The organism is Duganella violaceipulchra (assembly GCF_019166075.1).
In the GTDB taxonomy this organism is placed as follows: domain Bacteria; phylum Pseudomonadota; class Gammaproteobacteria; order Burkholderiales; family Burkholderiaceae_D; genus Rugamonas; species Rugamonas violaceipulchra.
Genome location: NZ_JAHTGR010000007.1, coordinates 1 through 55,657 on the forward strand (window position 1 = coordinate 1; position 55,657 = coordinate 55,657).

Annotated in this window: 51 protein-coding genes, 2 tRNA genes and 2 pseudogenes; 23 read left to right on the forward strand and 32 right to left on the reverse strand. The window is 60.7% G+C overall.

The window, feature by feature from the left end; translation table 11 throughout:
* Nucleotides 1-188: 188 nt before the first annotated feature.
* The 4 genes from ntrC to glnA all read right to left on the reverse strand — a co-directional run bounded on the left by ntrC (nucleotide 189) and on the right by glnA (nucleotide 4,900).
* Nucleotides 189-1,688 carry a nitrogen regulation protein NR(I) gene (gene ntrC / locus KVP70_RS14260; protein ID WP_217942903.1) on the reverse strand — a complete coding sequence of 500 codons (1,500 nt, stop codon included), beginning with the start codon at nucleotides 1,686-1,688 and terminating at the stop codon, nucleotides 189-191.
* Nucleotides 1,689-1,758: 70 nt separating this feature from the next.
* On the reverse strand, nucleotides 1,759-2,856 hold the full coding sequence (glnL, locus tag KVP70_RS14265) for a nitrogen regulation protein NR(II) (RefSeq protein ID WP_217942904.1): 1,098 nt from the start codon (nucleotides 2,854-2,856) through the stop codon (nucleotides 1,759-1,761).
* A 10-nt stretch (nucleotides 2,857-2,866) separates the two neighbouring features.
* A complete protein-coding gene (locus tag KVP70_RS14270; RefSeq protein WP_217942905.1) occupies nucleotides 2,867-3,358 on the reverse strand; it encodes a DUF4124 domain-containing protein in 492 nt (163 codons plus the stop codon).
* Between the two features lie 126 nt (nucleotides 3,359-3,484).
* Entirely contained in the window at nucleotides 3,485-4,900 is a 1,416-nt protein-coding gene (gene glnA, locus KVP70_RS14275; protein WP_026335076.1) for a type I glutamate--ammonia ligase, read from the reverse strand.
* A 312-nt stretch (nucleotides 4,901-5,212) separates the two neighbouring features.
* Between glnA and KVP70_RS14280 the strand changes: the two genes are divergently transcribed.
* Nucleotides 5,213-5,671, forward strand: a complete 459-nt coding sequence (locus tag KVP70_RS14280; protein WP_217942906.1) for a rhodanese-like domain-containing protein — start codon at nucleotides 5,213-5,215, stop codon at nucleotides 5,669-5,671.
* Here the strand turns inward: KVP70_RS14280 and KVP70_RS14285 are convergent.
* The 7 genes from KVP70_RS14285 to KVP70_RS14315 form a co-directional block, all read right to left on the reverse strand.
* Nucleotides 5,668-7,035 (reverse strand): TAXI family TRAP transporter solute-binding subunit, encoded by a 1,368-nt coding sequence (locus KVP70_RS14285; RefSeq protein WP_217943176.1) that lies wholly within the window; start codon nucleotides 7,033-7,035, stop codon nucleotides 5,668-5,670. The two genes, KVP70_RS14280 and KVP70_RS14285, sit on opposite strands and share 4 nt — an antisense overlap.
* A 152-nt stretch (nucleotides 7,036-7,187) precedes the next feature.
* On the reverse strand, nucleotides 7,188-10,307 hold the full coding sequence (locus KVP70_RS14290) for a transglycosylase domain-containing protein (RefSeq protein ID WP_217943177.1): 3,120 nt from the start codon (nucleotides 10,305-10,307) through the stop codon (nucleotides 7,188-7,190).
* 354 nt (nucleotides 10,308-10,661) lie between these two features.
* Nucleotides 10,662-11,447 carry a competence/damage-inducible protein A gene (locus KVP70_RS14295; protein WP_217942907.1) on the reverse strand — a complete coding sequence of 262 codons (786 nt, stop codon included), beginning with the start codon at nucleotides 11,445-11,447 and terminating at the stop codon, nucleotides 10,662-10,664.
* A gap of 15 nt (nucleotides 11,448-11,462) precedes the next feature.
* Entirely contained in the window at nucleotides 11,463-12,293 is an 831-nt protein-coding gene (locus tag KVP70_RS14300) for an EI24 domain-containing protein (protein ID WP_217942908.1), read from the reverse strand.
* Entirely contained in the window at nucleotides 12,293-13,282 is a 990-nt protein-coding gene (locus tag KVP70_RS14305) for a sterol desaturase family protein (RefSeq protein ID WP_217942909.1), read from the reverse strand. The genes KVP70_RS14300 and KVP70_RS14305 overlap by 1 nt, the downstream gene beginning before the upstream one ends.
* Complete coding sequence (locus KVP70_RS14310; protein WP_217942910.1) at nucleotides 13,279-14,331, reverse strand: polysaccharide deacetylase family protein; 1,053 nt, start codon at nucleotides 14,329-14,331, stop codon at nucleotides 13,279-13,281. Before KVP70_RS14310 ends, KVP70_RS14305 begins: the two co-directional genes overlap by 4 nt.
* Nucleotides 14,331-15,302, reverse strand: a complete 972-nt coding sequence (locus KVP70_RS14315) for a YVTN family beta-propeller repeat protein (protein WP_217942911.1) — start codon at nucleotides 15,300-15,302, stop codon at nucleotides 14,331-14,333. The genes KVP70_RS14310 and KVP70_RS14315 overlap by 1 nt, the downstream gene beginning before the upstream one ends.
* Nucleotides 15,303-15,442: 140 nt before the next feature.
* On the opposite strand from KVP70_RS14315, the gene KVP70_RS14320 reads away from it, so the two are divergent.
* Complete coding sequence (locus KVP70_RS14320; RefSeq protein ID WP_217942912.1) at nucleotides 15,443-15,799, forward strand: FKBP-type peptidyl-prolyl cis-trans isomerase; 357 nt, start codon at nucleotides 15,443-15,445, stop codon at nucleotides 15,797-15,799.
* 9 nt (nucleotides 15,800-15,808) lie between these two features.
* Here KVP70_RS14320 and KVP70_RS14325 read toward each other — a convergent pair whose 3' ends face one another.
* Entirely contained in the window at nucleotides 15,809-16,588 is a 780-nt protein-coding gene (locus KVP70_RS14325) for a hypothetical protein (protein WP_217942913.1), read from the reverse strand.
* Nucleotides 16,589-16,774: 186 nt separating this feature from the next.
* Here KVP70_RS14325 and KVP70_RS14330 point away from each other — a divergent pair, with 186 nt between their 5' ends.
* Both KVP70_RS14330 and KVP70_RS14335 read left to right on the forward strand, forming a co-directional pair.
* Nucleotides 16,775-17,080, forward strand: coding sequence for an HU family DNA-binding protein (locus tag KVP70_RS14330; protein WP_328595527.1), 306 nt, complete (start codon nucleotides 16,775-16,777; stop codon nucleotides 17,078-17,080).
* Between the two features lie 185 nt (nucleotides 17,081-17,265).
* Nucleotides 17,266-17,517, forward strand: a complete 252-nt coding sequence (locus KVP70_RS14335; protein ID WP_217942914.1) for an acyl-CoA-binding protein — start codon at nucleotides 17,266-17,268, stop codon at nucleotides 17,515-17,517.
* A 103-nt stretch (nucleotides 17,518-17,620) separates the two neighbouring features.
* Here the strand turns inward: KVP70_RS14335 and KVP70_RS14340 are convergent, their stop codons facing one another.
* Nucleotides 17,621-17,902 (reverse strand): polyhydroxyalkanoic acid system family protein, encoded by a 282-nt coding sequence (locus KVP70_RS14340; protein ID WP_217942915.1) that lies wholly within the window; start codon nucleotides 17,900-17,902, stop codon nucleotides 17,621-17,623.
* A gap of 242 nt (nucleotides 17,903-18,144) precedes the next feature.
* Here KVP70_RS14340 and fdxA point away from each other — a divergent pair, with 242 nt between their 5' ends.
* The 7 genes from fdxA (at nucleotide 18,145) to nth (ending at nucleotide 24,774) form a co-directional block, all read left to right on the forward strand.
* Nucleotides 18,145-18,468, forward strand: a complete 324-nt coding sequence (fdxA, locus tag KVP70_RS14345) for a ferredoxin FdxA (RefSeq protein ID WP_008445669.1) — start codon at nucleotides 18,145-18,147, stop codon at nucleotides 18,466-18,468.
* 104 nt (nucleotides 18,469-18,572) lie between these two features.
* On the forward strand, nucleotides 18,573-19,640 hold the full coding sequence (locus KVP70_RS14350; protein ID WP_217942916.1) for an NAD(P)/FAD-dependent oxidoreductase: 1,068 nt from the start codon (nucleotides 18,573-18,575) through the stop codon (nucleotides 19,638-19,640).
* A 215-nt stretch (nucleotides 19,641-19,855) separates the two neighbouring features.
* On the forward strand, nucleotides 19,856-21,091 hold the full coding sequence (locus KVP70_RS14355) for a polyhydroxyalkanoate depolymerase (RefSeq protein WP_217942917.1): 1,236 nt from the start codon (nucleotides 19,856-19,858) through the stop codon (nucleotides 21,089-21,091).
* A gap of 106 nt (nucleotides 21,092-21,197) precedes the next feature.
* On the forward strand, nucleotides 21,198-21,629 hold the full coding sequence (locus tag KVP70_RS14360; protein WP_217942918.1) for a MarR family winged helix-turn-helix transcriptional regulator: 432 nt from the start codon (nucleotides 21,198-21,200) through the stop codon (nucleotides 21,627-21,629).
* Entirely contained in the window at nucleotides 21,622-23,382 is a 1,761-nt protein-coding gene (locus KVP70_RS14365; RefSeq protein ID WP_217942919.1) for a chloride channel protein, read from the forward strand. The genes KVP70_RS14360 and KVP70_RS14365 overlap by 8 nt, the downstream gene beginning before the upstream one ends.
* A gap of 34 nt (nucleotides 23,383-23,416) precedes the next feature.
* Complete coding sequence (gene rsxB, locus KVP70_RS14370; protein WP_217942920.1) at nucleotides 23,417-24,130, forward strand: electron transport complex subunit RsxB; 714 nt, start codon at nucleotides 23,417-23,419, stop codon at nucleotides 24,128-24,130.
* Nucleotides 24,127-24,774 (forward strand): endonuclease III, encoded by a 648-nt coding sequence (gene nth / locus KVP70_RS14375; protein WP_217942921.1) that lies wholly within the window; start codon nucleotides 24,127-24,129, stop codon nucleotides 24,772-24,774. Before rsxB ends, nth begins: the two co-directional genes overlap by 4 nt.
* 104 nt (nucleotides 24,775-24,878) lie before the next feature.
* Here the strand turns inward: nth and proB are convergent, their stop codons facing one another.
* The 4 genes from proB to rplU all read right to left on the reverse strand — a co-directional run bounded on the left by proB (nucleotide 24,879) and on the right by rplU (nucleotide 28,019).
* Nucleotides 24,879-25,997 carry a glutamate 5-kinase gene (gene proB / locus KVP70_RS14380; protein ID WP_217942922.1) on the reverse strand — a complete coding sequence of 373 codons (1,119 nt, stop codon included), beginning with the start codon at nucleotides 25,995-25,997 and terminating at the stop codon, nucleotides 24,879-24,881.
* Nucleotides 25,998-26,188: 191 nt separating this feature from the next.
* Nucleotides 26,189-27,298 carry a GTPase ObgE gene (gene obgE, locus KVP70_RS14385; RefSeq protein ID WP_217942923.1) on the reverse strand — a complete coding sequence of 370 codons (1,110 nt, stop codon included), beginning with the start codon at nucleotides 27,296-27,298 and terminating at the stop codon, nucleotides 26,189-26,191.
* Between the two features lie 112 nt (nucleotides 27,299-27,410).
* On the reverse strand, nucleotides 27,411-27,668 hold the full coding sequence (rpmA, locus tag KVP70_RS14390; protein WP_008445659.1) for a 50S ribosomal protein L27: 258 nt from the start codon (nucleotides 27,666-27,668) through the stop codon (nucleotides 27,411-27,413).
* Between the two features lie 39 nt (nucleotides 27,669-27,707).
* Nucleotides 27,708-28,019 carry a 50S ribosomal protein L21 gene (rplU, locus tag KVP70_RS14395; protein ID WP_008445658.1) on the reverse strand — a complete coding sequence of 104 codons (312 nt, stop codon included), beginning with the start codon at nucleotides 28,017-28,019 and terminating at the stop codon, nucleotides 27,708-27,710.
* Between the two features lie 294 nt (nucleotides 28,020-28,313).
* Between rplU and ispB the strand changes: the two genes are divergently transcribed.
* Complete coding sequence (gene ispB, locus KVP70_RS14400) at nucleotides 28,314-29,303, forward strand: octaprenyl diphosphate synthase (RefSeq protein WP_229224828.1); 990 nt, start codon at nucleotides 28,314-28,316, stop codon at nucleotides 29,301-29,303.
* A 43-nt stretch (nucleotides 29,304-29,346) separates the two neighbouring features.
* On the opposite strand, the gene KVP70_RS14405 is transcribed toward ispB, so the two are convergent.
* Genes KVP70_RS14405 through KVP70_RS14415 form a run of 3 tightly spaced genes read right to left on the reverse strand, consistent with a single transcriptional unit; the run spans nucleotide 29,347 to nucleotide 33,183 of the window.
* Nucleotides 29,347-30,495, reverse strand: a complete 1,149-nt coding sequence (locus KVP70_RS14405; protein ID WP_217942925.1) for a hypothetical protein — start codon at nucleotides 30,493-30,495, stop codon at nucleotides 29,347-29,349.
* Nucleotides 30,459-30,806, reverse strand: coding sequence for an arsenate reductase (glutaredoxin) (gene arsC / locus KVP70_RS14410; RefSeq protein ID WP_217942926.1), 348 nt, complete (start codon nucleotides 30,804-30,806; stop codon nucleotides 30,459-30,461). Before arsC ends, KVP70_RS14405 begins: the two co-directional genes overlap by 37 nt.
* A 40-nt stretch (nucleotides 30,807-30,846) precedes the next feature.
* Nucleotides 30,847-33,183 (reverse strand): TonB-dependent receptor, encoded by a 2,337-nt coding sequence (locus KVP70_RS14415; protein ID WP_217942927.1) that lies wholly within the window; start codon nucleotides 33,181-33,183, stop codon nucleotides 30,847-30,849.
* 229 nt (nucleotides 33,184-33,412) lie between these two features.
* On the opposite strand from KVP70_RS14415, the gene KVP70_RS14420 reads away from it, so the two are divergent.
* From KVP70_RS14420 to KVP70_RS14430, 3 genes are all read left to right on the forward strand, one after another.
* Nucleotides 33,413-33,489, forward strand: a tRNA-Pro gene (locus KVP70_RS14420).
* A 214-nt stretch (nucleotides 33,490-33,703) separates the two neighbouring features.
* The gene (locus tag KVP70_RS14425) at nucleotides 33,704-35,383 is read left to right on the forward strand and encodes a site-specific integrase (protein ID WP_217942928.1); all 1,680 of its coding nucleotides are present in this window, start codon (nucleotides 33,704-33,706) and stop codon (nucleotides 35,381-35,383) included.
* Between the two features lie 174 nt (nucleotides 35,384-35,557).
* The gene (locus KVP70_RS14430; protein WP_217942929.1) at nucleotides 35,558-35,749 is read left to right on the forward strand and encodes a DUF7706 family protein; all 192 of its coding nucleotides are present in this window, start codon (nucleotides 35,558-35,560) and stop codon (nucleotides 35,747-35,749) included.
* Nucleotides 35,750-35,882: 133 nt separating this feature from the next.
* On the opposite strand, the gene KVP70_RS14435 is transcribed toward KVP70_RS14430, so the two are convergent.
* The 4 genes and pseudogenes from KVP70_RS14435 to KVP70_RS14450 all read right to left on the reverse strand — a co-directional run.
* A complete protein-coding gene (locus KVP70_RS14435) occupies nucleotides 35,883-39,002 on the reverse strand; it encodes a type I restriction endonuclease subunit R (RefSeq protein ID WP_217942930.1) in 3,120 nt (1,039 codons plus the stop codon).
* A gap of 46 nt (nucleotides 39,003-39,048) precedes the next feature.
* Entirely contained in the window at nucleotides 39,049-39,990 is a 942-nt protein-coding gene (locus tag KVP70_RS14440; protein ID WP_217942931.1) for a DUF5655 domain-containing protein, read from the reverse strand.
* Nucleotides 39,987-40,766, reverse strand: a complete 780-nt coding sequence (locus KVP70_RS14445; RefSeq protein WP_217943178.1) for a restriction endonuclease subunit S — start codon at nucleotides 40,764-40,766, stop codon at nucleotides 39,987-39,989. Before KVP70_RS14445 ends, KVP70_RS14440 begins: the two co-directional genes overlap by 4 nt.
* Nucleotides 40,746-42,593, reverse strand: a pseudogene (locus KVP70_RS14450) (type I restriction-modification system subunit M); the annotation flags it as partial. The pseudogene KVP70_RS14450 and the gene KVP70_RS14445, both read right to left, overlap by 21 nt.
* Nucleotides 42,594-43,293: 700 nt before the next feature.
* On the opposite strand from KVP70_RS14450, the gene KVP70_RS14455 reads away from it, so the two are divergent.
* A complete protein-coding gene (locus KVP70_RS14455) occupies nucleotides 43,294-44,325 on the forward strand; it encodes a hypothetical protein (RefSeq protein ID WP_217942932.1) in 1,032 nt (343 codons plus the stop codon).
* A 10-nt stretch (nucleotides 44,326-44,335) separates the two neighbouring features.
* On the opposite strand, the gene KVP70_RS14460 is transcribed toward KVP70_RS14455, so the two are convergent.
* From KVP70_RS14460 to KVP70_RS35390, 6 genes are all read right to left on the reverse strand, one after another.
* Nucleotides 44,336-46,543, reverse strand: coding sequence for an AAA family ATPase (locus KVP70_RS14460; RefSeq protein WP_217942933.1), 2,208 nt, complete (start codon nucleotides 46,541-46,543; stop codon nucleotides 44,336-44,338).
* A 920-nt stretch (nucleotides 46,544-47,463) separates the two neighbouring features.
* On the reverse strand, nucleotides 47,464-47,913 hold the full coding sequence (locus tag KVP70_RS35385) for an HAD domain-containing protein (protein ID WP_217942934.1): 450 nt from the start codon (nucleotides 47,911-47,913) through the stop codon (nucleotides 47,464-47,466).
* Between the two features lie 329 nt (nucleotides 47,914-48,242).
* The gene (locus KVP70_RS14470) at nucleotides 48,243-48,770 is read right to left on the reverse strand and encodes an HAD domain-containing protein (protein WP_217942935.1); all 528 of its coding nucleotides are present in this window, start codon (nucleotides 48,768-48,770) and stop codon (nucleotides 48,243-48,245) included.
* Nucleotides 48,771-48,801: 31 nt separating this feature from the next.
* Nucleotides 48,802-49,167 (reverse strand): hypothetical protein, encoded by a 366-nt coding sequence (locus KVP70_RS14475; RefSeq protein WP_217942936.1) that lies wholly within the window; start codon nucleotides 49,165-49,167, stop codon nucleotides 48,802-48,804.
* Between the two features lie 59 nt (nucleotides 49,168-49,226).
* Nucleotides 49,227-49,601: a hypothetical protein gene (locus KVP70_RS14480; RefSeq protein WP_217942937.1), complete on the reverse strand. Its 375-nt coding sequence runs from the start codon at nucleotides 49,599-49,601 to the stop codon at nucleotides 49,227-49,229.
* Between the two features lie 148 nt (nucleotides 49,602-49,749).
* Nucleotides 49,750-50,430, reverse strand: a complete 681-nt coding sequence (locus KVP70_RS35390) for a DUF4189 domain-containing protein (protein ID WP_369698887.1) — start codon at nucleotides 50,428-50,430, stop codon at nucleotides 49,750-49,752.
* A gap of 78 nt (nucleotides 50,431-50,508) precedes the next feature.
* Here KVP70_RS35390 and KVP70_RS14490 point away from each other — a divergent pair, with 78 nt between their 5' ends.
* The 4 genes from KVP70_RS14490 (at nucleotide 50,509) to KVP70_RS14505 (ending at nucleotide 53,239) form a co-directional block, all read left to right on the forward strand.
* Nucleotides 50,509-50,772, forward strand: coding sequence for a helix-turn-helix domain-containing protein (locus KVP70_RS14490; RefSeq protein ID WP_217942939.1), 264 nt, complete (start codon nucleotides 50,509-50,511; stop codon nucleotides 50,770-50,772).
* A gap of 234 nt (nucleotides 50,773-51,006) precedes the next feature.
* Entirely contained in the window at nucleotides 51,007-51,177 is a 171-nt protein-coding gene (locus KVP70_RS35395; protein ID WP_369698889.1) for an AbrB/MazE/SpoVT family DNA-binding domain-containing protein, read from the forward strand.
* A gap of 2 nt (nucleotides 51,178-51,179) precedes the next feature.
* Nucleotides 51,180-52,466 carry a hypothetical protein gene (locus KVP70_RS14500; RefSeq protein WP_217942941.1) on the forward strand — a complete coding sequence of 429 codons (1,287 nt, stop codon included), beginning with the start codon at nucleotides 51,180-51,182 and terminating at the stop codon, nucleotides 52,464-52,466.
* A gap of 86 nt (nucleotides 52,467-52,552) precedes the next feature.
* Nucleotides 52,553-53,239, forward strand: coding sequence for a hypothetical protein (locus tag KVP70_RS14505; RefSeq protein ID WP_217942942.1), 687 nt, complete (start codon nucleotides 52,553-52,555; stop codon nucleotides 53,237-53,239).
* A gap of 21 nt (nucleotides 53,240-53,260) precedes the next feature.
* Here KVP70_RS14505 and KVP70_RS35035 read toward each other — a convergent pair.
* Nucleotides 53,261-53,359 (reverse strand): annotated as a pseudogene (locus KVP70_RS35035) (SAM-dependent methyltransferase); the annotation flags it as partial.
* A gap of 456 nt (nucleotides 53,360-53,815) precedes the next feature.
* Between KVP70_RS35035 and KVP70_RS14515 the strand changes: the two are divergent.
* The 3 genes from KVP70_RS14515 to KVP70_RS14525 all read left to right on the forward strand — a co-directional run bounded on the left by KVP70_RS14515 (nucleotide 53,816) and on the right by KVP70_RS14525 (nucleotide 55,293).
* Nucleotides 53,816-53,890, forward strand: a tRNA-Ser gene (locus KVP70_RS14515).
* A 169-nt stretch (nucleotides 53,891-54,059) separates the two neighbouring features.
* Complete coding sequence (gene rpsK, locus KVP70_RS14520; protein ID WP_217942943.1) at nucleotides 54,060-54,464, forward strand: 30S ribosomal protein S11; 405 nt, start codon at nucleotides 54,060-54,062, stop codon at nucleotides 54,462-54,464.
* A 43-nt stretch (nucleotides 54,465-54,507) separates the two neighbouring features.
* Nucleotides 54,508-55,293, forward strand: coding sequence for a fused MFS/spermidine synthase (locus KVP70_RS14525; RefSeq protein ID WP_229224830.1), 786 nt, complete (start codon nucleotides 54,508-54,510; stop codon nucleotides 55,291-55,293).
* Nucleotides 55,294-55,302: 9 nt separating this feature from the next.
* Here KVP70_RS14525 and KVP70_RS14530 read toward each other — a convergent pair whose 3' ends face one another.
* The gene (locus KVP70_RS14530; protein WP_217942944.1) at nucleotides 55,303-55,656 is read right to left on the reverse strand and encodes a YkgJ family cysteine cluster protein; all 354 of its coding nucleotides are present in this window, start codon (nucleotides 55,654-55,656) and stop codon (nucleotides 55,303-55,305) included.
* Nucleotide 55,657: the final 1 nt, after the last annotated feature.

A 55,657-nucleotide genomic window follows, 5' to 3' on the forward strand; every position in this document is an offset into this window, starting at 1 on the left:
GCTTTGCCTTCGGCTTCCTCCAGATTCGCGGTCGCCCGCGACACCCTTGCCGTTCAGCTAACTCTTCCCCTCGCCGGGCGAGTAGAGGACTTTCACCTCCAAGTGAGTGCGCCCTGCCGGGCGCACAAAAAAAAAGCCCCTGGCTTCATCAGCCAAGAGCTTACCTCAAACCGGCGCGGCAGCCGGGATCAATCGTCCTTGGCGCCGTCGATGCCAAGTTCGGCGATCTTGCGGGTGATAGTGTTGCGGCCTATGCCCAGGCGCACCGCCGCGTCGTTCTTGCGGCCGTGCGTGTGCTTGAGCGCGGTGCGTATCAGCGCCGACTCGAACTGCCGGCCCAGCACCGCCATCACTTCCTGCTGTCCGCCGCTGAGCATGCTGGCGGCCTGCGCTTCCAGCAAGCCCAGCCATGCGTCCGGCGCGCCGGACGATGCCGATCCATGCGCGCCGCCGCTGTCGGCCACCGGCACCGCCATCACCGTGCCGTGGTGCTGGATCGGCGCGTAGCTCTCGGCCGGCGCCGGCGCGTGGCCCTGCTCCTGCGTCAGCTCCAGCGGCAGATCCTTCACTTCCACGGTCTGGCCGGGCGCCATCACCGTGATCCAGTTGCACAGGTTTTCCAGCTGGCGCACATTGCCCGGCAAATCCAGGCCGCTGAGAAATTGCAGCGTGGAGTCGCTCATGCGCTTCGCTTCCACGCCCAGCTGCTTGGCGCTCTGCACCAGGAAGTGGCGCACCAAAATAGGGATGTCCTCGCGCCGCTCCCTCAAACTGGGCAGGCGCAGGCGGATCACGTTGAGGCGGTGATACAAGTCTTCGCGGAACAAGCCTTCGCGCACACGCTGCTCCAGGTTCTGGTGGGTCGCGGTGATCACGCGCACATTGGCCTTGAGCGGCTGGTGGCCGCCGACGCGGTAGAAGTGGCCGTCCGACAGCACGCGCAGCAAACGGGTCTGCAGATCGAAGGGCATGTCGCCGATCTCGTCGAGGAACAGTGTGCCGTTCTCGGCCTGCTCGAAGCGGCCGCGGCGCGTGGTCTGCGCGCCGGTGAAGGCGCCGCGCTCGTGGCCGAACAGTTCGGACTCCAGCAAGTCCTTCGGGATCGCCGCCGTGTTGAGCGCGATGAAGGGCTGCGCCGCGCGCGGGCTGTGCTTGTGCAGCGCGCGCGCCACCAGCTCCTTGCCCGAGCCCGATTCGCCGGTGATCAGCACCGTCACGTTCGATTGCGACAGGCGGCCGATGGCGCGGAACACTTCCTGCATCGCCGGCGCCTGGCCGAGGATTTCCGGCGTCTCCGACGGCCCCGATTCAACGCTGGTCTCGCGCAGGCTCTCGTCGAGCGCGCGGCGGATCAGCTCGACGGCCTTGTCGATGTCGAAGGGCTTGGCCAGGTATTCAAAGGCGCCGCCCTGGAAGGCCGCGACGGCCGAATCGAGGTCGGAGAAGGCGGTGATGATGATGACCGGCAGGCCGGGGAAGCGCGACTTCACCAGCTGCAGCAAGTCGAGGCCGGAGTCGCCCGGCATGCGGATGTCGGACACCAGCACCTGCGGCGTCTCGAACTCCAGCGCGGCGATGGCGTCGCGCGCGTTGGCAAAACTCTTGGTGGCCAGGTTTTCCCGTGCCAGTGCTTTTTCCAGTACCCAGCGGATCGATTCGTCGTCGTCTACTATCCAGATTGGCTTCATGTGTTGTGTGTATCCCGCAATATGGATCGTCAATCAAGGGACCCGGCATCCGCCCCCTGCCCGCCTGGGCTTATGGCAGTGGCAGCAGGATGCGGAAGTCCGTATATCCAGGCCGGCTCTCGCACTCGATCACACCCATGTGCTGCTGCACAAAGGTCTGCGCTAGGGTCAACCCCAAGCCGCTGCCGCCTTCCCTGCCCGATACCAGGGGATAGAAAATCCGGTCGCGGATCTGGGGTGCGATGCCCGGTCCATTGTCAATGATATGCAAGTCTAATGCCAGCCCGTAGCGGACCTTGGCCAGGGTGACTTGGCGCGCCACGCGCGTCTTGAAAACGATCTCCGCATCGCCGGCGTCGATGCGGCTGGCCAGCGCCTGGGCGGCGTTGTGCGCGATGTTGAGCACGGTCTGGATCAGCTGCTCCTTGTCGCCGCGGAACTCGGGGATCGAGGCGTCGTAGTCGCGCAGGATCGTCAGGCCGGACGGGAACTCGGCCAGCATCAGGCTGCGCACGCGCTCCAGCACTTCGTGGATGTTGACGTCGCCGACGATGTGCGGCCGGCGGTGCGGCGCCAGCAGGCGGTCGACCAGCGTTTGCAGCCGGTCCGCTTCCTTGATGATGACCTGGGTGTACTCGCGCAGCTGGCCTGCGTGCAGCGCCGGCAGCTCCATCTCCAGCAGCTGCGCGGCGCCGCGGATGCCGCCCAGCGGGTTCTTGATCTCGTGCGCCAGGTTGCGGATCAGCTCCTTGTTGACCTGGCTCTGGTCGAGGATGCGCTCCTCGCGGTCCAGCTTGAGGTGTTGCAGGTGCTCGCGCAGCTCGATCAGGATGTGGCCGGGCGGCTCGTCCAGCGCCGAGACGATGCTGTGCACATGCAGCGCGTCGCGCCCGGCCCGTTCCAGCATCAGGTCCTGGCGCAGGTCGGAGAACTTGTGCTCGCGCGCCTGGTTGCAGATGTTGTCGAGCTCGCCGGGGTTGAGGAACTGCGCGCTCAGCGTCTGGCGCGACAGCGCCTTGAGCGAGCTCTCCAGTAGATTCTCGGCGGCCGCGTTGGCGTAGACGAACTGGCCGTCGGCGTCCAGCAGCACCACGGCCGAAGCCAGCAGCTCCAGGCCCGCCAGTGCCGGCGGGCGGTGCTTGCCGTCGTGATTACTCATAAGGCTCATAGTAAACTCGTCATCGGATATTCGCGATCTCACGTTTCAGTGCTTCGATATTCTTTTCCGAGCGGCCGATGTTGTCGCGCATGCCGGCCACCCGCTCCTGGTACTTGGCGTAGTTGCGCTCGTCGCCGCGCCGTTCCGGCTCGCCGTTGTTGAACGCCTTGCGCAGCTCCGCCAGCCTTTGCGCCTCGTTCTTCAGCTCTTCTTCCAGGATGCCGCGGCGGTCGGCGTCGCGGGCGCGCTGTTCGGCGCTGTCGACGCGCGGAAAGTCGCCCGGCGTGCTGGCCGGCGCCGGCACGCTGCCGCTGCGCGCGGGCGTGCCCTGGCGGCGCGGCGGCGCCGGGATCACGGTGCCCGGCAAGTCCATCGACTTGCAGTAGCTGCCGCGGTTGATGTCGGTGTACTCGATGCTGCCGTTGGGCGTGACGCACTTGTAGATCTGCGCCTGGGCAGTAGCGCAGCCCAGCAGCGCCAGCAACATACATCGTTTGATACTAGTTGTCATTCGTAATCCGTGGGTGGAACTATCCATCCCGAATATACAACATCCAAAGAAAAACGCGGGGAAAGCTCTGCTCGCCCCGCGTTTTTTTGCTGCATTACAAGCACCGGCGCCGCCGGTGCGTTGCCATTACAGCGAGTAGTACATGTCGAACTCGGCAGGGTGAGTCGTCATGCGCATGCGCTGGACGTCCTGCATTTTCAGTTCGATGTAAGCGTCGATCATGGAATCGCTGAACACGCCGCCACGGGTCAGGAACTCGCGGTCTTTGTTCAGGTTGTCCAGCGCTTCTTCCAGCGAAGCGCACACGGTTGGGATCAGTGCGTCTTCTTCCGGCGGCAGGTGGTACAGATCTTTCGATGCTGCCTCGCCCGGGTGGATCTTGTTGGCGATACCGTCCAGGCCGGCCATCAGCAGCGCCGCGAAGCACAGGTAGACGTTGGCCAGTGGGTCCGGGAAGCGGGTTTCGATACGGCGGCCCTTAGGATTGGCCACGTGTGGAATACGGATCGAAGCCGAACGGTTCTTGGCCGAGTACGCCAGTTTCACTGGAGCTTCGTAGCCTGGAACCAGGCGCTTGTACGAGTTGGTGCCTGGGTTGGTGATCGCGTTCAGCGCCTTGGCGTGCTTGATGATACCGCCGATGTAGTACAGCGCGGTGTCGGACAGGCCGGCATAGCCGTCGCCGGCGAACAGGTTGACGCCGTCTTTCCAGATCGACTGGTGCACGTGCATGCCGGAACCGTTGTCGCCAACGATAGGCTTAGGCATGAAGGTGGCGGTCTTGCCGTAGCTGTGGGCCACGTTCCAGACCACGTACTTCAGGTTCTGGGTCCAGTCGGCGCGCTCGACCAGGGTCGAGAACTTGGTGCCGATTTCGTTCTGGCCAGCGCCAGCCACTTCGTGGTGGTGCACTTCGACCGGGATGCCCAGCGATTCCAGGATCAGGCACATTTCCGAACGCATGTCCTGGAAGCTGTCCACTGGTGGCACTGGGAAGTAGCCGCCCTTGACGGTCGGACGGTGGCCGGTGTTGCCGCCTTCGAGCTTCTCGCCGGTGGTCCACGAGGCTTCTTCCGAATCGATCTTGACGAAGCAGCCGGACATGTCGATCTTCCAGCGCACGCTGTCGAAGATGAAGAACTCTGGCTCAGGGCCGAAGTAGGCGGTGTCGCCCATGCCGGACGATTTCAGGTAGGCTTCAGCGCGCTTGGCGATGGAGCGCGGATCGCGGTCGTAGCCCTTGCCGTCGGCCGGTTCGATGACGTCGCACTGCATGAACAGCGTGGTCTCTTCCATGAACGGGTCGATGTTCGCGGTGTTTGGATCTGGCAGCAGTATCATGTCCGAAGCTTCGATGCCTTTCCAGCCGGCGATCGAGGAACCGTCGAAGGCGTGACCCGATTCGAACTTGTCGATGTCGAAGTGCGACACAGGCACGGTGACGTGCTGTTCTTTACCACGGGTGTCGGCGAAACGGAAATCAACGAATTTGACTTCGTTTTCCTGGACCATTTTCAGAACTTCTGCGGCTGTCATTGCCATGCGTATCTCCTAAAGGAATGTGGGACTCGTGCGCTCTTGGTAAGCAGTATCCGTGCCAGCTTAAAACTCATCAGCTTATGTCGATAGCGTCTTTGAACTTGCCGGCAAAATGAATCTAAAATCCGCCGGCAAGACAAAGTGCCACTATTTGAGGCATCGCAACACCGCACCAACTGGGTGCGCATTCGAGATATTGCACCTGTTTTGTGCATTTTTGGAAGATTCCTGAAAAATGCACTGGATTGGTGCGCCCGCGTGTGGTGCGGGCGCAGGAAGCCTATAATAAACTCAAACTTATTTCTGGAACATGACATGAGCAAAATAGACGATATTCTTGCGCTGGCCCGCAGCCGCAGCAAAGACTGGCCCTATGCCGGCGCCGTGACGCCGCAGGAAGCCTATGAACTGATCAGCGCCGACAACGCGGTCAAGCTGGTCGATGTGCGCACCCATGCCGAGCGCGACTGGGTGGGACGGGTGGCGATACCGGAAGCCCAACATGGTGCGGTCCAGTGGAGTCTGTATCCGGGCGGGATCGCCAACCATGAGTTCATTGAGCAGCTGAACTCGGTGGCGCGCAAGGACCAGGTGATTTTGTTCCTGTGCCGTTCCGGTGTACGTTCGCGCAACGCCGCCAAACTGGCGACCGAACACGGCTACCAGCACTGCTACGACATCCTGGAAGGCTTCGAGGGCGACAAGGACGAGCACGGCCACCGCAAGCACGTCAGCGGCTGGTGCAAGGCCGAGCTGCCCTGGACCGGCGCCTAGACTGCCACCGCCTCATCGTCCGGGGCGGGCGCCGACTCGCCCATCAGGAACTGGATACGCTTGCGCACGAACTGGATGTGGCTGCGCAGGCCGTACAAGCCGTCCGCGAACGATAGCGGGATCGACACCTGGTTGACCAGGTCCTCGATCTCGTTCAGGCGCACCAGCTGGGCCTCGTAGACCTGCATGCGGGTGTCATCCGACGCCTCCTCCACCGCCTGCTCCACCGCGCGCAGCTGGCCGTACCAGCGGTAGACGCGCGAACGGATGCGCCACACATACAGCGGCGGCACCACCTTGGACAGCGGCAGTATCAACGCGCCCAGCGCCACCACCACCACCCACATGCGGTCGAAGAAATTGGCCAGCCAGAACGTCATATAGCGTTGCAGCAGCGGCGGGCCGCTCTTGTAGTACTTGGCCGCCTCGGCGTCGACCGGGATCTCGGTGTACTTGGCCGACGGGAACTGGCCCTGCTGCGAGAACCAGCCGGCGCCGCTGTGGATGTTGGCGGCCGCCTGCACGAACAAATCCACCAACGCCGGATGCAGGTCGTCGCGCGCCACCAGCGTGGCGGTCGGGGCGATCAGCTTGTAGTCCTCGGCCGGGATGTCGCGGCCCAGGTCGACGATGCCCTGCGGCAGCACCACGTGGGTCAGGAAGGGCAGCTTGCGGGCGTAGGCTTCCGCCTGGTTGAAGTTGAACAGCTTGATGCCCGGCGTTTGCAGCAGCATCTGGATCAGCGGCGCTTCCGGGGCCGAGGTGAACACCAGGCCGTCGATGCGGCCTTCCAGCAATTCGACCGTGGCCGGCGTGTTGGCCAGCGAGAAGTGCTCGACCTCACCCTTCTCGACGCCGTTCAGCTCCAGCACCTGGCGGAACAGGCGCGAGGAGCCCGCGCCCTTGGCGCCGAAGTTGATCTTCAGGCCCCTCAGTTGGGTCAGCTGGGTGATGGGCGGCTTGCCCTTGGTCTCACGCAGGAACAGCCACAGCGGCTCGACAAACAGGCTGCCCAGCGAGGTCAGGCCTTCGCGCTCGGCCGCTTCCTCGTTGGTGGAGCCGCTCTGCACGAAGGCGATATCGACTTCGCCGGCCTTGAGGCGCTTGAGGTTTTCGCCGGAGCCGGCGGACGGCACCAGCGTCACCTTGACGCCGTGCTTGGCCAGCGCGGCCGCGTATTTCTTGCCGAACTCAGCGTAGGCGCTGTTTTCCTGGCCGGTGGCCAGGCGCACCGTGCGCGGCGGCGCCGGGTCCACCAGCCAGTAGGCCAGCAGGCAGACGCCGGCGATCAGGGCGATGGTGGGCGCGGCGGCGACAAACAAGTCCCGCACGGAGAACTGCGTGAACTTGAGGATTTTGGACATATGGTGGCGTATCGGCTTCATGGGCTGATACATTGCCTACAAATCAACCCGGGGTCAAGTCTGACATTCGGACACGGGCTCTGCCGTAACGGCTATTACGGCACAGCCCGTGTCCGAATGTCAGACTTGACCCCCGTGTTTGCCCCCCCTGTTTAGCCGCCGCAGGCCTGCAGCGGCGGCGTCACGGACGCGGTGGCGTTGCCGCCGGTCTTGACGATCACCGGCGGCGTCGGCCCCGGCTTGGCGATCGGATGCGGCTCGATCAGCGGCATCAGGTTGGGCGCCAGCACCACCAGCAGCTGCACCGGCAGCGCGCTGGTGAAGTCGTAGTTCTTCGATTCCGGCCCGTGCACGTAGGCCGTCATCGAACCGAAGAAGCGCTCGCCGATGTTGAACACGAACGTCGCCGAACGGTTCACATAGCGCGACTCGATCAGGCGCCCGCCGCCGCCATACACATCGAAGCGCTGGTCGCCGGTGCCGGTCTTGCCGCCGACCGGGATCACCTTGCCGTCCGATCCGACGAAGGCCATGCGCGCCCGCTTGGCGGTGCCGTCCGACACTACGCCGCGGATCGCGTCGGCCACCACGCGCGCCACCTCCGGCGACAGCACCTGCTCGTTGGCGGTCGGTTTGCCCTTGGTGACCACGGTCTCGTAAGGCGTACCCTCGGCGAAGTGCAGCGAGCTGATACGCTGGCTGCTCTTGCGCACGCCGCCGTTGACGATAATCCCCATCATCTCCGCCAACGCCGCCGGACGGTCGGCCGAAGCGCCCAGCGTGGTCGCATACGACGGCACCAGCGATTCGAACGGATAGCCCATCTTCTTCCATTGCTTGTGGATTTCCATGAAGCCTTCCACCTCGATCAGGCCGGCGATGCGCTTGTCCTGCGCGTGCTTGTGGTGGGTCTTGAACAACCATTGATAGACCTCCTGCCGCTCCTTCTCGCTGGCCGCCGTCATCTGCGACAAGGTGGCGCCGTTGTGCAGGCGCATGTAGGCCGCCATCCACAGCTCCAGCGGGTGCACGCTGGCCAGGTAGCCGCGGTCGGCCAGCGACCACTTGTCGATCGCATACTGGTCGTACAGCTTGGCCACGCGCTCTTCCGGCACCTCGTTCTGCGACGGCAGGTTGTCCTTCAGGAAGGCGGCGAACTGCGGCAGGCTGGCGGTCGGATAGACGGTGCGATGGATCACCGCCAGCCGCACCGGCGTGCTGCGGATATTGGCCAGCAGGATCTTGTCCAGCTCGGACTCCGGCTTGCCCTTGTACTTGGCGTAGAAACGCCCCAGGAACTCCTTGCCTTCCTTGTCCGCGAAGCGCGCCAGGTATTGCGCGCGGCGCGGATCGTCGGCGTCGGCCAGCAGCGACGCCGACGAACCCGGCGTCTGGAACATGTAGTACTTGGCGACGTCGCGCATCAGGCGCACGAACACCAGGTTGGTCGAGTGGCGCAGCGCCTCGGTCACGGTCAGGATCTTGCCGTTGTCTTCCTTCGAGAAGTTGCCGAAGTGGTGCAGGCCGCCGCCGGTGAAGAAGCCCTCGCCCGGATTGCCCGAATACTTGCGCTCCATGGCCGCGTTCAGCATCGGCGTCAGCTCGCGCCCGCCCTTGTCCAGAGGCAGCGCCTTGAAGTAGTCCAGCGCCCATTGCGACAGCTTGTCCTGCGGATCGACCGTCACCTTGCCCAGCGCGGCCGCATCCATGCCGCCGTACTTCTTGTGCAGCATGTCGACGATGTCGAGGTAGGTGACCAGGGTGCGCAGCTTGGCGGTCGAGCCCAGGTCCAGCTTGGCGCCTTCATTGATGTCCAGCGGCTGGTCGAAGTTATCCGTCTGCAGGCGCAGCAGATTGTTCTGCTCGCCCTTCTCCAGCAAGGTGAAGCTGTACACCACGTTGGCCGGATCGCCGTTGCCCAGCATGCCCTTGCCGGTCAGGCCGGCGGCCTTGGCCTTCTCCGGATCGCGCAGGTCGCGCAGCACTTGCGTGACGGCGGTCTGGGCCTGCGCGTCCAGCGTGCTGACCACGCTCAGGTCCAGGCGGTCCAGGTTGTACATGCGGTTGTCGCCCAGCAGGTTGGCCAGGTGGTTGCGGATCGCGTTCGACGCCTTGCGCGACACGAAGGTCATCGCCGGCGCCGACTCGACGCCGCTACCGGTGGCCGGATGCAGCTTCTGCTGCAAGGCCATGTCGCGCATGGCCGGCGTGATCACGCCGTCCTGCGCCAGGATGCGCAGGTGGCTGTTGGCCAGCACTTCCAGGTCGGCCGCGCCGCTGCCCAGGTAGTAGCTCGGGCGGCGTTGCGCGATCATCAGGCTCAGCGCTTCCTTGTAGGTCAGCGCGGTTTCCGCATCCGGATTGGCGAGATTGCCGGCCATCAGGCGGTTGAAGTCCGGGAAGCTGCGGCCGTACCAGACCCACATGCCGTCGCCCATGCCGTTCACTTCGCCATAGCCGGGCTTGGCCGACAGCGGCACCGTGTTCAGGTAGTCGATGACGATGCGGCGGCGCGCCTTGGTGGTGTCCGGGCCGTCCTGGTAGGAGCGCAGGCTGGCCGAGACCATCTGTTGCAGCTTGTCCTTCATGGAACCGGTGCGGCCCTCCGGCGAGTGGCGGTATTTTTCGATCTGCGTGGCCAGCGTGCTGCCGCCCGCCGCGCGATGGCCGCCGGCCACCGAGGTCACGCTTTTTTCAATCACGGCCTTGCCCAGCCGGTCCCACTCGACGGCGGGATTGCGGGTCGGGTACTTGGTGTCGAGCAGTTCGCGGTTTTCGATGAACAGCAGGCTGTTGATCAGCGCCATCGGCGCCTGCTCGAACTTGTTGTAGACGCGCTCCGGATAGCTGGCGGCAAACAGCTGCTGCGCGCGGCAATCGTAGATCGTCAGGCCGGTCTTGGTCTTTTCGCGGTAGGTGGCGAACACGCCCATGTCGGCCAGCTCGGCCATCTTGGGCGAGATGCGCACCTGCGCGCTGACCTGGTAGTCGCGCGCGCTCAGCTTGCCCAGGTAGTCCGGCAGGCCGGCGTAGCCGAGCCGCTCGTCATACGGGCTGTCTTTCGGGAAGCGGATCGCCTTGCTGGCGCCCGGCTCCATCTTATAGGTCATCTTGCCGACCAGGTCGGTGAAGATGCGCGCCTGCATGCTGGAGGTGCGGGTTTCCTGGATGCCCCAGTAGACCGCGAACGACAGGCCGACCAGCAGCACCAGCAGGAAGGCGTTACGCGAGCGCTTGCTTTTCGGCGGTGTGGTGGGCGGCGGCGCGTCCATCTGGGCCTGGGCCAGGTGCGCTTCGGTTTGCTCGGGAGTGGGCGGCGGCACCACACGCAGGTGCCGGCTACGGCGATAGCCTAATGCTGCTGCGCCTGCGCGCAATTTGCGCACTGCGCGCACAACAAGACGGGGCCGGCGGAAACGACGATTGCTTAACATATGATTCAAACCGGTCAGCTGTTTCAGTAAAACTTACTAGGACTTGCGAGCTTCCATTGCACCACATCGGAGGGGTGCCAACCGGCGCGGACGCAGAATAATTTTACTGCGCCGTTTGTTTTTCGCAAAAAAACAACGGCGCACTTTCCGAGGAAAGAACGCCGTTCCGGCCCTTCTGATAACAGTGTGACACTAAGTGTTGCTGAACTCTACATTGAGCTTCTTGAGTTCCGAGCACAATTGAATAAACGCTGTGGCTGTCTGGACCGCTTCGCCTTTGACACCCAGTTCGATATGGCGGCGGGTGTGCGCATCGCCCACGCTCGGCAGGCTGAATACCTTCACCCTCGGGAACTGCGCTTCGATCGCCACCATCAGCGGCGTCAGCGCCGATTCGGCCGCCTCGTACACCAGCACGGATTGTTCCAGGCGCGGCTCGCGGTTGAACAGGTCGGCGTAGTGGTGGTCCAGCACCCACTCGATCATCGGCCACGCCATCACCGGGAAGCCCGGCACGAAGTAGTGCTTGTGCAAAGCGAAACCGGCAATGTTGTTGTACGGGTTAGGAATCAGCGCCGCGCCTTGCGCGAACTCGGCCATCTTCAGGCGGTGCAGGTTTTCGTCGGAGTTCAGGTCCACGTCCTGGCCGGCCTCCTGGCCCATTTGCAGGATGCGCTGCTGGATGTTGATCTTGCCCTGCTCGTGCATGACCAGCGGCAGGCCCAGCGCGTTGGCGGCGGCCAGCCGGGTGTGGTCGTCCGGCGTGGCGCCGATGCCGCCGCAGCAGAACACGATGTCGTCGCCGGCGAAGGTGCGCTTGAGCGTGGCGGTGATGCGCTCCGGGTCGTCGGCCAGGATTTCGGCCCAGTTCAGTTGCAGGCCGCGCGCCGCCAGCATCTGCACGACCTTGGGGAAATGCTGGTCGACGCGCCTGCCGGACAGGATTTCGTCGCCGATGATGATGAGACCGATGGCCATGGTTATCTGCTTTCTTTAAAGGGTGATGTCCGCCGGAGCGGCGGCCTGGGCGCGCAGGCGCGCCAGCGCATCGAGACAATAATACGCAAACCACAAGCCGGTGAAGATAAAAATCAGCACGTACAGCCAGATCGACGCCGCCGCCAGGACAGGAAACAGCACCACCGTCATGATGGCGCCGGCGCCGCCCAGCCAGATCGCGCCCGGCAAGGCGCCGGCCGCGCCGGAGATCACGCCGATCGCCATCAAGCGCCAGCGGTGTTCGGCCAGGATCTGGCGCCGTTCCTCGGGCGTGGCGTAGTCGGCCAGGGCGTCGTACACCATCACGCGGCAGGTCAGCCAGCCCCACAGCAGCGCCTGCACGAGGATGGCCAGCGGCGGGAAGAAGTACAGCGGCAGGGTCAGTATCCACAGGCCGATGAAGATCGCCATGCCGCCCAGCGCGGTGACGGCGCTGCCGACCAGGCTGCCGCCCTTGCGCTGCTCCAGCTGCGGATAGTGGCGCAGGCCGACGTGGCGGCCGATCAGCGGCATCGCGATCACGCCGATGAAGATCAGCGCGGTCAAGATCATCAGCGGCAGGAACAGCAGCATGGCGATCAGCGGCGGCATCACGGTCGTCAGGAAGGCCAGACCCAGCGAGGCGAGCAGGTTGCCGGCCGGCGCGAACAGATTGTGTTCGGCGAATTGCGCATGCACGTAATCGATCAGCGGTTGCAGGCAGAAATACAGCGCCACGGCCCACACGCCGACCGCCAGCAGGAACGGCGCCAGGCTCATCGCCAGCATCCTGCCATGCCATTGCGACAGGAAGGCGCGGCCCCAGGAACGGATTACATAGCTCATCAGACTGCATCCTTGCGTGCGTATTCAACCATGCGTTTGAGGCCCAGCCATTGCTGCGCCCAGAAGCCCTTGCCGTATTCGCGGCCCGGCGTGACGACGCCATGTGGATCGGTGCGCGGCAGCTGGTCGCGGATGCCGGTGGCGACGAACTGCGGCGTGAAATTGGCGGTGCGGAAAATGATATCCCAGACCGGCAGCAGCACGGCGAAATTGCAGCCGCCCAGCGTGTGGCCGACGCCGATCGCGTGGTGCATGCGGTGGTAGCGCGGCGACACCAGCAGCCATTCGCCGACGCGGCCGAAGTGGATGCGCACGTTGGCGTGCTGCAGGCTTTGCAGGATGCGCGACACCGACACCAGCATCACATACTGCGCCGGCTCGACGCCGATGCACAGCGCGATCACGCCCATGTAGACGTCGCGCAGCAGGTCGTCGAGCAGGTGGTTGCGGTTGTCGCTCCACAGGTTCATGTTCTGCTGGCTGTGGTGCAGGCCGTGCAGGCCCCACCACCAGTTGAACTGGTGCGAGGCGCGGTGGTACCAGTAATCGAAGAAGTCCAGCACCACGAAGTAGACCAGGAAGCCGCCCAGCGGCCCAAGGGGGGGCAACTGAGCCGGCCACAGCGATTCGAGGTTGAGCGGCTGGAAGCTCTCGAAGCGCAGCATCGCCGCCACGCTGTCCATCAGCGGATCGAGCGTGAAGAAAATCAGCACCGGGAACAGGCCGATGCGGTGCAGCACGGTGTACAGGAAGTCGGTGCGGCGGGCGCGCGGATCGGTGAACTTGTGCACCGGGATCAGCGCCTCCAGCGGACGCAGCACTAGGAACAGCAGCAACAGCTCCAGCACGCCGATCAGCAGCCACTCGGTGCCCTCGAAGGCTTCCTCGATGAATTCGCCGAAGCCGAGCTGGAACACCAGCGGCTGTATCACCGTCTCGAACAACCAGCCTTGGGCCACGCCCAGCCAGTCGGAAAATAATTGCATCATGGGTGTTTCACATTCGGCTTGAACTGTGAAAGATAGTCGGGGTGCTCGCGCAGCGTGGCGAAGCAATAGCCCTTCTGCTCCAGGCCGCTGATCAGCGGCTCCAGGTTGGCCGGCGCCCACGCATCCTTGCGCGACCAGATGCCCATGTGGGCGATGAAGATGTCGCCGTCGCGCAGCTCGCGCAGGGACTTCTGCAACAGTACCGCGTTCGGGTGGGCCGTGCTGGAGAGCTCGTCGCCGGCGAAACCGGCCGGCGCCCAGCCCACGTGCGCGTAGCCGCAGGCCTGCGCCGCCGCCAGGGTGCGCGGCGAGGTGCGGCCGGCCGGCGCGCGCCAGATCGGATCGAGGTGCTTGCCGGTCAGTTCGACGAAGCGCTGGTCGACGCGTTTGATTTCCTCGCAATACTGCGCCGGCGTCAAGGACTGCAGCTTGCCGGCATGCGCGCCGAAACCGGGCTTGACCTGGATGGCGCCGTCGGCGCCGTCCTTGACCAGCACGTCGTGGTCGAAGGTGTGCGAACCGATCACATGTCCTTCGGCCACGCGCGCCTTCCAGTAGGCCGACCACGACGGGTCCAGCGAGTAATCGCCGTTGACGGTTTTCTCGTTGGCCAGGAAGAAGGTGGCCTTGATCTGGTGGCGGTTCAGCGTGTCGGCGATCAGCGCGGCCTGGGACTGGCTGCCGGTGTCGAAAGTCAGGTAGATGGTGCCCTTGCAGGCGCTGTGGCGCAGCAGGGCCGCCTGCGGCTTGGCGCCGGCGCCGGCCGCGACGGACGCCATGGCCATCGCCGACGCCGCCGAAGCTACCGTGGCCGCTGGCGCCGCCGTGCCTGCAGCGGCGGCCGCGGCGGCGATGCCGGCCGCCTTGGCTTCGGCCGCGCGCCGCGCCGGTCCGTTGAGGCCGCGGGCATGGGCGTTGGCGGCGCGGGCGGCGTCGTTGAGCTCGCGCGCGTCGCTATTGCTCGCGTTGGCAGCCTTGGCGCTGTCGGCGGCCTGCGCCGCCGGCGTAGCCGCCAGCGCCAGCAAAGTCAGGGCGGTGGCGGCTCTCATTACATGCGCTGGGCCGAGTTGAAGAAGAACACGCCGTGCGGCGAGCGTCCCACCGGGATCAGCTTGGTCACCTTGCGGCTGGCGACGTCGATCACGGCCACTTTCTTGATCCAGCGTAGCGTGACCCACATGGTCTTGCCGTCGGCGGTGATCTCCATGCAGTCCGGGCCGCCGGGAACATTGATCTGGCCGACGTTTTCCAGCGTCTTCTGGTCGATGATGTTAATCGAGTTCGACACCCGGTTCGACACATAGGTGTAGCGGCCGTCGCCGGCCGAGCGGAAGTTGTGCGCGCCCTGGCCGGTCTTGATGCGTTTGACCGTCTTCTGGGTTTTCCAGTCGATCACTTCGACGTAGTCGCCGCCCATGATGCCGACCAGCAGGTACTTGTCGTCCGGCGTCATGGCGATACCGGCCGGCAGCTTGCCGACCGACATGGTCCACTTCAGCGTCTGCGTGGAGAGGTCGATGGCGCTGATCTGGTCGCTGCCCTGCTGGGTGATGAACACCATATTGCTGGCGGCGTTGAAGGCCATGTGGCTGGGCAGCTTGGCCAGCGGGATGCGCTTGGCCAGGGTCAGGCTGGCGCCGTCGTATTTGTAGAGGTCGACGCGGTCCAGGCGCAGCGAGTTCGACACGAACCACTTCTGGTCCGGCGAGAAGCCGATCTGGTAGGGGTCGAGGATGTCCTTGATGGTGCGCTGGACCTGGCCGCTTTTCGGATCGAGGAAGATCAGTTCGTTGCCTACCGAGCTGGCCACGATCAGGGATTTGTTATCCGGGGTCGACATCAGGTGGTGCGGCTCTTTGCCGACCGGGAAGGTGGACAGGTCTTTGTACGTGTTCTGGTCCAGCAGCTGCACAGTGGCGTCGCGCGAGTTCAGTACAACCACTACGTTGGCCTGCGCGCTGCCGAGGGCAGTGACGGCGCAGACACAGGAAAGCACGATACGACGGAAACTACGGAGCATGTAAAAATCGCTTGAAAGAGCAAAACGTTTATTTTACGTGCAAACCGCGCCGGGACGAGGCAAAAGCCGCAATTATTCCTTGCCGCGGGCGCCCTGCTACAATTCGGGGCTATCTTTAACGACTCCACAGAAGGAAAATCATGACCACGATCACCACCGACTCCGGCCTGCAATACATCGAACTGACCGAAGGCGAAGGCGACGTCGCCAAAGCCGGCCAGAACGTCACCGTGCACTACACCGGCTGGCTGCGCAACGACGACGGCACCAAGGGCGCCAAATTCGACTCCAGCAAAGACCGCAACGATCCATTCGAGTTCGCCCTGGGCGCCGGCATGGTCATCCGCGGTTGGGATGAAGGCGTGCAAGGCATGAAGATCGGCGGCCTGCGCCAGCTGATCATCCCTGCCGAACTGGGCTACGGCTCGCGCGGCGCCGGCGGCGTGATCCCGCCCAACGCCACGCTGATTTTTGATGTGGAACTGCTGGGCGTTTAATTGCGTTCGCTAGCGCTGCCAGTTGCGGCGTAAGGCTTCCAGCTCCGCTCGCGTGTCGAGCATGCCGCCGACGATGCGCTGGTCGATCGCTTCCAGCAGCGCCGTCGGCATGTCGGTGCCGCCCAGGCCGTAAGCGCCTGGCGCCGGCAGCGGCCGCGCATTCTGCACCAGCACCGGGATGCGCCACTCGTCGCCGACCCGGCAGGCGATCCCCACCAGATCCTGGCTCAGGCCCACCAGCGTGAAGCTGCGGCAGTACCCGCCCTCGTTCGACAGAAAACTCAGGCCCACCCGCACCTCGCCTTCCGACGGCGCGGCGCCGCCCATCTGCTGGCTCAGCGCGTTGGCCAGGCGGCCCTGCGCGACCAGCATGCCGTTGCGGCTGGCGACGGTGGTCGGCGCCACGGCCGGTTCGCTGAACCAGCCCGGCTGCCAGCGCGCCAGGCCGAATTTGCCGGCCGCCAGGCCCAGCACCATGACCAGCGCCAGCGCGCTCCATTCCAGCCAGCCCCATTGATGCCTGGCCGCCTTGCGCGCGGCCTGCTGCTGCGCGGCGCGCTGCGCGCGCACCGCCGCCAGCTGCACCACCTTGGCGTGGCGCGGATGGGAACCGAGCTCGACGCCGGACGGCGCCTGCTCGGCATACACCTCGTCGCGCGCGGCGCGCAGGCGGGCCACGCGGCGGGCGATGCTGCTGTCGCGGCGCATGGCAGACTCGATGGCCAGACGCAGGGCGTCGTCCAGTTCGCCGTCGGCATATGCGATCAAAGTCTCGTCTGAAAAGGTCATGATTCCTGTCCCGGATCGTCCCATCATAAACCTTTTTGCAGCGCGATGCGGGTCCGCGCGCACCGCGTAGCGCCTGTAAACACGGGGGTTTTATTGCAGTGCAGCGTGGCGCGGCAGCTACTGTAAGGGCTACTTCGTACAGAAACCATTACATTTGACAATATTTATGCTAATCTGCGCGCTCTAATAACCAAGGAGGTAGTAATGAAAAAAGGCGAATTGATTGCAGAATTTGCGAAACGCACTGAAGTGTCCGCTGCTGCCGCCAACGGTGCAGTGAATACTCTGATCGCCATCATCACCGAGCGTCTGAAAAAAGGCGACACGGTAGGCATCACCGGCTTCGGCACCTTCTCCGTAGCGAAACGCGCTGCTCGTAAAGGCCGCAATCCTGCAACCGGCGAAGCGATCAAGATCGCTGCGTCGAAAACTCCAAAATTCTCGGCTGGCGCGACCCTGAAGTCGGCAGTCAACCCGACGAAGAAGAAGTAAGCAGGCGCTCCGGCACGCGGCGTTCGCGGCGCGGTGCCAGTGCCCGCCAGGGCACCGGAAACGGCGGTACATGCCAGGTCTACGGACCGGCCTGTCCGCCGTTCTGTTTTTGAGGAGACCCTCTAGCGGTTTTGGCGGCGGCTGCGGGTATGATGGCGGCTACCCCACCTACCCGAGGAGAAGTGATGAGTTTAGAAGAGCAATTCGCGCAAGCCCAGCTCGATTCGAAGAACCTGCCTGAGCGTCCGGACAACATGACGCTGCTGAAGATCTACGCGCTGTTCAAGCAGGGTTCGGCGGGCGACGCCAGCGGCGACCGTCCCGGCATGACCGACTTCGTCGGCCGCGCCAAGTTCGACGCCTGGGCCGCGCTGCAAGGCACCTCGCTGGACCAAGCGAAACAACAGTACATCGACCTGATCGAAGGTCTGAAATAACACCACGGGGTCAAGTCTGACATTCGGACACGAGCTCTGCTGTATGCAACGCTACAGCAGAGCTCGTGTCCGAATGTCAGACTTGACCCCGGGTTGCTTTTCTTTATGCGACGGTGAACACGCGCCGCATCTTGTCGGCCACCTTGGCCTCGATCTGCGCCGAAAACGCGCTGAACAGGAAACCCAGCGCGATATGCAGGCGCGCCTCTTCCGGCAACAAGCTCAGCGATCCGCTGACGCCGCTGCGCTCGAAACGCAGCACATCGCCATCCCAGACACATTCCAGATCAAATTGCTCGGCCAGCTTGTCGGCCACTTGCTGGGCGGCCGCGCGGGCCGGTTCCAGCGCCAGGTGGTGCGCCTGGACGATGTTGATATCAGCCATCCGCCATCCTCTATGAGTGAAAAGGCGCCATGATGCCAGTTGCGCCGCCGCCGCGCCAGCCCGGCCGCGCCGGGCCCGGCGGCCTCCCCACGCGCACCGCAACGCATTTGCTTATAGGTATTGTATATAAGCGCAATTTGTGAGAAATAGCGAATTACCTTAAAATACAGTGCTTTGCTGAGGTTAGCCGGGCCATCCCACCGCCGCCGACGCCGCTGCACACCAACATTGATAGGACTGTTATGACCCACGTTGTCACCGAATCTTGCATCAGCTGCCGCTATACGGACTGCGTCGATGTTTGCCCGGTAGATTGTTTCCGCCAAGGCCCGAACTTCCTCGCGATCGACCCTGACGAGTGCATCGACTGCGCCGTGTGCGTGGCTGAATGCCCGGTCAACGCGATCTTCGCCGAAGAAGACGTGCCTGGCGACCAGCAGCAATTCATCAAGATTAACGTCGACCTCGCCCGCAACTGGCCTTCGATTACCAAGACCATCCCGCCACTGCCGGAAGCGGACCAGTTCAAGGACGTCAAAGAAAAACTGCACCTGCTGGTACGCTAAGACGCCCGTCTGGCGAGGCAGCCCGCGCCTTCCGCGAACGCTGGCAACAGCCGCCGCGCAGCCCAGTGTTGCCTAACCATTACTGAAATAACAGGAAACCACGTATGAATAGCACTGTCACCTCCCCTGGCGTCATCGAAGCCGATGCCGTCATCATCGGCGCCGGCCCGGTCGGCCTGTTCCAGGTCTTCGAACTCGGCCTGCTGGAAATCAAAGCCCACGTGATCGATTCGCTGGGCGCGGTGGGAGGACAGTGCGTGGAACTGTACCCGGACAAGCCGATCTACGACATCCCGGCCGTGCCATCGTGCACCGGCCAGGAACTGACCGACAACCTGCTCAAGCAGATCGAGCCGTTCGAGCCGACCTTCCACCTGGGCCAGGAAGTGACCAAGGTCGCGCGCCGCGACGACGGCCGCTTCGACGTCGAGACCAGCGCCGGCACCGCCTTCATCACCAAGACCATCTTCATCGCCGCCGGCGTCGGTTCGTTCCAGGCCCGCACGCTGAAAGTGGACGGCATCGAAGTGTTCGAAGGTTCGCAATTGCACTACAAGGTCAAGGACCCTGCCCAGTTCGTAGGCAAGAACCTGATCATCTGTGGCGGCGGCGACTCGGCGCTGGACTGGGCGCTGAACTTCGTCGGCAAGGCCGAATCGGTGGTTTTGCTGCACCGCCGCGAAGATTTCCGCGCCGCGCCAGCCTCGGTCGCCAAGATGAAAGCCTTGTGCGATGAATACGAAATGCAGCTGATCATCGGCCAGGCCACCGGCTACGAAGCCGACGACAACGGCAAGCTGTCGCAGCTGAAAGTGACCGGCGCCGACGGCGTGACCCGCCGCGTGCCGCTGGACATGCTGCTGGTGTTCTTCGGCCTGTCGCCGAAGCTGGGTCCGATCGCCGAATGGGGCCTGGACATCGAGCGCCGCCAGCTGAAGGTGCAAAACACCGAGAAATTCGAGACCAACGTGCCGGGCATCTTCGCGGTGGGCGACATCAACACCTATCCGGGCAAGAAAAAACTGATCCTGTCGGGCTTCCACGAAGCCGCGCTGGCCGCCTTCGGCGCCGCGCCGTACATCTTCCCGGACAAGAAGATCCACATGCAATACACCACCACGTCGCCTAAATTGCACAAGGTGCTGGGTGTCGAAACCCCGGTCTTCGACTAGGCATAAGCAAGTGTCCTACACAAAAGCAGCGGAAACGCTGCTTTTTTTCTTGGTTCGGCGGTATTATTATTTGACCACGGCCGCATTGTGGATACTACGTAGGCTTGCCCGACGGTACTTTGGAATGCTTTACGTCACAAACAATTATTCTATAATTTGGCTTATGATGTAAGGTATTGGTGCATCGCACCAAGCTCTTGACCCCAGGAATAATTATGCTCTACCACCTGCACGAAATGCACCGCTCGTTCCTGACCCCGCTGATGCAGTGGGCCGACGCCTCGTCCAAGATGTTCACCAATCCGGTGTCGCCACTGGCGCACACGCCGTTTTCGCAGCGCATCGCCGCCGGCTACGAGCTGATGTACCGGCTGGGCAAGGACTACGAGAAGCCGGCGTTTGAAATCGACAGCACCGAGGTCAACGGCCAGACCATCGGCATCATCGAAGAAGTGGTGACCAACAAGGCCTTCTGCCGCCTGATCCACTTCAAGAAAGACCTGGACGCCAAGCAGACCAAGGCCCTGAAGCAGCCGACCGTGCTGCTGGTGGCGCCACTGTCCGGCCACCACTCGACGCTGCTGCGCGACACCGTGCGCGGCCTGTTGCATGACCACGACGTCTTCATCACCGACTGGACCGACGCCCGCATGGTGCCGCTGTCGGAAGGCGCGTTCCACCTGGACGACTACATTTTCTACGTGCAGGACTTCATTCGCCAGCTGGGCCCGGACGTGCACGTGATTTCCGTCTGCCAGCCGACCGTGCCGGTGCTGGCGGCGATTGCGCTGATGGCCAGCGCCAAGGACCCAAAGCTGCCGAAGACCATGACCATGATGGGCGGCCCGATCGACCCGCGCCGCTCGCCGACGCAGGTCAACAACCTGGCCACCGAAAAGAAATTCTCGTGGTTTGAAAACACCGTGATCTACGCGGTGCCGCCGAACTATCCTGGCTTCGGCCGCAAGGTCTATCCGGGCTTCCTGCAGCACGCCGGCTTCATCGCCATGAATCCTGGCCGCCACGCGCAGAGCCACCGCGAGTTCTACATGCACCTGGTCGAGGGCGACGACGAGCCGGCCGACAGCCACCGCAAGTTCTACGACGAGTACAACGCCGTGCTGGACATGCCGGCCGAGTACTACCTGGACACCATCAAGACCGTGTTCCAGGACTTCGCGCTGCCCATGGGTACGTGGATGGTTGGCGGCAAGCAGGTGCGTCCGCAGGACATCACCACGGTGGCGCTGTTCACCGTCGAAGGCGAGTTGGACGACATCTCCGGCGCCGGCCAGACCCAGGCCGCGCACGACCTGTGCTCCGGCATCCCGGCCGAGATGCAGCAGGACTTCGTGGCGCCGGGCGCCGGCCACTACGGCATCTTCTCCGGCCGCCGCTGGCGCGAAATGGTGTGCCCGAAGATCACCGACTTCATCAAGAAACACGGCTAAACGCCGCAGTCCCGCCAGATCCCCGCTTAGTCGGGGATTTTTTTTGCCTCGGTAAAATATATCATGTCGTGATATATTACGCGCTTTCACACTCGGCACCCGCACCATGCCCTCACGCTCCCCTCCGCCGCTGGCCAAGTCCGACTTTGCCGCGCTGTCCGAATTCCGCTACCAGATGCGGCGCTTCGAGCGCTTTTCCGAAGACGTGGTGCAGGCCAAGGGCATCACGCCGCTGCAATACCTGCTGCTGCTGCACATCAAGGGCTATCCCGGCCGCGACTGGGCCACCGTCGGCGAGCTGGCCGAGCGCCTGCAAGCCAAGCCGCACGGCGTGGTGGCGCTGGTGTCGCGCTGCGAGGCCGCCGGCCTGGTCGAACGCCGCCACAGCAGCAGCGACCGCCGCCGGGTCGAAGTCCACCTGCTGCCGGACGGGGAAGCGATGCTCAGCCAGCTGGCCGAGCAGCACCGCACCGAACTGCTGTCGCTGGACGGCGTCTTCACCATCCCTAAACTGAGCCTGGACGACCAACATGAATAAATACGATGCCCGCCGCGATTTCGACGGCAGTTCGCGGCTGCTGTTGATCGCCGCCATCGCCGCCGTGGTGGGCGCGCTCAGCACCTTGACCGCCGACCTGCTGCTGCACGCGATCAATTTCTTCACCAACCTGTTCTTCTTCCAGCGGCTATCCACCGCGTTCACCTCGCCGGCCACGCACACGCTGGGCGCCTGGGTCATCGCGGTGCCGGTGTTCGGCGGCCTGGTCATCGGCCTGATCGCGCGCTACGGCTCGGAGCAGATCCGCGGCCACGGCATACCGGAAGCGATCGAGGCCATCCTGTTCAAGAGCAGCACCATGTCGCCCAGGGTGGCCGTGCTCAAGCCGCTGGCCTCGGGCATCGCCATCGGCAGCGGCGGCCCGTTCGGCGCCGAGGGCCCCATCATCATGACCGGCGGCGCGGTCGGCTCACTGATCGCCCAGCATTTCCACCTCAGCGGCGCCGAGCGCAAGACGCTGCTGGTGGCCGGCGCCGTGGCCGGCATGACGGCCATCTTCGGCACGCCGATCGCCGCGCTGCTGCTGGCGGTGGAGCTGCTGCTGTTCGAACTGCGTCCGCGCAGCCTGGCGCCGGTGGCTGTGGCGTGCGCGGTGGCGGGTTTTCTGCGGCCGCTGCTGCTCGATAGCGGACCGCTGTTTCCGTTGCATACCGAGGCGCTGCCGCCGTCGGCGCTGCTGTCCTGCCTGATCGGAGGCGTGCTGTGCGGCGCGCTGGCCTGGCTGCTGTCGACCGCGCTGTACCGCGTCGAGGACGGCTTCCACAAGCTGCCGCTGCACTGGATGTGGTGGCCGGCGCTGGGCGGGCTGGCGGTCGGCATCGGCGGCTACTTCCAGCCGCGCGCGCTGGGCGTGGGCTACGACGTCATCGCCGACCTGCTCAACAACCACCTGGCCGCCAGCGCCATCGCCGGCCTGTTGATCGTCAAGGCCGTGATCTGGCTGCTGGCGCTGGGCTCGGGCACCTCCGGCGGCGTGCTGGCGCCGCTGCTGATGCTGGGCGCCGGACTGGGCGCGCTGCTCGGGCCCTACCTGCCCGGCGGTGCGCCGGCCGTGTGGCCGCTGGTGTTCATGGCCGCCACCCTGGGCGGCATGATGCGCGCGCCGGTGATGGCGGTGGTGTTCGCGTTCGAGCTGACGCACGACGTCAACGCCCTGCTGCCGGTGCTGGCCACGTCGACCGTGGCCTACGCGTTCACGGTGCTCACCATGCACCGCTCCATCCTGACCGAGAAGATCGCCCGCCGCGGCCACCACATCTACCGCGAATACGGCATCGATCCGATGGAGCGCCACAGCGTGGCCGAAGTCATGACGGCAGCGCCGGCCAGCATCGACGCGCGGCTGCCGGTGGCCGAGGTGCTGCTGACGCACTTCGGCGCGCAGCAGCGCCACCGCGCCTTCCCGGTCACGCGCGACGGCGCCCTGCTCGGCATGCTGGACCGCGCCGGCCTGGCCAGCGAGCGCGCCGCCGGCGCCGTCTGCGTGGGCGATCTGTTCGGCGTGAACGTGCCGATCTTCGCGCTGGCCGACGAGACCTGCCGCGCGCTGGCGACGCGGCTGGCGGTGCACCAGCTGGAACGCCTGCCGGTGGTCGGCGACGCGCACACGCGCCGGCTGATCGGCATCGTCAGCCGCAGCGACTTGATCAAGCCGGCGCTGAGCCTGCACGCCGAGGAGCTGCAGCGGCAGACCGTGCGCCGCGTGTGGCCGGCTAAACCGCGTCCCGACTAAGGTTTTTGGCGCCGCGCGGTGCAGATATCGGATAATGACGTTTTATCGCAATGAGTTCGCCGTGCAGCCCACCGCCCCCACCACCTTAGCCGACCGCATCGAAGACGTCCTGCCGCAAACGCAATGCACCAAATGCGGCTATGACGGCTGCCGTCCGTATGCGGAGGCGATCGCCGCCGGCGCGGCGGAGATCAACCAGTGCCCGCCCGGCGGCGCCGAAGGCATCGCGCGCCTGTCGTCGGTGACGGGCCGCAAGGTCATTCCGCTCAATCCCGTCAACGGCCTGGAGCGGCCGCGCGCGGTGGCTTATATCGACGCGTCGCTGTGCATCGGCTGCACGCTGTGCATCCAGGCCTGTCCGGTGGACGCCATCGTCGGCGCGGCCAAGCTGATGCACACCGTCGTGCCCGAGCTGTGCACCGGTTGCGATTTGTGCGTCGCCCCCTGCCCGGTCGACTGCATCGTCATGTACCCGGTCACCGAGACCACCGGCTGGGCCGCCTGGCGCCAGGCCGACGCCGACGCCGCACGTGAGCGGCACGACTTCCGCGCTCTGCGCCTGCAGCGCGACAAGGACGAGAACGACGCCCGGCTGGCCGCCAAGGCCCAAGCCAAGATGGCGGCGGTGCATGCGCTCGATCCGGCCGACGCCGCCGGCGAGGCCGAGAAGGAACGCAAGCGCGCCATCATCGCCGCCGCCATGGAACGCGCGCGCCTGAAAAAAATAGAACAGTCAAAACAAGAATGAATCCAGCCAAACGCTACGAAATGTTCGTGCGCTTCCGCGCCGCCAATCCCAAGCCTGAAACCGAACTTGCCTATACGACGCCGTTTGAACTGCTGATCGCCGTGCTGCTGTCGGCGCAGGCGACCGACGTCGGCGTCAACAAGGCCACGCGCAAGCTATACCCGGTGGCCAACACGCCGCAGGCCATACTGGACCTGGGCGAAGAGGAATTGAAGACCTACATCCAGACCATTGGCCTGTACAAGACCAAGGCCAGGAACGTCATGTCGACCTGCCGGATGCTGGTGGAGCTGCACGGCGGCGCAGTGCCGCGCGACCGCGCATCGCTGGAAGCCCTGCCGGGCGTGGGCCGCAAGACCGCCAACGTGGTGATGAACACAGCGTTTGGCGAACCGACGATGGCGGTGGACACGCACATCTTCCGTGTCGCCAACCGCACCGGCCTGGCGCCGGGCAAGAACGTCGACATCGTCGAACAGAAGCTGTTGAAATTCGTGCCGAAGGAGTTTCTGCAGGACGCCCACCACTGGCTGATCCTGCACGGCCGCTACACCTGCAAGGCGCGCAAGCCCGAATGCTGGAACTGCATGCAGCAAGACCTGTGCGACTACCGCAGCAAGACGCCCGCCCCAGACGGCATCTAAACACCGGGGTCAAGTCTGACATTCGGACACGGGCTCCGCCGTAGCATGCGCTTACGGCGGAGCCCGTGTCCGAATGTCAGACTTGACCCCCATGTTTTTTGTTTTTAAACCAGCACGAGGTTGTCGCGGTGGATCAGTTCCTGGCCTTCGACGAAGCCCAGGATGGCTTCGATCTCGCTCGATGGCTTGCGCATGATGCGGCGCGTTTCGGCGCTGGTGTAGTTCGACAGGCCGCGCGCCACCGGCACGCCATCCGCGCCGATGCAGGTGATGACCGCGCCGCGCCCGAACTCGCCCTTCACTTCCACCACGCCGATCGGCAGCAGCGATTTGCCTTCCTTGCTCAGCTTTTGCACCGCGCCCGCATCCAGCACCACCTGGCCCGCCGTGTGCAGGTGATCGGCCATCCACTGCTTGCGCGCCGTCAGGTGGCCGGTCTGCGCCGCCAGCTCGGTGCCGATGGCTTCACCGCCGGCCAGACGCCCCAGCACATTGTCCTCGCGGCCGTAGGCGATCACCGTGTGCGCGCCCGACTTGGCGGCGCGCTTGGCCGCCAGGATCTTGGTCAGCATGCCGCCGCGCCCCAGGCTGCTGCCGGCGCCGCCCGCCATCGCTTCCAATGCCAGGTCGCCGGCCCGGCCTTGCTGGATCAGCACCGCCGCCGGGTCCTTGCGCGGATCGGCGCTGAACAGGCCTTGCTGGTCGGTCAGGATGATCAGCGCGTCGGCCTCGATCAGGTTGGCCACCAGCGCCCCCAGCGTGTCGTTGTCGCCGAACTTGATCTCGTCGGTGACGACGGTGTCGTTCTCGTTGATGATCGGCACCACGCCCAGGCGCAGCAAGGTGGTCAGGGTCGAGCGGGCGTTCAGGTAGCGCTCGCGGTCGGCCAGGTCGGCGTGCGTCAGCAGCACTTGCGCCGTGCCCAGCTGGTGCGCGCGAAAGCTGGTTTCGTAGATCTGCGCCAGGCCCATCTGGCCAACGGCGGCGCAGGCCTGCAATTCGTGGATGTCGGTGGGGCGCTGCTCGAAGCCCAGCCGCAGCATGCCTTCGGCGATGGCGCCGGAAGAGACCAGCACCACTTCCTTGCCCAGGGCCCGCAGGCCGGCGATCTGCGCGGCCCAGCGCGTGATGGCGGCGTGGTCCAGCCCACGGCCGTCGTTGGTGACCAGCGACGAGCCGACCTTGATGATGATGCGGGTAGCTTTTTGGATGACAGAATTCATGACGCGACAACTCTCAAAACAAACGGACGACAAATCTCCGGCCAGGGGCCTGGAACGTTCAGTGCTGTGATTGTGGTGGGCGGGTTGCCCTGCTTTGCCGCTAACAGTCGCCGGCCCTGCGGTGGCAGGACGGGCGCCGAGATGGAAAGGCATAATCAGCTGATAACTGATTATGCCGGTAATGCAGAGGATTAGTCGAGGATCTTGAAGCGTGGATCGTCCGGATCGATGGAGGAGATGCCGCGCGCCTCTTCCGTCATCTGGGTTTCTTCCGCGCGCTGCTCGCTGTGGCGCTTCGCTTCCAGGTGCTTCTGGATGGCGTTGACCAGCTCCTGCGTGCCGTCGTGGCTCAGCGCGGAGATCTCGAACACCGGGCCCTTGAAGCCGAACTTCTTGACGAAGTCCTTGACGCGCTTGACGCGCTCTTCTTCCGGCACCATGTCGAGCTTGTTCAACACCAGCCAGCGCGGCTTGTCGACCAGCGCTTCGTCGTACTTTTTCAGTTCGTTGACCAGGGCCTTGGCTTCCTTGACCGGATCGATGTCGGTTTCAAACGGCGCCAGGTCGACGATGTGCAGCAGCAGGCCGGTGCGCTGCAGGTGACGCAGGAACTGGTGGCCCAGGCCGGCGCCTTCGGAAGCGCCTTCGATCAAGCCGGGAATATCGGCGATCACAAAGCTCTTCTCGTGCGACACGCGCACCACGCCCAGGTTCGGGTGCAGGGTGGTGAACGGGTAATCGGCAATTTTTGGACGCGCGTTCGATACGGCCGAAATAAAGGTCGACTTGCCGGCGTTCGGCATGCCCAGCAGGCCAACGTCGGCCAGTACCTTCAGTTCCAGACGGATGTCGCGGCGTTCGCCTTCCTTGCCTTCGGTCTTTTGACGCGGGGCGCGGTTGGTCGAGGTCTTGAAGTGGATGTTGCCCCAGCCGCCCTCGCCGCCCTTGGCCAGCAGTTCGATCTGGCCGTGTTCGGTCAGATCGGCCAGGATTTCGCCCGACAGATCGTCGATGATCAGGGTGCCGACCGGCATGCGCAGGTGGATGTCGTCCGCGCCCTTGCCGTAGCAATCGGCGCCACGGCCGGATTCGCCGTCTTTACCGCGGTGGACTTTCGAGAAGCGGAAATCGACCAAGGTATTGATGTTACGGTCCGCTACGGCCCAGATCGAGCCACCCTTGCCGCCGTCGCCGCCGTCAGGGCCGCCGAACGGGCGGAATTTTTCACGGCAAAACGAGGCGCAACCATTGCCGCCGTCACCACCGATTACTTCAATTTTTGCTTCGTCGATAAACTTCATGATGCACCACCATAAAACTAAAAAGGCTCTACCGTGGGCAGAGCCTTTCGATTGAAGGCTTGCGCCTTACAAAACAACCCGTGCGGCTAGCGCACCGGGCTGGTAGCGTTATTTACGCTGGGACTACGGTAACGAATTGCTTCGAACCTTCGCCCTTGACTACGAACTTGACCTTGCCGTCCACCAGAGCGAACAGGGTGTGGTCTTTGCCCATGCCAACACCTTCGCCGGCGCGCACTGGCGTGCCGCGTTGACGAATGATGATGCCACCAGCATTGATCGATTGACCGCCATAAACCTTAACGCCGAGGCGCTTTGATTCTGAGTCACGACCATTTCGCGTTGTGCCGCCGCCTTTTTTGTGTGCCATTTAAGACTCCTTGGATACTAATTCTCGGGCAAACGGCGATTAGCCGTTGATCGATACGATTTGGATTTCGGTGTAATTTTGGCGATGGCCTTGATGCTTCTGGTAGTGCTTACGACGACGCATCTTGAAAATCTTCACTTTATCGTGACGACCGTGTGCCACAACAGTAACCAGTACCTTTGCACCCTCAACCAGAGGAGCACCAAATTTGATGCTTTCGCCTTCGCCAACGGCGAGGACCTGATCGATGGTGAGTTCGGAACCAATGTCTGCCGGTATCTGTTCTACTTTAAGTTTTTCGCCAGCGACAACTTTGTATTGTTTGCCACCGGTTTTTATGACCGCGTACATGATTTGAAACCTCATCAAATGTTTAAGAAAATTTCGTCCGGAGTCCTAACAAGACCCTTGCGAGGCAGGCATGGAAACCGGGGAACCGCTGATTATACATGGGATGGGATTTCGCGTCAAAAACTATTCACAAATGCCAGCTGGCGTGGTATGTCGACAATTTTGCCGCCGCCGCGCAGTGGCCGATGCGTTACATAATTGGCAAACATGTTGCCATGAACAGGGGCCAAGGCCCCTCTCGGCTGGGGCATGACGTATAATCGCGGCACCCATAGTCTACCGCACAGGTTCGCCTTGTCTGCCGCTACCCAAAACGCCACTCAAAACAATATCGCCCACACGATCGCCGCCGACATGGACGCGGTCAACACGGTGATCCGCCAGAAACTGCATTCCGAGGTCAGTCTCGTCAATCAGATTGCTGAATACATCATCAGTGCCGGCGGCAAACGCATCCGGCCGGTGCTGGTCCTGCTGGTGGCCAACGCTTATGCATACCAAGGCAAGGCGCACCACGAACTGGCCGCCGTGGTGGAGTTCATCCACACCGCCACGCTGCTGCACGACGACGTGGTCGACGAATCGTCGCTGCGCCGCGGCCGCGCCACCGCCAACGCCCTGTTCGGCAACGCCGCCTCGGTGCTGGTGGGCGACTTCCTGTATTCGCGCGCCTTCCAGATGATGGTCGGCCTGAACAATATGCGCGTGATGCAGATCCTGTCCGACGCCACCAACGTCATCGCCGAGGGCGAAGTGCTGCAGCTGCTCAACATGCACGACCCGGACGTCAGCCAGGAACGCTATCTGCAAGTGATCCGCTCCAAGACGGCCAAGCTGTTCGAGGCGGCGGCCGAGCTGGGCGCGCTGATCTCCGGCTGCAACGACGCGCAGATCGACGCAGCCGGCGAATACGGCCGCTCGCTGGGCACGGCCTTCCAGCTGATCGACGACGTGCTGGACTACGCCGGCGACGCCAACGAGATCGGCAAGAACGTCGGCGACGACCTGCGCGAAGGCAAGCCGACGCTGCCGCTGATCTACCTGATGGAAAACGGCACGCCGGAACAGCGCGAGCTGGTGCGCAGCTGCATCGAACAGGGCGACGAGCAGCACTTCGACACCATCCTGGCGGCGATCACCACCAGCGGCGCGCTGGACTACACGCGCCAGCAGGCGGTGACGGCGGCCGAACGCGCCGCCGCCGCGATCGCCGACCTGCCCGACAGCGTCTACAAGGAATCGCTGCTGCAGCTGGCCCACTTCTCGGTCCACCGCACGCATTAAACAACAACGGCGCCTCGGGCGCCGTTGTTGTTTGTGGTCGCGCCTACTTGCCGGCCGTGGTGTGCTGCACGCCGCCGGCACGCCTGAGGATTTGTTGGACGTCCTCGCGCTTCTCAAAAATCGCATCGTCGAGCGGCGTGTGGTCAGCGATCTGGTTCACCGGAAAACCGCGCTGCAGCGCCAGCTCGATCACGGCAACCGGGCTGCGGCGCACCAGTACGTGCAGCATCGGCGATCCGGTCCTGTAGGCGCACGTCGCGTCGAGCCGCCCCAGCAGCGCCAGCATGGCGGCGGTGATCTCAGCGTCGTCGCTATCCCTGTAATCGCGTCCCTCCCCCCTCCGCGTGGGCGACGGCAGGTCCAGCAGCTGATTGAGCTGGTAGCACATGGCTTCCGGCGTGCCGCCATCGCGCAATACGGCGGCCGCGTCCCGCAGCACCGGCGCCCGCGAAGTCAGGCCGGTGCGGGCATCGCCCGGCGCCGCGCCGGTCACCGGGCCGGTGGCCGGCAGGGTCTGGACATCGCGCTCCAGCGTCGCCGCCCAACGGTCGACCATCTTGTTGGCGTAGCAGTGGCCACCGCACATCATCTCTTTGACCGGCGCCAGCAGATCGACCGGTATTTCACAGTAGTCCGCGCCCGACAGCCAATACTGCCGGGGCTTGCCATCGACCAGCAGACTGACCACGGACCTGGCAACCTTGGACGTGCAATGGATGGCGTCCATGGAGGCCAGGTTGTTCGTCGTCGTCGGGCCGTCGTGCTCGGCGTAGCGGCGGATCAGGCGGCGCGCGTCGTCGGCGTTGACCGGTCGCACATCGAACGACGCATAACCGCGCTCCAGCATCAGATAGGCGCGCTCGCCCTGCACAAACAGGCCGTGCCGGCGAAAGTCGCCCTGCACGAAGACGGCCGCGTCCAGGCTATCGAGCGGCACCTGCTGCAACAGATAGCGCATCTGCCAGCCGCGCTTGTCGATCTTCTGATACAGATTGAAGGTGTCGTTCCAGCCGCTGCGGATCGGCGGCGCCTCCGCCCGCTGGGCCTTGAACGTCAGGTCCCAGCCTGCCGGGATCGACACCGCATGCGCGAACTGCGCCGCGCCGATCGTGGCGGCCAGCAGCAGCCCGCATAACCAGCGCAGCGGCCGCATGGCTACAGCAGTTCCAGCACCAGCTCGGATGGACGGCACAGGCGCACGCCTTTGTCGGTCACCACGAACGGGCGGTTGATCAGGATGGGATGGGCCATCATTGCGTCCAGCAGCGCGTCGTCGGACAGCGCGGCGTCGGCCAGGCCCAGTTCGTCGTACAGCTCGCCCTTGTCGCGCATGGCGCCGCGCGCGATCAGGCCGGCCTTGGCGATCATCTTCTTCAGCGCCTCGCGCGACGGCGGGCTCTTCACGTAGTCGACGATCTCCGGCTCGACGCCGGTGGCGCGTATCGCTTCCAGCGTCTTGCGCGAGGTGCCGCAGGCGTTGTTGTGATAAATCGTGATGCTCATGATGCTACCTTTGCGTGGAATTCAAAGGCAGCATTATCGCTTAAAACTTCGCCGCCACGCTCACGCCTATGCTGCGCGGCGCCAGCCGGTAGCCTTGCACGATGGACGCCACCTGCGGATGCTGGATCACCGTGTCGGTATCGAAGGCGTTCTTGACGAACACGCTGACGTTGTAGCGGTCGAAGGACATGCCGGCGCTGAAGTCGGTGCTGTGGTAGGCCGGCCGCTGGTAGTCGGTCTGCGCCGGATTGAGCGAGCCCTTGCTGGCGCCCACCCACTGCATGCCGCCCATCACGTAGGCGCTCTTGTCGCCGAACGCCGCGAAGTTGTAGGTGGCATTGAAGGCGGCGTTATATTTCGGCACACCCTGCACCTGCGCACCGGCCACCGCGCCGACCACGCCGTTGCGCGAGCCCTCGTCGTTGGACAGCTCGGCCTTCACGTAGCCGGCCGAAGCGGTCAAGGTCAGGCCCGGCAGCGGCTTGGCCTTGATGTCGAATTCGAAGCCCTTGCTGGTGGCGTCGCCGGCGTTGGCGTTGTAGGTGTAGGCGCAGGTCGGCAGGTAGACGCCCTGCTGGATGTTCTTCCACTTCACGTAGAACACGTCGGCGTTGAGCGTGACGCGGTTGTTGAGGAAGCGCGACTTGCTGCCCACCTCGTAGCTCCACAGGCTGTCGGACGAATACGCATCCGGGCCCTTGGTCAGGCCGTTCGCTTCCAGATCCTGCGAGCAGGTGGTCGGCGGCACGTAGATGTTGTTGCCGCCCAGACGAAAGCCCTTGGCCACGCTGGTGTAGACGGTGTTGGTCGGATTGACTTCCCACGTCAGCGCGTACTTCGGCGTGAAGGCCTTGGACGAGGAACTGGCGCTGCTGTTGTTGCCGGCGCCGGCCAGGTAGTTGCCGTTGCGCTGATCCAGCGTGGAATCGGCCTTCAGGTAGCGCGCGCCCACGGTGGCGTGCACGGTCGGCGTGAAGTAGTAGTTGACCTCGCCGAAGATCGAGCTTTGCTTCTCGCGGAAGTGGAAGGCGCCGGCGAACGAGTTATCGTTCGGGAACTGGCCGGGCCGCGCATCCGGCAGCAGGTCCGGATCGGCGATATCGAAGCCGAAGCTCTTGAAGGTGTCGGTCACGCCGAAGATCGGATCGTTCTCGATGATGTTGGTGTGCTGGTTGGAGAAGTAAGTCCCGGCCAGCCAGGTCCACGGCGACACGCTGGCATCATACGGCCGCGAAGCGAGGCGGAATTCCTGCGACACCTGGCGCACCTGGTTGTTCAGGTAGACCGCCGACGGCAGGCCGGCAATGGCCGCGATCAGTTCCGGCGGCGCCTTGCCGCCGTCCTCGGTCGAGGTCAGGAAGGTCGACAGCGAATAACTGTTGTAGGCCGAGCCGTTCTGCGTGCGGTCGAACTTGCGCTCGAAGTAGCTGGTGGCCGAGGTCAGGTCCATCGCGCCCAGGTCCCAGTTGACGGTCACGCTGGGCGTCAGCAGCGTATCCTTGGACGGTTCGCGCACCTGCTTCTGCGCCTGGTAGAAAGGCCGGTCCAGGTTGAAGGCGGCGATGTCTTTCGCATCCACCTTCTGATAGTAGACCGACGGTGTGATCGTCACCGAACGGATCGGCTTCCACTTCAGCGCGACCCGCATTTCCTGGTCGCTGAGCTTGTTGATGTTGCTGGCCAGGACATTGCCGTCGCCATCGACCTGGTTGATGTAGCCGCCCGTATGCTGGGCCTGCACGCCGATGCGCAGCGCCAGTTCGTCCTGGATCAGCGGGAAGTTGGCCACCATATTGGCCGCGTAGTTGCCGCTGCCGCCCCTGGTGTTGGACAGCTCGCCGTAGGTGGTGAACTCGCGCTCCTTCAGGTCCGGCTCGTTCGGCACGAACTTGATGGTGCCGCCCATCGAGCTGGCGCCGTACAAGGTGGCCTGCGGCCCGCGCAGCACTTCGACGCGGTCGATGTCGAAGAACTTCGGCTCGACCGTACCCATGGTGTAGACGTTGCCGACGGTGATGGAGACATCGCCCAGGTAGATGCCGACCGTGGCCGCGCCAGCCGTCGAGCTGATGCCGCGGATCTCGATGTTCTCGGTGCCGGGACCGGCGCCGCCGTTGCCGCTGGCGGCGGTGAAGGAAATATTGGGCACCACGCGTGTCAGGTCGGTGAAGTCGTTCACGTGCTCGGCCTGGAGCTGGGCGCCGGTGACGGCGGTGATGCTCATCGCCACCTTGGCCGGATCTTCCTTGCGCTTTTGCGCGGTCACCTTGACCACTTCGATCTCGTCGGACGGCTTGACCTGTGCCCAAGCCGGGCCCGCCATCGCCGCCATCGCAGCAGCCACCGCGCTGCACATCATCTTTTGCCGTATCTTCATGCTAGACCTTCCCATGTCAGTGAGGGCGCCGCCCTAAAATAATGCGTATTGATATATTTAACTATATTAACCATCTTGATCTTTTTGCAAAGCAAGAAACCTGCCATTCGTGCGGCTGGCGTTGGCATTTAGTCACAAATGAGTGATAAACGGATTGATTTCGGGCAAATTCGTGCCGCCCGCATACAGTTGAAAAACGCGCAAAATTCTGATGTAATGACTCCAGAGTCGGGGTGTGGCTCAGCCTGGTAGAGCGCTGCGTTCGGGACGTAGAGGCCGGAGGTTCGAATCCTCTCACCCCGACCAATTAATTCCTTAGAAAACAGCGGGTTATGCGACCCGCTGTTTTCGTTTGTAGGTCGATCAGTGGCAAATCCGTGGCAAGGGCCATTTGACGACCTGCGAATTGGAAGAATTGTGCCTATTTAAAAGGGCTTTTGGCCGAGATGCGAAAACTCGCCAAAATCATGCGCGTCAGGCCCCTCTATACCGTGCTCCACATCTTCAATGGAGTACGGACATGGCGTCCATCGAGAATCGCTCGCACTACCAGGTCGCGGTCAAAAACCGCGATGACCTGACGAAAACCTTCCCTCACAACCAGGGGAAGAAGGCCGAGGCTTACTGCCAGCTTCTGCTGTCCCAAAAATTCAAACCCAAACTTTCCCGCCTGGACGATCACTTCATCGTCCGGGTCCGCGAGAAGGGCATCGCGGAGCAGGTATTGCACGCGGACTCTTTGGAGCAGGCAGAGCAGATCAAAATGAAATTGAAGGTGGAGCACGGCCAAGGCCTGTTCGTCGACTACTCCAAGGGGCAGAACACCACGCTCGCACAGGCCATGATCCGCTACCTGTGGGAAGTAGCGCCTCGTAATAAGAGCTTTGAAGTCGAAGCCTATAAGATCAATGCGATGCTGGAAGATGCCGGCATCCCCCGGCAGTCCATTGCAGAAATCGTCGTCAACCATCCCAATCCTTGCGACAAGGTCAAAGGGATGAAGATTCGCAAGGAGACCGGTAAGAAGATGCACGAGTCCTGCTCGGCAACGCAATTCATCCTGAAGCCAATAGCGCACATCGTGCCCGATGACTTTACCGAATATGTTGACGAACGCTGCGAAGCAGCGTCGAAGGCGACGGTGGACCGTGAGCTAGACATCTTCTCCGCTGTTTGCAACATCGCCATGAAAACCTGGCGCATCCATCTCCTGCAACACCCGATGGACGGCGTAAAGCGCCCGCAATACTTCAATGAACGTGACCGTCGCCTCAAGCCTGGTGAAGAAGATCGCCTGCTGGACGCGGCGTTTGAAGAGGATGAAAAATGGTCCCAGACCTTCCGCCATGACCAACTGGTCGCCTCCGAGCTCCAGGATATTGAAGGAGGGCCTACCCGCTATCGTTTCTGGCAAACCCGCAAGCAGCTTCTGGACGAGGCACAAGCTACTTGGGCGCACATTCCCATGTACGAATGCTTCGTACAGTTCCAGCTCATGACCGGGGCGCGGCGCAGTGAGTCGCTGTCCCTGCGTTGGTCAAACGTCGATCTGGAGGCCCAGACCGCCTTCCTGCCAGAGACGAAGAACGGACGCCCCCGCAAGCTGCCGCTGCGCAGCGATCTGGTCGAATTGCTTCGACAATTGCCGCGCACCGGCGAGCGCGTCTTCGAGTTCACCAATGATGCCTTGCGCAAGGCATGGAAGCGCATGTGTGAGCGCGCCGGGCTTACAGGTGAATACGACCTGCACGTGCATGATCTGCGGCACGAGGCCATCTCCCGGGTCGCGGAAATCGGCAGCAATACGCCAGGCGGCTTTTCGCTGCTCGATCTGCAGGCGTTCAGCGGCCATCGCGATGTGCGGATGCTGCTGCGATACGCACATTTGTGCGCGCAGGGTCTTGCGAAGCGACTCGACGAGGCGTTCCGCGCTAAGGACCCCGAGAAACAATACAATTCGCACCGTGGACGTAAGCGCCTTAACCCGGAGGTGAAGGTGACGCTCAAAGACATCATTGACCACGCAGTTGCGGAGCAACCTGACGGTGCATTAGAAGATCAGTGGCATGAACAAACCGCCTCCGGCATCACGTCTCAACCGGTGGCCGGCGTCCCTTCGGCGCACCCGGCTGCAACCGAGAACACCGCTCCATCCGCTGAAAACGTCGTTCACGTGAACTTCCGGCGTCAAGCAGCCTAACAATTTCACCATCGTCTTAAGCCCGCCGACCTCGGCGGGCTTATTCGAAAAACACCCCTAATTAGCAGCCATTTTCGTTCACTGAACTAATGCCGATCTATCTATCCAAAAACTCCTATACCTATCTGTGACCACCTTTATTGGTCCACCTGGAAAAAACACTTAGGAGAGATGATGAAGATGACCTTGAATCTGAACGTGCGTGTGACGCCTGCTGAAGCGATGGCACTGGCGCAGTTCGTTAAGCGCGTTGGCTGGACTGAGTTCATTGCCAACGCTGTGGACGAAGATGAGGCCTACGACATTCGGGATGCGATCTATGCACTACAAGACGCACTCGCAGAGGAAGGTTACGCACCTCGTTAACTTCAACCGTAAAAAACACCCTCTGCCCCGGCATCTGCCGGGGCAATCTATTTTTCACTGACTTACCTGGTGGCGAAGCTTAACGCTGAAAGCACGCAGGCATCAAAACAAGACTGTGGTTTTGATGCCCTTGTCAAGAACGAGCTGCGGGGTGGCCTGGGTCCGATTTAGCACGCAACGCCTCGTAAAGCTGGGCGGGCCCCAGCAGAATGTCACGCAGGCCATCGCGAACCCGTTCGGAGCCCAGCGCCTGAGTGCTCATGATCTGGTGGGCATCGAGCGCGTCCATGATGGCGTGCATCACTGCATCTTTGAGATCGGGCGAGTTGGCGAACTGCTCTTTGCTATTGCTAACCGCCTGGAGCATCAAGGTCTCATTTTCCAACAATTTTCCTTTGAGGACTCCGTTGACGTAAACAAGCTGGTCATCGTCGGTCAGTTCGCCCTCGAACAAACCATTTACCTTCTCAATGATCTCATTCAAGTAAGCCTGCTGCTTTTCTTGCACGCTACCACTGCCAACCGCGTCCATTGGCGGCAGCTTGTAGGTGCCGTCGGCATTCAGCCCTAGCGACTGCTTGCCCCTGCTTTTCAGCGTGTGATGAGTCAATAACACCTTGCTAAGGTCTACAGTGTCACGCTCACGACCGAACTCCAGAAGCGGCGCGAGGCGCTTATAGAATAAGAAACGCTTTTCGATGTCAGTATTGCCATAGTCAAAAATCTGGCTTAGGAAGGCGTAGAGCCGAACGTATGCGCCAATGTCGTTCTTGAACAAAAGCAGTGCTTCCAGCTGGTCCTTGGCCACGCGTGCAGCCTTGTCATCGTGCTTTTCCTCTGCCAGCACCTTTTCCTGCTGGGCAGCCTTGTAGCGCTTGAGAAGGCGGTCGGCCACGGGGGCAATGGCGGCGTCGAGCTGTTTCTGCGTGCCGTTTGGGTCCAGGTCCACTTTTGCGACGCGGTCCACTTCATATTCGTCGTAAAAGCCCGAAGCGTCCAGCTTGGCGCGCAGGTCATAAACCTGGTGCGGATCGGTTACCGCCTCCATCTCGGCGGTCTCATAGTACGTCTTGAAAGCTTTGAGGATTTCTGGGGGCTCGTTAACGAAGTCCAGCACATATGTCGTGTCCTTGCCGGGGTATGAGCGGTTCAGGCGCGAAAGCGTCTGCACGGCCTGGATGCCGCCAAGCATTTTGTCCACATACATCCCGCACAACAACGGCTGGTCAAAGCCAGTCTGGAACTTGTTCGCCACCAACAACAGGTGGTAGTCGGCTCCCTTGAACACCTCGCGGATTTCCCGGCCGCGCAAGCCAGGGTTCAGGACATCGCTGGTCTCAGTGACGGCTTCGGGGAAGCTTTCAGCGTCACTCACCTCGCCGGAGAAAGCTACCAGCACGCCGAGCGGGTAGTTCTGCCTGGTGATGTAGGAGCGGATGGCCTTTTGCCAACGCACGGCCTCTTTACGGCTGCCGACCACGACCATCGCCTTGGCCTTGCCCTCCAGCAGGGGCTGAACGTTCTCACGATAATGTTCAACGACAACCTGTACTTTGCTTGCGATGTTGTAGGGGTGGAGCCGCACCCACTGCATTAGGCCCTTCATCGCAGTGCTGCGCTCGACCTCCTTGTCGTCCCACTCCTGTCCGTCATGGGCCAACTTGAAGGCCAACTTGTAGCTGGTGTAATTTTTCAGAACGTCGAGGATAAAGCCCTCTTCGATGGCTTGGCGCATCGAGTAGACGTGAAAGGGTTGTGGCAGTCCATCCGGCCCCTTGCGACCGAACAGCTCCAGCGTCTTGGTCTTGGGGGTCGCGGTGAAGGCAACATAGGTTAGGCCCTTCACCCCGGCACGCGCTTCCATCTGCGCGGCAAGCAATGCCTCAGTATCCACTTCGCCGCCGTCCTGCAAATCGGCCCACTCCTGTACTGACAGGAGTTGCTTAAGCTTCGCCGCCGCCTCACCGGTCTGCGAGCTGTGTGCCTCGTCGGCAATGACCGCGAACCGCTTGCCCTCGGTGGCCGCTAGCTCCTGCACGGCCTGCAAGGCGAAGGGAAAAGTCTGGATGGTACAGACGATGATTTTCTTGCCTTCCTTAAGCGCCTGGCCAAGCTTAACGCTCTTGCTGCTGTGCTCGTTAGTAATGGTGGCTACTACGCCGGTGGTGCGTTCGAAATCAAAGATGGCCTCCTGCAGTTGGGCGTCCAGCACCGTGCGGTCGCTGACAACCAGCACACTATCGAACAGCTTGTTGTGCTGTCCGTCGTGCAGGTCGGCCAGGAAGTGCGCTGTCCAGGCTATCGAGTTGGTTTTGCCCGAGCCGGCCGAATGCTGAATTAGATACCGTTCGCCAGGGCCCTTGTCCAGCACATCAGCCACCAGCTTGCGTGTGGCGTCGAGCTGGTGGTAGCGCGGAAATATGACTGCCTGCGGCTGCTTTTTGTCGTTACGCTTGCAGATAAGGTAGCGGTGCAGGATATCCAACCAGCTATCGACCGCCCACACTTCTTCCCACAGGTACGCTGAGGCGAAGCCATCCGGATTCGGGGCATTACCAGCGCCGCCATCGTTGCCCCGATTGAATGGCAAGAAGGTCGTAGCCGTCCCGGCCAGCCGGGTTGCCATCATCACCTCGCTCTGACTCACGGCGAAGTGCACCAACGCACCTCCAGGAAAGCCCAGAAGAGGCTCCAGCATTCCGCCCTTCGGCTGCGGATGGCGGTCGAAGCGGTACTGGTCTACGGCGTCCTGCACACCTTGCGTGAAATTGCTCTTCAACTCCACCGTGGCGACAGCGACGCCGTTCAGGAATAGCACCAAATCCAGTTCGGCTTTCGGATTATTAGGCGAGTGGCAGACCTGCCGCACCACGCGCAGCCGGTTGGCGGCGTATCTCGTCTGAATTGCCGGGTTGATGGCCAACGCCGGCTTAAACTGCGCCAGCTCCAGCGGCGCCGACAGACCTAGCATCTCCACGCCCCGACGTAGCACGTCCAGCGTGCCGCGCTCGTTCATGCTCTTACGAATGCGGTCGGCCAGCACCTGAGGCAAAGCGGCGCCGTAGGTCTTGGAAAGCCGCTGCCAGTTCTCGAGCTGCGTCGTTTCCACCCACGCCAGCAGATCGGGCAGAAACAGGCCGCTGGCGCGGTCAAACCGAGCGGCGTCTCCTTCGGCGTACAGCCAGCCGTTGGCAGCCAGATGGGAGCAGATTTCGGATTCGAAGTGATGTTCCTGGTGCAGGTTCTGGCTCATGTTCTTCCCTGATTCATTTTTTTGTTTGTGCGGGCCGGTGCTGCGCTCAGTTTTCTGCGTAGCTGCGCTCCAGCAGCGCTTGAGCCCGTTTCAAGTCAGCTGGGCCGAGCAGGCACAGCTCCACGTCACCAGTGCCCCAATGTCCAACCTGACTAACGTCGCGGCTGAAGCCTTCCTCGAATGCGACTGTGTTCGGGTCTAGCTTGAGTGTGATAAGCAGGCGGTTCGGATAGACGATGACGCAGGCGAAGTTCTTCAGCCGTCGGAAAGCCGTGTAGAGCTTAAGTGCCTTTTGCTGAACGTCATCCCCCAGCGATAGCAGCAGCGAGGTGGTCTGCTCGTACAGTGCACGAATCTCAGGTGTGGCCGCTACCAATTGCTCAGCCAGCGACTTGTCTTTTCCGGCCGGGGGCTTGGGCGCATCCTGCTCGGTGGGAGGAACTCCAGTTGGCGACGGCTTAACAACCATAGTGTCCGGCACGCTCTGTGAGTTGACCAGTTCAAGCAGCATTAGGTCGTCGCCGAACAGCTTATACCGAATGAGCTCGATATTGCGCGGAATCTGCTGCACCGCGTGCTGGTCGTAGCGGGTGAAGTCAGATGCGATACAGAGCAACCGCGTGCCCGCCCATTCAATGTGCTGGGCGGTTTCTTTGCCATACTTTTCCATCACCAGCCAGCGGAATTCCGCCTGGTGGTCCAGCAACCAGTCCAAGTAGAACAGGCCCTGATTGATAACGTTCTCGGTACTGTGGCGCTTGTACTCAACGATAACCGGACAGCCGTTCTCGTCAAGGCCCAGCGAGTCGATGCGGCCCCTGTGCGTCTTGCCGGTGGCGTATTCGCTGGCGAGGAAGCGCACGCCCAAGAACGTTTCCATCTGGCTCTCGATAAGCGTTTGCAAGGTTTTTTCCAGAGGAGCGGCTTGACTGCCAAGCTCTATGACCGTGCCGCCGCCATGCAGGCGGAAGAGTTGGATGTCGCTCATGCGGAGATGGTCTCCCGTACTTGCCCTTCTTGAATTGCAGTGCCACGAACATCAACTTGGCCAGTAACAGCGGCGGCGATGATTGCGCCGCGACGTTCTTTGAGCAATGTGATTGCGCGCTCTGACAGAGCTTTCAGCGTGTCGATCTTGTCAATTTCGTCGCCGATGAAATGCAAAATCGCTCGCTGCTCTTCCTCTGGAGGGAGAAGCACAGGTAACTCCATGATGTTCGTCGAAGAGATCGAAGCCAAATTCGTGCTCTGTTTTGAGCGTCCCATAAAGTAAAACTGTGCGTACTGTGAACTCGTGATGCAGTTCAACCATTCGGAGGTAATGCTATGAGGCCTGACGGCAAAGACGTGATTTTGGTGTATACAGTCTGGAATTTCGTCTCGCCAGATTGCGCCACGTCCGAGTTTGTCAAAATCTCCACCTTCGTTCATTAGTACGTCTCCAGCGCGTAAGCGATAACGATCTAGCTGGTCGGCTTCAATTTCGATGCTAGCTACGTTCTCCAGGGCGAGGAAGCCATCCTGCACGTTTGCAACTCGGAGGTACGGAACCAAAATGGTTGTTTTTCCAACTATGTCCTTGCCCTTGGCAATACCGGTTTGCACTGTGGCGACAAATTTCAGCCTAGTGACATTCCAATGTTCCGGCACCACCCCAAGCCACGCTATACCAGAAGCCTTCATCGGCGTGTTAGGGTTTAGCCCTTTTGTGACAGCGTGAGAGATAGCGGCCTGGCGCCTTTCCAACTCCTCCAGCATCTTCATGACGTTGGCAGAGACGGTCTTCAACTCTTCATCGATAGCATGCAGGCTGCGCTGCGGCTCGAAGACATAGAAGTGACGGTTGAAAGGAATCTCGTACCCGACCTTACTCTTCTCGTGGTCAATCCAGGCATCGGGCGCGTGCGGCAGTACCTCCCGCTCGAAGTAGGTCTGGATGTTTTCGGTCAGAGGCACGTTCTCGGTGTCCCGCAGCGCGCTATCTGGCTGCAGCTTGCCCTTCTGCTTGCCTTTAACGCCGAGAACCGGCTTACCGGCTTCGTCACCGTCCTTGCATAGTAACGGACGCTCGACGGTGATGGTCGTGAAGCCGAAGTCCTCGTTCCTTAAGATACGCGAGATGGGGGCGCGCTTAAGGTTGCCGTCAGATGGCATATCCGGCATAGCAGCGCCGGCCGGAACCACCCATTGGCCGAGCTCCTGCCCCATCGAATCAAGCACAGTGACGCGTTCCGCTTCGATGAAATCGCCGAATAGGCGCGTGACTGTGGCTATATGCCCATCGCTCATCTCTTTACGCTTGCTGCCCAGGCTTTTGCGCATCTTTTGCCAAAAACCGCTGGCGTCAATCAGCTGCACATAACCTTTACGCGCTTCCGGCTTTTTGTTGGACAGAATCCAGACGTAGGTGGCAATGCCGGTGTTATAGAACATATCAGTAGGCAGGCCGACGATAGCCTCCACGAGGTCGTTCTCCAGCACGTATCGTCGGATTTCACTTTCGCCACTGCCAGCGCCACCTGTGAACAGCGGCGAACCGTTGAGCACGATGCCGAAGCGACTCCCCCCCTCCCCGTTGACTACCGGCGCCATCTTCGACAGCAGGTGCATTAGGAAGAGCATGGAGCCGTCGGATACACGCGGCAGGCCTGGACCAAATCGACCGTCGAAACCCCTGCTCTCATGTTCCTGGCGCACAGCCTTTTCAACCTTCTTCCATTCCACGCCGAACGGGGGGTTGGACAGCATATAGTCGAACTTGCGCCGGCTATGCCCGTCGTCACTGAGCGTATTACCGGCGACAATGTTTTCCACTGGCTGGCCCTTGATAAGCATATCGGCCTTACAGATGGCGTACGACTCATCGTTGAGTTCCTGGCCAAACATCGTCAACCGCGCCTGCGGGTTGTGCTCCGACAGGTATTCACCGGCAGTCGACAGCATGCCGCCCGTCCCCGCTGTTGGATCGTATATGGTTCGGACCACCGCACCACCGGGGGTGAGTACGTCGTCGTCCTCAATGAACAGCAGGTTCACCATCAAACGGATGACTTCACGCGGGGTGAAGTGCTCCCCGGCTGTCTCATTCGAGATTTCGGCGAACTTACGAATCAGTTCCTCGAATACGACGCCCATGCTAGCGTTGTCCACGACATTGGGGTGCAGGTCAATATTAGCGAACTTCTCGGTGACGAGATACAGCAGGTTGTTTTTGGCCAAACGCTCTATCAACGTGTAGAAGTCAAAGCGCTCAAAAATGTCACGCGCCGCCGGAGAAAAAGCCTGAACATACGCGTAGAGGTTTTGACGGATGTGGTCCTGGTCACCCAACAACTTCACGAGGTCCAGTGGTGAAGTATTGTAGAAACTCTGGCCGGCCTTACGCAACAGGAAAGGCTCGGGATTCAGGCCGGCTTTGGACTTGGTATCGAATTCTGCCAGCACAGCCGCCTTGGTTGATTCCAAGACGCAGTCCAGACGACGCAACACGGTAAAGGGAAGAATGACGCGACCGTATTCAGACTGTCTATAGTCTCCGCGCAAGAGGTCGGCAACCGACCAGATAAAGGACGAAAGGGCTTGATGATTCATTGGCTGCTTGATCTTTTGCTTGCATAAAACAAACATCCTACCATCGCTGGAAATGCCTCGATAGAGTGAATGTAAAAGACTTCAAGAATGAGCAAAATAGCACTACGCCATCTGGCGTTACGCATGCGGTAGCGGCCGCCGAGTTTGCGCGCGGGGAGCCGCTTTGCCATCTCTGGCCGCAAGCCGGAAGCGAAGCGAACAGGCGGCCGGAGATGGCGAAGTGGGGGCGCCAGCCCCGGTCCAGGCGGCAGCCTGGTGGGGGAGCCGACGAGTTTTGACGGACAAGCCGGAGCCCGTAGGGCGACAGGTCCGGCAAAAGCTCGTTGGGGGCAACGCCCCGCCTCCCGGTCCCGGTACGGGGGCGGGCAAGGTGTTTTTGCTGCGCCGTAAGGCGCAGGCCGAGCACCGCTCGGCGCCGAGCCCGTAAGGGCAAGTGCCAAAAACGCCTTGCCCGCCCGCGCAGCGGTTCACGAAGTGAAGGCCGGAGGCCGCGGGAGGCGCCCCGAGTCACCCGTAGGGTGACGCTGGAGTCCGACACGAAGTGCGGACGTGAAGGCAAGCCCGGCAAGGAGTTTGGCATGCCAAACGACCCAGGGTGCGCAGGCTCTCTGACTTCGGAAGAGAGCCGTAGTGCAGTTGCCCATTGCTGCTTCGGCTGCAATGGGCAACTGCATGGGCATGTCACGCTCCTATACTGAGCATGATTTCTCCATTCGAACAGCGGCGGCTGAAAGACGCAAAAGGACTTCTCTTCGTATATCAGTTTGGGTGGCTGCGCACTGCCGAATTGGGCAAGCTTATGTGGCCGGATAGCCCCGACAACCGGCATGCAGCCGACCGTCTGGCTCGAAGCTGGATCGAGCGCCAACTCGTCATCGTACGCGACCTTCCTGGTGGAGCCGGCCGAGCTCTCGTACTGGCTACGGCTGGCGTGCGACTGCTGGCCGAAAACGGCATCAAATCCGGAAGCGGCAAGGGTATCGGTCAGACCAACGACGACGGCTGGCTGCCGCCTGCGTCATGGCGTCACGATCTGATCGCACATGGCGTCCTGTGCGAGCTTCATCGGCGTGGCTATCATGTATATCCAGAAATGGAACTCCGTCGCCGCGCTGAGGGATATCCGAAGATTCCAGATGGGTTCGCTGTCAAAGACGGCGAGGGCATATATCTCGAAGTCGAAAATGCACGCAAATCTGGATACGAGATGCGCAAGCTGGCAGATGCACTGAGCATCGTTGCCAGCGGTCAGGCAGCATCCATCGCAGGCTTCACGCCGAATGCTGCGATGGTGGCATTTCTTCCTTCCGCAATTGATGAGCGCGGATATAACTTGAGCCACCAAACGCGCGTGCGTAATGCCATCCAAGGCGTAGCAAAGAACGATCTGAGTATCTACTGGGCTGAATGCAAGCTGTTGGGAAGCGCGGGCGTAGGCCAGGTTGATATCCAAAAGGAACTGATCTGCACCGACCGCGCGAGCCGAGTTTTAAAGATTCTTGACGCCTGGGGATGGCACCCTCACCAAGATGACGGTAAGTATTCGAGCTATAACAAGCATATTGCCCACGTCTGGGAGGACGACCATGGGTGGTGCTATTCAGTTAATACCTTCGATGGCCAGCTCGTTGAAGCAAACCATTCCGCGACCATTACAGAAGCCAAACAGGCGGCAGCCTCTGTCCTAGCGCGGATAGAACAACCAGGGCGGACGCGGTCCGCCGCAACCTAAAGCAGGCCTGTCAATGGGGGCCAGCCATCATCATGTCGTAATGGGCTTGTTGGTTGGTCTTCGTGAAGACCTGCTTGAAAATGTCCATGTACACCTCGATGGAGGCTTCATCGAACGTGTAGAAGGCGTCGTCGTGGGAAAAGTGCGAGCCGTCGTTTACCCAAGCGAACAACGAGCGGCACATGGCCTTCTGCTGGCCCTGGAACTCGTCGCAAATTTTGTCGAAGTCGATTCGCCCCAGAATCTTGAAGTAGTTCTCGAGGATGCGCCTCATGGTGTTTTGGACGGTCAACGTCGACTTATCCGGCCGGCGAAGCTCTGCCCACAATAGGTCATAGGACGTCTTGATAGGATTGGATTTGTGGAGCTGGACCGTGGCACCGCCATCGCCTTTCCTGATGGTCCAATACGTCCGCTCTCCCACCTTGGAGTCATCGCCACGTTCCGAGGTGTAAGTCACCTCCTTGTGGAAGTAGACGTTGTGGGTCAAAACGAAAATCTGCTTGATACCGCCCTTATTCTCGCGCACTGGGTCGAACAGCGACTTGATGAGGCTGCTGACGATGAACAAGACGTCACTGTCCAAGCTGGACACCGGGTCGTCGAACACGACGACCCGGTCGGCGGTCATGCCGCTTTCGCTCTCGCTGCCTTTTAGCAGATGGAAAAAGTAGAGGAACGTGAGGAACGAACGCTCTCCCTCGCTCAGCGACTCCTTGGCGTCGCTGCCGTCCGACCTAATGAGCTTGTAAAACGGGCCGTCATCGGCCTTGGCGAGCGAGAAGTTTCGGAAACCGAACGATTTCAGCAGGCCGTTGATGCCTTCAATCGTCGGTTCGATGCTCGTCGCGGACTTCTCCAGTTCCTTGATTTCTTTCGTCTTGGTCACTTTCGAGGCAGAGGCCTCCTGGATTTGTGAACCCAGCTTAGTGATCGCGGCCATGAGTCCCGCCCGCTTGGCGGTGTAGGCGGCCAGGTCGGCCTTGAGCTCGACCTCCAAAACATATTTCCACACTTGCCCAGTCAAGCTGGCCCGCTCCTTGGTGATGTTACGAGCAATCTCGTTGTGCGCGGCGACCGCCGCGTTGGCATCCACAACCAGCTTCGTGGCGGCGGCGAGCATTTCGGCTAGCGACTGGAGTTGGATAGGAAGGCTGGGCTCCTTGCCTTTGTTGGCCAACAGCAGCGTATTCGTGGCAAGAAGGGCCTCGATGGCCGAGCGCTCGGCCTCGAAGGCGTCCGCGTTCATAAACCTCGAGTTGGCGTCTGCGACTGCCTTCAACTTCACGCGCAGGGTCTCCGCATCGCGCTCATAGGCGCTTTGCAGATCGGCAATGGCCGCGGTGTCCTGAGCGAACGTTTCGTCGAAGTAGCTAGACAGGCTGGCCTCGAAGCTATCGAGCACCTTCTGCTGGCAAAATGGGCAGGTAGGTTTGCTTTGCCCGTAGAAGACTTGGCCTTGCTTGACCCAGTCGCTGTTGCCCAGTCGCTGGATCAGCTCGGCGATGTCCACGTCCTCCTTACCGATGACCTTCTTGGCGAGGATCGGATTTGACTCGTGGCCGGCGATCCCGGTCGCGCCGAGCAAGGGGACCGTCGCTTCGATGGTCGGCGTCTCCCCGAACACCGTCTTGGCCTTCTCAGTGAGGTAGTCCAACGTTTTGAGCTCGGCCTTGTTAGACGCCAACTCCGCTAGCGTACGCTCCTTGAATTTCTCTGAATTACCTCGCAAGCCGGTGAACGCATCCTTGAAGGCGTCTTCGTGCTTTTGCTTCTGCGCCCAGCATTTGTCTTTGATTTCGGATTCCAGCGTGGCCAGCTCCCCCTTCTTTCCTGACTTTTGATCTGCGCCCTGAAGCGTGTTTGTCAACTGCTCGATGGACTTGACGATGACATCCAGCTCAACCTTTTTCGCAGCGATTGCATCGAGGTTGGTAATGTCCTGTTCACCCAGGGTGAAGATGCCTTTGAGGCGTGGAGCGGCGTTGAAGTTGCGCTCGACGAAATCGCGGTTATAGACCAGTGGCTCTAGCGGCATCCCTTTCTTCCACGCCACCAAACAGTTGGGATGAGCGCCAGGATTGGCGATGACCTTGGTGATGGTAGTCTTGCCGGCGCCGTTGGTGCCGAAAAGGAAGTTGAAGCGTGCAAGCCCCGCCAGCGTTTGCGGGACACTGCCATAGGTCGCGGTCTTCGCGATGCTCAGAGATTCGATCATGGACAGAGTTTCCTTCTTTTCCAAAAAACGATGAGCAATGCTACAACGAAAATCGCAATGAAAATTGATTTTATGAAATGCAGGCCCAGGTGATCGGTGGTTCGAAAGAAGCCCTTTCCACAAAAGGGAAGTCGGGAGACAGTGCCCTCTGAAACTCAGCTCATACAGCTATCAAGTTCGAAGGCGCCGTCAGTATTAACGGTGCGGCATGGATCGACGATATGAATGCCACCGGACCAAAACGGACGAAGTCCGCATCTCGCAAACTCGGAATTCCCCCATTGGCTTGCTGGGTTGCGTTACAACCTGGCCCTTCCCTGAGGAGCCCCTCTTGCTAGCGAGGCTCTTAGCGGAGGGCAGAGCCCTCCGCCTGGTTGGCGCTTTTAGGGCGGGGCCCCTTGCTGAGAGGAAGGGCCTAGCCTCCTGATCTGCAGTTAAAAAAACTGCAACAGGATCGCCCTTCACCCTCATGCCCCCTCGCCAATGGGGGACTTGAGGCCCGGAAGCCGTTCGCGCAGAGGACCGCTTCCTTCGCCAGTCCTTGGAACTATCTCATGCGCTTTCCCGTGGTGTTCCGTTTCCCTGTGGCCCCACCGTCACTTACCCGTCGACCACAGCGGCACGTTTCACAGAGCGATCCGCAGACACCTGCGGGGTTCGACGATCAAAGTCTTTCGTTTGAAAGATCAGGGACCGATTGGTCGCTGTGTGCTTGAACTCAGGACGAAGTAGTCGCCGTTGTCATGCTGCTCCCCCAGGAGCATACCTTGCGGTTTCGGGGCTTTTCGCATCACCGTGCATTTTTTCAAGCTGTGCGAGAAAGTATAGGATGGAATCAACAAAATCATGCGTTGGAAAAACTAGCTTAAAAGCTTGGTAGTTTTTGCAAAGGTGGAGGCTTTCGACGGGCACGGGTCACGTCAATTCTGCGGCTTCAGTCGCTCTAACAGAGTGACACACGTAGCTTCGTCCAGGCCAGTCTCTGCACATGTCCTGACCAGATTTTTGCAAAATGGTCGAAACAAAGCAGGCTGATCGTCAAGCGCCACCCACTCCTCCCACGGACGGCCGTTGGCTCGCAACCATGCTTCAATCTCCGACTGGCGCACATAGGTTCCCCAACTGTCATCCCCCTGAACTTCGGTCCATTGTGGAGTCACCGAGACGATCCGAGGCGCAATGTCCTCTGAGAAAAGGGCGCGCAATTCGGCCAGGGTTCGAGTGGTTCGCCACGTGGAGCTAATCACGATATCCACAACAGGAAGTGCACGCAACACAGCCTCCAGCGCCGGCCGGTGCGTTAGCAGGAGTCCTTGGTCATAAACCACGTGAGGGTGCAGGACACCGTCTATGTCAAGAAAGAGCAGCATGACAGATAAGACCCTTTTCGTTGTTCTCTTGTTTTCAGACAGCCGGCGACGTTTGAAAGCTAACTGATCGGGCTATTCACGTGCAGCCTTAAGCCGCCGGACCATTTCCTCCGCGGCCAACGCACGCTGTCGATAGTAGGCAGCCTCCTTCAAGAGCTCGGAAATCTGCAGCCAATACTCAGCGCCGAGGTCACCGTCCTCATGCTGGAGCTCGTGCAATTTCCGAAGGGCTAACTCTAAATCAACTTCCATAATATGCAGGCCTATAGAGGTTTGCTTGATACCTAAACAGGGGGCGTATAGCCAGCCATTGGTTTGACCACGGTCACTCACAAGGCGCTAAGGCTGGCCAAGCGCGCCTGTATATCCTTTTGAACCTGAGGGTCGCTGAGTCCGAGCCGATCTTCCGTTTTGACTAAATGGTCGCGGTAGGCCACCGGCCAGTCATGGTCGTCGTTATCAAGCGCAAACCAAGCTGCCGGCTGACGACGCTGCACGTCGGCCAGAACTTGCGCACCGCGGGACATGTTATCGAACTGCCACGTCCTCATTTCGCGGCGATGGAAGGTCGCGCCGACAACGCGCGCCTGCAAGCCGATGGGTAACTGCTTCTTAGCGAATTCGAAATTTTTCACCCTCACCCAGCTGGTGCTCAAGACAATCCGCACCATCGGGTAAGGTGTTAACAACTGCTCCAGAACATGGGACCACTCGAAAAGCGTTCGCCCTGGCATCCGAATGTGTATCCCATCTCGCTTTGACCAGTAAACGGCGTCATCATGCAGCACACCATCGAAATCGAGGTAGACCACGAGGTCAGCTGCAGTGGAGGCGTCTTGTACGGAGAGGTCTTCCATTTTTAGTTCAACGTAAATTAGGACTCAATCCTTATTCACTACTGCGGATGGCGACTGGCCATCCAAGAATCGCCGAGGTTCGCCGGGAGACCCACTGCATTTCCTCCGACGAACCCCAACCCATCCGCAGAGAGCGCTGGAGATATTGTTCCAGGATTTCAACCTCAGACATGTGCGCTCGTTTCCCGCCTTTCGTCTCGCGACACTTCTCAGAAAATTGCCGGGAGAGGTCTTCACAGACATCCCACCGCCGCCGCAATTCAGGCGGAGTACAGCCCGGCGTATAAAACTTGCTGCCGTATTTCACAAGGAGCAGCTTGTCTTGCAGACCGCTCGCAGCTCCCATATGGACTGGTCGCGGGAAATCATCTGGCACGCTGAAGTCTTCCTGTTCCATTCTTGGCGCATCCTTTTCGTAACAGCCTTAGGTTCGAGTTCTTAAGCCAACAGGCAGTGTCAATGGTCATCAGCTATGCCGGACCGAATTACGCTTAGAGGGGTTGGGAATACCACAGCATCCCGTGCGTTCGCACTTATCACGAATTCAAAGCGAGCGGGAGTTACAGCAGTGCGGCCGAACACGTAGTCGCTGATCCAGGTTTGAGCCTCATCATCAGAAAAACACACCGATGCTTTCCTTGCGTCGCCAACCGCCGCTAAAAAGCTCGCGATACTCACGTCAGTGCTCAGTCCGGCAAGCTTGTAGAAGTCCTTGAGGGGCAGCACATGGGATTGCTTTTCAGGGTTCTGCTGTGCGTGAGCGAGCGCCGTACGAAGCACTGCCAGGGGCATTGGCCCGAACTCACCTATATCGATTTCATAATCGTTCATGATCGCCTTTCATTGTTTGCATCTTTGTGTCGGAAAGCCCAACACCCGATCCAAGTGCCGCGTGTGGCCTCGCTTAGGCCGCGACTAACCCGGCTTCTTCATCTGCACACCATTCCACAACGTCATTGCCTTACTTTCGCAGCGCCCATTAGCAGGAGGGAGCTGGATAGTCCCACGTATTGTTCAGCGGGTTGAATTGAGGTTGGACTTGCACACGTATCTGACAGCCGTTCTGATAGGTCACAACGCAACTTCCGTTTGTGCAGGACGACGTGCATTGCAACTGGTTGGACCTAGGTCGGCAGTCCCCCGGGACCTGCGATTTCTGGAGCAACGCACTCTTTGACGCAAAACCCTTGAAGTCCTTCCAATTGAGAGTGTCTTGGCAATTTGCATACGTTTTCGAACATTTTTCGCGTGCGACGGTCACGGCCTCCTCCAGGGTTCCGTGGCCTATGGACCAGCTGCATCCATTTTCACTGCAGGCCAAGGCACCATGACCTGGTCCAGTAGCCCGCGTGACGACCTTACACTGCTTGGCCAGATTTCCGATGCCACGCTGGCGTGCCGTCACGCGGCATCCTTCAAGAGCATCGTTGTCGGCTTCCTTCTGAGATTCATAGTCTGTGGAGTTGAACCACGATTGCGTGACGTAGTTCTCAACAAGCGCTATGGACGTATGTGCGTTCGTAATTATTGGTAAGAACACAAGTAGCCCAAATGCCCAAAGATGTACTTTCATAACTTTCATTTCAATAGCTTTCCTGCGCTGTATTTTCAATGCTTTCACAATATGACTACTATGAGTGTCAATTTGAATATAGCACATTTCCACCCAGAAATGACACTCATATCGTGTCGTCTTATATAGGTCACCTCCCTACTATCCTCGTATTTGGGCTTCGACATGAGGACAGAAGAAGAGGCGGACATCTGCGCAGCTTTCGGGAAGCATCTCGCTCAACTGCGCAAGAAAATGGGCTGGTCGCAGGAAAAGCTGGCGCTCGAGAGCGGGATTGCCAGAAGCTATATCGGCGATGTTGAACGCGGCCTAAGGAACATTGCGCTGGTCAATATCTGTCGTATCGCTGACACCCTGGAAATCGATCCTGCCTTGTTGATGGGGTTTAGGGACGCCACGCCGCCCGCCCTTGGCGTTGGCAAAAATTAGGCAGCTCCTAGCCGCCGACGTAGCCAGCCAGCGATTAAAGCGTTGTTCTCTATGAGCAAACGCAGCGCAGTGCTACTTGACGCGAGCTAAGCTGAGTGAAGGACTTGCTTGCGAAACAACAACCGCGTATCTCTGCCCTATCCCTAGATCATTACGCTATAATTTTTTGGCTGCATAGTTGAGCCCGTATGATCTAAAACCGCCAGAGAGGGGATTATGTCGAAACTCGTGCAAATGGACTCCCGAGGGCGCGTCACGCTGCCAAAGTCTATCCGCGCTAACCTCAAGCTCATAGCAGGAACTCGACTCGTGCTGACACAATTGCCTGAGGGAACAGTTATATTAGGAGCGAAGCCGACTGGGCCGGATCAACCTAAGGTCTCTGTTGACGACATGCGCCGCTGACAATGAAAGAGGCGCTAATCGCCCTGTCGCGGTCCGGGATAATGACACGGACTATACTCGCCCGCGAGATTAAAAGCAGGGAGCACGCCCGAAAGCTATGGCCGCTGGTCACGCCGCTTCCACCTCACCAACTCCTAACCTATGTAAGTCCAGCCTTCAACTCGGACGATGCGCTCCTTCGCCGCGGTCATTTTCGAACCCTGCCTGGCGCACGCTCCCTTGACGTAGTAGCTCACTTCGACAAGGAAGAAGCCGAGCGCCTCAAGTCCACATCCGAAAGCGCTGAGCATGTACGTGCGAAGGAGCTCATCGCCGCCGCGCTGACCGCCAGGCTCGAAGCTAATCGCGCCATGCCCTGGTCCTTTGCCGACCCGGACGCGTCCGACTTCCATTTGCACGGCAACCTCCTTTTGGGCGCAGAATCGGTGTCGACGGAACTGAATGTAAGAACGGCCTTCGGCGCATCCTACCGCTTGGACGTCGGGATACTGTCTAAACCCATCGGCAAGAAGCCGCTTATCCTTGGTGGGATCGAGATAGAGCGAAGCCACGCATTCGACGGCCGGAAAGCGCTTATCGCGAAGTCACAGGCATTTCCGCTGATATCGGTCGATATAACAGGGATGAGTCTCGACGACATTACCCCCCAATGGGCCGACCAAGCGCTGACTGCCACTACGGCTTCGCACAGTACCGGCAAACGATCCACGTTCGTCTATCTTCACGACCTACTTTACCCCTTGTACATCCAACTGCCGCCGATATTGGGGGATTCCGGGAAGAGCCATCAGTTCCTAATCTTCGCCAGCGACGAGGAACTAGGCAAACTTCTGAAATGGGTCAAAAAGCTGGCCGACTCGGTCGGCCTAAAAGAGTCTCAAGATTTTTCCGTTGCCCCTGTCCGAGCGAAAAGCGCACAATCGGAAAAAATGCTCCTCAATGCTGGAGAGGTGGTCGGCTCCGGCTGGGAAAAAGTCAATCCAGACCAATGCATCCGCCTAACGATCCAGCGGCCGAGATCAGTGCTTGACGTGCCAGCGTACCTGTTCCACCTGACATTGGCTAAGCTCCTTCTCATCGACGTGGACGCCCTTGTCGGTTACAAATACCAGAACGGCATATACAACGACGATCCTCAGGAGGACGTGTGGGTGCATAGCAAGTGGATTTCCGAGACGAAGTCGTACAGCCGGCACAGAATCCTGCCAAAACGACTGGCAGAGCCCAATTCCACAATAATGAACTTGCTACAAGGGCTGGCTGGCGGGAGCAGCAGCAGCAGTACCTAGCTGATGCCACTGGGAACTATTTTCGATATTTCACAACCAACTATGCTACATTGATAATATCGATAAATAACAAGTTAGACATCTGCATGCGGCTCAGTGATTTTTTGCGCGACCACGGACAGCTACTTTCACACTGGGGTCTATTTTCTATGGGTTCATTAGACTTCCCATTCGAACAGACGGGTGACGATTACCTGAAATCCGCCGAGCGAGACCTTCAACACGAGGATAATTCGGGAAATATCAACGCCCTTACGAACGCAAAGCGTGCTATCGATTGCCAGCTAGAAGCTCTTATTGCCAAGTTTGGCCTATCTAAGAAAAAGGCATTTCCCGAAAGGACCAGCCAACTCCAGCGAATTGGCCTCGTGGCACCTCGTATCCTGCAGAAAGTTAACAAAACCAGAAATTTCTTGGAGCACGAGTTCAAGGTTCCAGAACGCGAAGCGGCTGAAGATGCAGTGGACATTGCAACGCTGTTTGTTAAGGTAACAAACAGCATCTTCTACGATTTCTACGGGCAGGCCGAGTTTCATGAACCAAATATCTACGACAAGCCTCCAACCGGCTTACTCTTGCGCCTCGATTGGAAGGAAGAGCTCTCGGGGTTTCAAGCGTATTTTGGAAATACTACCGGCCACCTCCATTCCGAGGTGGTAGCGCCATCCTCTGATCTTCACGTTGACTTCATTCACCTCTTCGTTGCCCTGCGAACAACCCAGGATGACCCGACCGAACTATTTCGCGCAATTGTCCTCAAGCAGGCTGCGTAGTGAAAAGCGCGCTAATCCCGGTCAGCCTGCCGGATTGTGTGCTATGACGATCCATGCCGCGCCGTCGATCATCACCGACCGCTCCCCAAGGAGGGGCGCGAAGGCGGCACGAACTGCGACCCAGCGCTCCCCGCTTTGTCCATTCCAGCCGGCGATCTGATCGGTATTTTGCCCTGCCATAATATCTCCTTGTTTGGATTTGTTCTCAACTAAGCTGAGCCCCGCCCGGTTCGCTATCACTTTGTGACGCAGTCCTCTGACTCGGTTGATAGTTGGACGCCGTGCAGATGGCAGATAAAACAGCCTATCTCAACAAGGTATGGCGGCTCAGCCCTAGGCGGGCGACTCAGCCCGCCCCTGGTAGGATTGGCGCCACATCCGTCATCGACTCGGAACCTATCAATGCCAACGATGAAGCATTAGATGTCCATCAATGGCAGATCAGTGGCGGACCGGAGGGTTCAAAAATCAGTGGCAAATCAGTGGCAGATTTCGTTTTTTGCCACTGATTTCTCTTCCCTCAAAGAAAAAGTCTATACTGGTAAGTCTTTGATTTATAATGAATCACCCACAACCCGGGGTATGGTAAAAGTAGCGAAAAGCGCGTTCGGGACGCAGAGGCCGGAGGTTCGAATCCTCTCACCCCGACCACCACTCCCCCCGCCTCATTCCACCAGCACCGGTGAAAACTCCTGCCTTTTCTTTCGCGCCCCTGACGCTGGCCAGCGGCCTGGAACATCAAGCTCATCTTTCATGATAATGTCATTATCATGAAACTTACATTGAAGAGTGATAAAATGCACGCTCAATGAGGAGGAATATGGCAAAATCGACCAGCAAAGTAGCATCGGCACGCACCCGCAAGAAGACCAACAGGAACGTCAGCGCCGGGATCGCACATGTGCACGCATCGTTCAACAACACGATCGTCACCATCACTGATCGCCAAGGCAACGCCCTCTCCTGGGCAACGTCCGGTGGAGCAGGCTTCAAAGGTTCGCGCAAATCGACCGCATTTGCAGCCCAGGTTGCCGCCGACGCAGCTGGAAAACTTGCAATTGAGTATGGCGTTCAAAGCCTCGAGGTACGCATCAAAGGTCCCGGACCTGGTCGCGAATCGGCGGTACGCGCTTTGAACAGTCTCGGCATAAAGATTCTCGAAGTCCAGGATGTGACCCCCATACCGCATAACGGCTGCCGTCCGCCCAAGCGGCGTCGCATCTGACATGGCGGTGTCGACCAGGCCTTGGCCCAGCGAAGGATAGAACTTGCCTGCGACGTTGTTGCAACATGGCGCATGCCCGGCCGACACCGATTACCACGCAGCGCCACCATTGCCTGCCGGCGAGTGTCCTCAGCCGTGCTTCGAGCAGTTGCTCAAGGAAAGCAAGGGCAGGCCGTTTGTATTTAATGAAGGAAATGTCCGCTCCCTGCATTTCGAGGAAAAATACATACAGAGCGCAATGTGGGTGTCGGCCCCGACTGTGCTTGCGCTCAGCTACACGCGGGTGATGATGAACTTCCGGCAATTCATCGCTTCGCCACGGCATATTCTGATGATCGGGCTAGGCGGCGGCTCGTTGGCGAAGTATTGCTATCGCCACCTGCCCTCGGCGCGAATCACGGTAGTGGAAATAGACACGGACGTGATTGCCCTGAGAGACCAGTTTATGATTCCTCCGGACAACGAGCGGTTTCAGGTGGTGCATGCCGACGGCGCCGATTTTGTCGCGACGGCCCCCCCCGACGTCGACGTGCTGCTGCTGGATGGTTTTGACGCCCATGGCCAGCCAGCCGAACTCAGCTCGGCTGGCTTCTACCAGAACTGCCGCCAGCTGCTCACTCCCGATGGGATGCTGGTCGCAAATCTCTCACGAGACGGATCACACTTTTGGAACTTGATGACGCGACTGCTCGCGGAATTTGGCGATCATATGTGGCAAAGCGATGTGCCAGGCAGCAATAACTGCGTCATATTCGCTGGAAACAGCAGTCGCCATGCCACCCTGCCAGTGGCCTATGCCGAGCAGCATCAGGAAACCGCATCCGGTTGACGCTCGCGCTCAGAGCAGCACGTGGCGCACCTCAGTAAAGTAGCTGAATATTTCTTTCTCGACTAGCGGCGAAATCATTTCCACCGGCCGCCGGCCGCGTGGGCATTTCAGTTGCGGCGTGGTGCCGAACAAACGGCAAATCAGGGGGCGCTCGGCATACACTTCGCAGCCGCAGTCACCAAGATAGGGGCAACTCCAATCGTCGAGCGCGGCGTCGTGCTCGGCATCGCTCTTTACCGGCAACCTGGCAATCTCCTCCGTCGAAGTACGCACCGGTCCACAACAATCGTGACAGCCGGGAACGCAGTCAAACTGCGGTATTTGCTGACGGAAGAATTTGATTTTTTGACTATGCCCAGCCATA

What these genes read in the sequence shown, in the direction of transcription:
- KVP70_RS35390 (WP_369698887.1), bottom strand. Translation starts at nt 50,430, where the DNA reads ATGTGCTATATTCAAATTGACACTCATAGTAGTCATATTGTGAAAGCA.
- KVP70_RS14290 (WP_217943177.1), bottom strand. Translation starts at nt 10,307, where the DNA reads ATGGACGCGCCGCCGCCCACCACACCGCCGAAAAGCAAGCGCTCGCGT.
- KVP70_RS14335 (WP_217942914.1), top strand. Translation starts at nt 17,266, where the DNA reads ATGAGTTTAGAAGAGCAATTCGCGCAAGCCCAGCTCGATTCGAAGAAC.
- KVP70_RS14310 (WP_217942910.1), bottom strand. Translation starts at nt 14,331, where the DNA reads ATGAGAGCCGCCACCGCCCTGACTTTGCTGGCGCTGGCGGCTACGCCG.
- KVP70_RS14445 (WP_217943178.1), bottom strand. Translation starts at nt 40,766, where the DNA reads ATGAAGATGCTGGAGGAGTTGGAAAGGCGCCAGGCCGCTATCTCTCAC.
- KVP70_RS14315 (WP_217942911.1), bottom strand. Translation starts at nt 15,302, where the DNA reads ATGCTCCGTAGTTTCCGTCGTATCGTGCTTTCCTGTGTCTGCGCCGTC.
- rplU (WP_008445658.1), bottom strand. Translation starts at nt 28,019, where the DNA reads ATGTACGCGGTCATAAAAACCGGTGGCAAACAATACAAAGTTGTCGCT.
- KVP70_RS14470 (WP_217942935.1), bottom strand. Translation starts at nt 48,770, where the DNA reads ATGGAAGACCTCTCCGTACAAGACGCCTCCACTGCAGCTGACCTCGTG.
- KVP70_RS14490 (WP_217942939.1), top strand. Translation starts at nt 50,509, where the DNA reads ATGAGGACAGAAGAAGAGGCGGACATCTGCGCAGCTTTCGGGAAGCAT.
- KVP70_RS14320 (WP_217942912.1), top strand. Translation starts at nt 15,443, where the DNA reads ATGACCACGATCACCACCGACTCCGGCCTGCAATACATCGAACTGACC.
- KVP70_RS14295 (WP_217942907.1), bottom strand. Translation starts at nt 11,447, where the DNA reads ATGGCCATCGGTCTCATCATCATCGGCGACGAAATCCTGTCCGGCAGG.
- fdxA (WP_008445669.1), top strand. Translation starts at nt 18,145, where the DNA reads ATGACCCACGTTGTCACCGAATCTTGCATCAGCTGCCGCTATACGGAC.
- KVP70_RS14350 (WP_217942916.1), top strand. Translation starts at nt 18,573, where the DNA reads ATGAATAGCACTGTCACCTCCCCTGGCGTCATCGAAGCCGATGCCGTC.
- proB (WP_217942922.1), bottom strand. Translation starts at nt 25,997, where the DNA reads ATGAATTCTGTCATCCAAAAAGCTACCCGCATCATCATCAAGGTCGGC.
- KVP70_RS14500 (WP_217942941.1), top strand. Translation starts at nt 51,180, where the DNA reads ATGAAAGAGGCGCTAATCGCCCTGTCGCGGTCCGGGATAATGACACGG.
- rsxB (WP_217942920.1), top strand. Translation starts at nt 23,417, where the DNA reads ATGACGTTTTATCGCAATGAGTTCGCCGTGCAGCCCACCGCCCCCACC.
- KVP70_RS14430 (WP_217942929.1), top strand. Translation starts at nt 35,558, where the DNA reads ATGAAGATGACCTTGAATCTGAACGTGCGTGTGACGCCTGCTGAAGCG.
- nth (WP_217942921.1), top strand. Translation starts at nt 24,127, where the DNA reads ATGAATCCAGCCAAACGCTACGAAATGTTCGTGCGCTTCCGCGCCGCC.
- KVP70_RS14365 (WP_217942919.1), top strand. Translation starts at nt 21,622, where the DNA reads ATGAATAAATACGATGCCCGCCGCGATTTCGACGGCAGTTCGCGGCTG.
- arsC (WP_217942926.1), bottom strand. Translation starts at nt 30,806, where the DNA reads ATGAGCATCACGATTTATCACAACAACGCCTGCGGCACCTCGCGCAAG.
- glnL (WP_217942904.1), bottom strand. Translation starts at nt 2,856, where the DNA reads ATGAGCCTTATGAGTAATCACGACGGCAAGCACCGCCCGCCGGCACTG.
- KVP70_RS14360 (WP_217942918.1), top strand. Translation starts at nt 21,198, where the DNA reads ATGCCCTCACGCTCCCCTCCGCCGCTGGCCAAGTCCGACTTTGCCGCG.
- KVP70_RS35395 (WP_369698889.1), top strand. Translation starts at nt 51,007, where the DNA reads ATGGACTCCCGAGGGCGCGTCACGCTGCCAAAGTCTATCCGCGCTAAC.
- KVP70_RS14505 (WP_217942942.1), top strand. Translation starts at nt 52,553, where the DNA reads ATGCGGCTCAGTGATTTTTTGCGCGACCACGGACAGCTACTTTCACAC.
- KVP70_RS14415 (WP_217942927.1), bottom strand. Translation starts at nt 33,183, where the DNA reads ATGAAGATACGGCAAAAGATGATGTGCAGCGCGGTGGCTGCTGCGATG.
- KVP70_RS14340 (WP_217942915.1), bottom strand. Translation starts at nt 17,902, where the DNA reads ATGGCTGATATCAACATCGTCCAGGCGCACCACCTGGCGCTGGAACCG.
- KVP70_RS35385 (WP_217942934.1), bottom strand. Translation starts at nt 47,913, where the DNA reads ATGCTGCTCTTTCTTGACATAGACGGTGTCCTGCACCCTCACGTGGTT.
- KVP70_RS14440 (WP_217942931.1), bottom strand. Translation starts at nt 39,990, where the DNA reads ATGAGCGACATCCAACTCTTCCGCCTGCATGGCGGCGGCACGGTCATA.
- KVP70_RS14300 (WP_217942908.1), bottom strand. Translation starts at nt 12,293, where the DNA reads ATGAGCTATGTAATCCGTTCCTGGGGCCGCGCCTTCCTGTCGCAATGG.
- KVP70_RS14305 (WP_217942909.1), bottom strand. Translation starts at nt 13,282, where the DNA reads ATGATGCAATTATTTTCCGACTGGCTGGGCGTGGCCCAAGGCTGGTTG.
- KVP70_RS14425 (WP_217942928.1), top strand. Translation starts at nt 33,704, where the DNA reads ATGGCGTCCATCGAGAATCGCTCGCACTACCAGGTCGCGGTCAAAAAC.
- glnA (WP_026335076.1), bottom strand. Translation starts at nt 4,900, where the DNA reads ATGGCAATGACAGCCGCAGAAGTTCTGAAAATGGTCCAGGAAAACGAA.
- KVP70_RS14285 (WP_217943176.1), bottom strand. Translation starts at nt 7,035, where the DNA reads ATGTCCAAAATCCTCAAGTTCACGCAGTTCTCCGTGCGGGACTTGTTT.
- KVP70_RS14530 (WP_217942944.1), bottom strand. Translation starts at nt 55,656, where the DNA reads ATGGCTGGGCATAGTCAAAAAATCAAATTCTTCCGTCAGCAAATACCG.
- ntrC (WP_217942903.1), bottom strand. Translation starts at nt 1,688, where the DNA reads ATGAAGCCAATCTGGATAGTAGACGACGACGAATCGATCCGCTGGGTA.
- KVP70_RS14435 (WP_217942930.1), bottom strand. Translation starts at nt 39,002, where the DNA reads ATGAGCCAGAACCTGCACCAGGAACATCACTTCGAATCCGAAATCTGC.
- KVP70_RS14325 (WP_217942913.1), bottom strand. Translation starts at nt 16,588, where the DNA reads ATGACCTTTTCAGACGAGACTTTGATCGCATATGCCGACGGCGAACTG.
- KVP70_RS14270 (WP_217942905.1), bottom strand. Translation starts at nt 3,358, where the DNA reads ATGACAACTAGTATCAAACGATGTATGTTGCTGGCGCTGCTGGGCTGC.
- KVP70_RS14455 (WP_217942932.1), top strand. Translation starts at nt 43,294, where the DNA reads ATGATTTCTCCATTCGAACAGCGGCGGCTGAAAGACGCAAAAGGACTT.
- KVP70_RS14280 (WP_217942906.1), top strand. Translation starts at nt 5,213, where the DNA reads ATGAGCAAAATAGACGATATTCTTGCGCTGGCCCGCAGCCGCAGCAAA.
- KVP70_RS14355 (WP_217942917.1), top strand. Translation starts at nt 19,856, where the DNA reads ATGCTCTACCACCTGCACGAAATGCACCGCTCGTTCCTGACCCCGCTG.
- rpsK (WP_217942943.1), top strand. Translation starts at nt 54,060, where the DNA reads ATGGCAAAATCGACCAGCAAAGTAGCATCGGCACGCACCCGCAAGAAG.
- KVP70_RS14460 (WP_217942933.1), bottom strand. Translation starts at nt 46,543, where the DNA reads ATGATCGAATCTCTGAGCATCGCGAAGACCGCGACCTATGGCAGTGTC.
- KVP70_RS14480 (WP_217942937.1), bottom strand. Translation starts at nt 49,601, where the DNA reads ATGAACGATTATGAAATCGATATAGGTGAGTTCGGGCCAATGCCCCTG.
- rpmA (WP_008445659.1), bottom strand. Translation starts at nt 27,668, where the DNA reads ATGGCACACAAAAAAGGCGGCGGCACAACGCGAAATGGTCGTGACTCA.
- obgE (WP_217942923.1), bottom strand. Translation starts at nt 27,298, where the DNA reads ATGAAGTTTATCGACGAAGCAAAAATTGAAGTAATCGGTGGTGACGGC.
- KVP70_RS14475 (WP_217942936.1), bottom strand. Translation starts at nt 49,167, where the DNA reads ATGGAACAGGAAGACTTCAGCGTGCCAGATGATTTCCCGCGACCAGTC.